Consider the following 57,103-nt stretch of genomic DNA (forward strand, 5'->3'; position numbering starts at 1 on the left):
TGACGAAACTATCCGACCTTGGCCCGCCGATTCCCGGCAAGCAGCACGGCGGCGAGCCTGCCGACGATCGAGAGAATTTCATGATTTGCCCGGTATGCGGCCAGCGGCTCGACATGCGTGACTTCCGGCAGGTCGCTTGGCACGATCAGCCCCAACACGAGCCGTTGGAACTGGAGCCCTATGTCACGAGCCGGAATGGATACCGATTGCGAACGTGGTCGTTGAAATAGCGGCCCTTGGCGAAGGCGGCTTTGAACGCGGTGAAGGTCTCAAGCGGTACGTCCAGAAAGTCGTACTGCCTGCCACTCGCTACAAACCACACTGAGAGAACCCTGGTTTCCGGATCGTATTCGAATTTGTGTATTGAGGTCGACGGCATGGTGCACCAGCTGCTCCGGTGAGCGACCCGCGAGATGGCCCGCCCACTGAGGAAGCAGCGAGCGGGCCGACCACGGCTGTACGTCCATGGCCATCATCGCCTCCACGGAAGGGACGGTGACGGCATTCCAACTCTCATTGGATTTCGGCGTTCCACACATAAACAAAAAGGCCCGCCACCTCTCGGCAGCGGGCAGTGTAGGTCGCTAGGATCACCCAGCGGTACTAAAGTACACCCCGCCTCGCCAAAAGGGAAACCTCAGATATCGCTAATGCATGATTCGGACCCTGGGGCTGACCGTGTCGTATCAAATCCGAGAATATCCCTGCGGGCCAGGTGATAGCAGGGAATATCGTGCAGAGGCTCCGACGTCCTATTGTGCAGCCGAACAGGCAACGAAAAGGCGCGTGACGCTCCCCCGATCCGAAAACGACTTTCTTGAGGTGACCGACGAGAGCAACGGGAGAGTGTTCGCCTACCAAAACGCCGACTTGCTCTGCTGAGTGGCTATGAGGAGCGGCGGCTGCTTCACGCGTCAAAAACCCGCCGCCCCATTCATAGCAGCGGCGGGCCGTGCCTAGAGATAGTTGGACTAAACGGTGGGTACACCCCTGCTGGATGGCTGAGGTGCAAAAGGATGCAACCACAATGCCCCGATGCGCGACAGAAAGCCGTCGCAACGTCGACGTTATTCAAGCCGGAATTCAACCGCATGCTTGTCGGCATCACTAATAAGGCCGCTGTCCATAGCGGTTTCGAAGGCCTTGGTGAAATACTGATCATCGGAGGCTTCGTGATCCTGCTGGGCAATATCGATCGGTAGTGCTCCGATCACGCGGCCTGTCGTCTTCTCGATAACCGTGACGGTCCTCTGCATCAGGGTTTGTTGACCGTGTCGTCGACTGCGTTGGCCGTCGATTTGACATCCCTGCCGACGCCGCGGACGGTGTTGGCGCAAGCCGTAAGGGCCAAAGCACAGGCAAGAATGACAATCGGTGCGGTGCGTAGCAGTTTCATGGACGGGTTCTCCTATTTGTCCTGGTTTATCATGCACGTTCAGTGCCGTATCGCACCGGATTGGCCTGTAACCGCCATCGCCTTGTTGTGGGCGGCCGCTTCATCTGCGGTGTCAAAGGGCGTTGCGACGGTCGTCCCATCCGGAGCCAGTATCACAGCCAGGAACGGAAGGCCGATCAGCGGTGGTGCGTAGACAACGTACGCTGGGCGGGCATTCTTCATTGCCCATGTAACACCTTTTGTCGGTTAGGACCTAATCCACGCCCTGAAAGACGAAAAAGCCCGCCAGCCGGTGCCAGCGGGATTCCAGTGGTCAAAAGACCTGCTCAGGTCGCAGAAAGACCGGACTCGATGACTTGCGCCGTGATTGAGGAAAGAATTCCCCGCTTCGTCGGGACCCGCTTTTCATGGACTTTTGTCATAGCTGCTCCTCGCTTTTTCACACACCGAAACTGGTTTGGGGCAATTAACTCGTCAAGCTGATGCTAAAAAGGCCGCCAGCTTTCGACAGGCTAGGTGTTTGATCCCAGGCTTTGATGCTGCATACTTTTCTTCCGAGTCGAAGGAGGCCGCGTTCGAGATTTTGCTCGCTAAGCGTCTCCCTCTTTATCTGTGGGTGGCTGGCCAACCTTAAAATGCCGAAGCGCCCCTATTCTTCACATTGCCGCCTTCCTGCATCAGCACCTTGGCAAGCGATTCCTTCTGGCGGGAAACAGCCATGATTTTTCATCTCGGGTAGCGATAGGGGTATCGTCGTGGCGGCAGGAGGCGACCTATGCAGAGTTTCACCGTCGAGCTGATACGCGACGGCAGAGTCGTGGAACGTGCCGAGATTCAGGCCGAAAATGTTGTGGAAGCCGCGAAGATGTGGGGACCGGTAACCATCCCGTACGCCGAAGAGCCTGACATTGGCGAATGGATCAGGGTAACGCACCCCGACGGCAACACGACAACCTGGTTTGAGCGATCGCTAAGCGGCGGCAGCTAGGTGTGGGCTCGCTGGCCAGGATAACGGCAGGGTCGAGGGCAAGAGCGGTGACGCACGCCACGAGTCGCGATTATCGCAGAAGGAGACGGAGGGATGATCCGGCGCGAACCAGCGGGCGAAGAACTTCGGTCGCGTTGGACGGCAAACTGGCAATCCAGATTGACGGCTGTCCTGTCGAAATTGGTCGACCAAGACTTAGCCGGCCCTCCCAAATCCGGGAACGATGTTAGCGGAGAGCGCTACATCGCCGGGCCCACCATTGGGCGCGTCTTTTACTACCGCCGGCATGCAGCGTGAGCAAGTCGTGATCGATCGCAGCGGCAGTCCGTCAACCCGGCGCCGCGAGTTGTGCGCGAGAGCACTGGCTTCCGAGCGTTTCCTCCAGCCGAGCCATTCGGCGACTGACAACGGATTCGCGACGCCCGCCACGATACGCCTCGTCCCTGCGTGATCTACCGAAGCTCCTGGCTTCGGCTTTTTCTGATCTGGCACATCGTACACTCAGTGCGTCCGGCCGGAGCGGAGATGCATCTCGATCTTATTGATTGCCTTGGTGAGGACATCGACTGCCTGCAGATTGACCGCGAAGTCGAAGTTCCCTTGCGCCGTTTCGAATATCAGAACGCCGACCTTGGCTAAGTCGTCGCTCATCATGCCTATTCCAATGCCGGTCGGCATATAGGGTGGTTTTTCTGACATGGTTCTCTCCTCGGATGCGGTGTGGGCCTGTCGGGCTTTTGGCCATCCAGCGTGCGACCTGGAGTGGCCAAGCACGATCGATCGACGATGGCCGTGTAACCCGTCTATTCGAAATGCATCGACTGGCCGCGCATCATCGCCAGGGTCAGTGCAATTGCAGCATTTGCAGGTGGCTTCTCCATAAGCAGGCAGCCGTCGAAATCGCGCCATGCCGCCATGCGCAATTCTTCATCATCTTCGCTGGCTGCAGGATCAAAAACGTGGGCATCATAGGGATCCCGGTCAATCTCGATCGTCCAGCCCTTGAGCGCCTTGCGAGCCATTTCTTCAACCTGGGCGAGGTCGCTGGTGAAGAAGGGGATACGGTCGCATCTTCCGAAAGCGGCTCAACCCGATCCTGCGTCGGCCGCTCGGGCACCCAACCAAGAACGAAGGCAATATCGAAATCGATCTGGCGGTCCGGACCGGCTGTAACCTCAAGCCGTTTGACGACGTCAGGATAGAGCTGCTTGCGCGCCGGCCACGTGTCCGAAAGCGCCTCGGCTCGCAATCTCGTGCGGGGAACGTCGATCAGTTCCATGACCTGATGGTGCGGGACTTTGTCCTGCGGCCAGCCCGCACAACATGCAATTGTCGCAGCCTCGTCGGCTTCTTCCCAGGCCGAAGCAGCCTGGTCCTCGTTCTCGGTTGGCTGGTCGTCTTCCGGAAAGCCTTTGATATCCCACCCTTCCAACGCGAATAAACCTTCCGCGCCTTGCAAAGCCGTAATGCCGGCGCGTGCGAAGACTGCTTCGGCTGCCGCGACCCCGCGTGCCAGTTCCTCGGGCGTTGCCCCTTCAATGTTCAAGCGAAGTTCCATGGTTCGCCTCCTGTATCAATCCTCCCTGTAGTGAACAAAATAAGAACAAAGGTGTCAATAGACTCCTGATGGTCTACACGCGGACCACCATCCCGCGCGCGACAATGTCCGCAATTGCGGAAGCGCGCAGGACTGCGGTATACGCCGTTTTTGGGCGCCGTCGGCCGCCGGCGCGAACATCCAACAGGACAGGTGGCCTTCGACGCCTCGTCTGTTGGCAAACGGTTCTGCCGGTGTCCCCGGGCGGTCGCGACAAACATTTCTTCCGCAGCGCCACCTCACCACGCCATTGACTCTTCATTAGGAAGAGAACAAATGAGGAACATATCATCAGCATTTCGCGTTCAGGGGACAAATGAGTGCATCGGCGCCAAACGCTGTCATATCCGATCTTCGAAATCGCATTTCGCGTCTCGAAGGCGGTAATGCGCGCGAAAGAGCGGTGCTCCCATTCGGTATCTCCTCTATCGACAGTCATCTGCCAGGCGGGGGTGTGGCGCTTGGCGCACTTCATGAAGTTGCCGGCGGCGGCAATGGAGCGATCGATGGCGCCGCAGCGTCGCTTTTTGCAGCCGGGATTGCAGCGAGGACCCAAGGCAAGGTGCTGTGGTGCGTGACGCGCCAGGATCTGTTTGCGCCGGCAATCGCCCAGGTCGGACTGCATCCCGACCGGGTGGTCTATGTCGAAGCCGGTGACGACAAATCCTTGCTCGCCTGCTTCGAGGAAGGTCTGCGGCATGTCGGGCTTGGAGCTGTGGTCGCGGAAGTGGCGCGCCTGTCCATGACTGCCTCGCGCCGGTTGCAACTGGCATCGGAAGGCTCCGGCGCGATAGGCATCGCCATCCGCCGCTGGCGCCGCCAGACCGAAGCCGCCGATTTCGGGCAGCCGACGGCCTCTGTCACCCGCTGGCGGGTTTCCGTGTTGCCGTCGCAAGCGCTGCCGGTGCCCGGCGTTGGCCGGGCGCGATGGCAACTTGAACTGATCAAATCTCGTGGAGGGGAAACACTCGATATCGAAGTGGAGGCTTGTGATGCCAAGGGTCGTCTCGCTCTTCCTTCCAAACTGGTCGACCGACCGGCTCAGAAGGAAATTGGGCGACGTCTCGCCGCCACCGGATAAGCCTTTGGTGCTGGTCGGGCGGCATGGTAGTCGTCGCATGGTGACTGCGGTGGATCGCGCGGCAATAGAAGCAGGCTTGCGCGTCGGAATGCTCGCGACGAAGGCACAGGCCCTCGTGCAGGGCCTGGCGGTTATGGACGCCGAGCCCGATGCCGACGCGGAGGCATTGGAGCGGCTGGCGCTATGGGCGTTGAGACGCTATGCGCCCATCGCCGCTGTGGATACTCCGGACGGATTGGTCATGGAGACCACTGGCGCCGATCACCTTCATGGCGGCGAACAGTTGATGCTGGCCGATATGGTCGAGCGTCTCGGCCAGGTCGGCTTCTCGGCGCGGTCAGCGATTGCCGATAGCTGGGGTGCCGCTCATGCCGTTGCGCGCTACGTGCGGCAGACCGTCAGCGTGGTCGCTGTCAATGCAACCTGTGATGCGATCCTTCCTCTGCCCATCGCGGCACTGCGGTTGCCCGATGCGATCGTCAGCGGTCTGCGGGTTTTGGGCTTCGACAGAGTAGGCGAGCTTCTGAAGCAACCACGCGGGCCACTGATCCTGCGCTTCGGACCGGAACTGGGTCGTCGCCTTGACCAGGCTGCTGGACGCCTTGCCGAACCGATAGAACCCGTGCGGCCAGCCGATGTGGTCGAGGTAAAACGAGCCTTCGGCGAACCCATCGGTGCGGCCGAGACGATCGCCCGCTACATCGGCAAGCTTGTTCAAGCGCTATGTGTCGAGCTGGAGACCAAGGGCCTTGGCGCCCGGCGGCTCGACCTGCTGTTCTACCGGGTCGACAACAGCATCCAAGCCATTCGCGTCGGCACTGCCTTGCCGGTCCGCGACGTGAAGCGGCTGACGCGTTTGTTATGCGACAAGATCGAGAAGATCGATCCGGGTTTCGGCATCGAGTTGATGCGCTTGTCCGCACCCTTGGCCGAGCCGTTGACGCCCAAGCAGACCATCTCCTCACTCATCGAGCAACCGGACGCTGACATCTCAGACCTGATCGACATCCTCGGCAATCGTGTCGGCGAGGAGAAGCTGTATCGGTTTACCCCCGTGGCAAGCGACGTGCCCGAGCGATCGTTCCGGCGCGTGGCGCCGGCATCGGCCGAAACCGGCCAGGCATGGCCAGATCATTGGCCGCGGCCGGCTCGTCTGTTTGCGGTGCCGGAGCCCATCGAGGCGATAGCGTTGCTGCCGGATCATCCGCCGGCTAGCTTTACCTGGAGAGGCATCCGCCGACGGGTCAAGCGCGCCGATGGCCCCGAGCGGGTCTTTGGCGAATGGTGGAAGCGTGATGCCGAGCTTGCCGCCGTGCGCGACTATTTTCAGGTCGAAGACGAGGCCGGCGAGCGGTTCTGGATCTATCGCGCCGGCGACGGCGAGGATGCCGCGACCGGTTCGCATCGCTGGTTCCTGCATGGCATCTTCGGATGACTGCGTCCTATATCGAACTCCAGTGCACCTCGCATTTTTCCTTCCTGCGCGGCGCCAGCTCCTGCGAGGAATTGTTTGCGCAGGCCGCAATCATGGCCCTGCCGGCGCTTGCCATCTGTGACCGCAACAGCCTGGCTGGCGTTGTTCGGGCTCACGAGGCTGCAAAGGCAACCGGCGTCAGGCTGATCGTCGGCTGCCGGCTTGATCTGGCGGAAAAGATTTCCATCCTGGTCTATCCAACGGATCGCGCGGCCTATTCGCGGCTTTGCCGTTTGCTGTCGCTGGGCAAGAAGCGTGGCGGCAAGGCGAAATGCCTTCTGCATTGGGCAGACCTTGTCGCCTATGGCGAAGGCCTTATTGCCGTGTTCATTCCGGATCAGGCTGATGACACATGCTCGCTCTGGCTGCGGCGGCTACACCAGGCATTCGGCGATCGAGCCTATATGGCCCTGACCTTGTTTCGCCGCCCAAATGACGCGCTGCGGCTGCACGAACTGTCCAACCTTGCCGGAGAGGCCGGCGTGCCGACGGTTGTTACCAACGATGTGCTCTTCCATGAACCGTCACGGCGCATCTTGCAGGACGTCGTCACCTGCATCCGCCACAATGTCACGATCGATGGTGCCGGGTTTCGGCGCGAGCGGCATGCCGACCGCTACCTGAAACCGCCGGAAGAAATGGCTCGTCTTTTCGGCCGCCATCCCGAGGCGATCGCTCGGACGGTTGAAATCGCCGAGCGCTGCCGGTTTTCACTGGACGAGCTCGCCTATCAATATCCCGAGGAGCGCATGCTGCCGGGCCTAACGCCGCAGCAAGCCTTGGAAAAACTCACCTGGGAAGGCGCGATGGAGCGGTTTCCCGAAGGTGTGCCGGACAAGGTTGTCGCCACGCTCAGGCATGAATTGCAGCTCATCGAGAAGCTGCGATACGCGCCGTATTTTCTGACCGTCAATGCGATCGTGCGCTTTGCCCGCAGCCAGGACATCCTCTGCCAGGGCAGGGGGTCGGCGGCCAACAGCGCCGTCTGCTATGTCCTTGGCATCACCTCGATCGATCCCGACCGCAACGATCTTCTGTTCGAACGCTTTGTCTCCGAGGAACGCCGCGAGCCGCCCGATATCGATGTCGATTTCGAGCATGAGCGGCGTGAAATCGTCATGCAATGGGTGTTCGACACCTATGGCCGTGAGCATGCAGCACTGTGCTCGACCGTCATCCGTTATCGGTCGAAAGGCGCCTTGCGGGACGTCGGCAAGGCTCTGGGGCTGCCTGAAGACCTGATCAAGATGCTGTCGTCGCAGGTGTGGGGCTGGTCGGATGAAGGCGTCCAGCCGAAACATGCCGAGGAGCTGAATCTCAATCTCGGCGATCGCCGCCTGCGCCTGGCGCTGGATCTCGCCAGGCAATTGATCGGCGCGCCGCGGCATCTGTCGCAGCATCCCGGTGGCTTCGTGCTGACCCGCGACCGGCTCGACGATCTGGTGCCGATTGAGCCTGCCGCGATGAAGGATCGCCAGGTCATTGAATGGGACAAGGATGACATAGACGCGCTCAAGTTCATGAAGGTCGACGTGCTGGCGCTCGGCATGCTGTCCTGCATGAAGCGCGGCTTCGATCTCCTGGCGCAGCACAAGGGCATCACTCTCGATCTCGCGACGATCCCGGCCGAGGATCCGCGCACCTATGCGATGATCCGCAGGGCGGATACGCTGGGCACCTTCCAGATCGAATCCCGCGCCCAGATGTCGATGCTGCCGCGCATCAAACCGCGAACTTTTTACGACCTGGTCATCGAGGTGGCGATCGTGCGGCCCGGTCCGATCCAGGGCGACATGGTGCATCCCTATCTGCGCCGGCGCGAAGGCAAGGAAGACGTCGTCTATCCCAAGCCTGAGTTGGAAAAAGTGCTCGGAAAAACACTGGGCGTGCCGCTGTTCCAGGAACAGGCGATGCGGGTGGCGATCGAATGCGCCGGCTTCACGCCTGGTGAGGCGGATCAGCTTCGCCGCGCCATGGCGACCTTCAAGCACACCGGTGGCGTCTCCAGCTTCGGCGCCAAGCTGATCGGCGGCATGGTCAAGAATGGTTACGAGCGCGAGTTCGCCGAAAAGACATTCAAGCAGCTGGAAGGCTTCGGCAGCTATGGCTTTCCAGAGAGCCATGCCGCCAGCTTCGCACTGATCGCCTATGCATCCTCCTGGATGAAATGTCATCACCCCGATGTCTTCTGTGCGGCCCTGCTCAATGCGCAGCCGATGGGATTCTACGCACCGGCGCAGATCGCCCGCGATGCCCGCGACCACGGGGTTGAGGTGCGTCCGGTCTGTGTGAACGCCTCGCGCTGGGACTGCACGCTCGAACCCAAAGAGAACGAGGATCGGTTTGCCGTTCGCCTTGGCCTGCGCATGGTCCGCGGGCTGGCCAACGCAGACGCGGCAACCATAGTGGGCGCACGTGCCGACCGGCCATTTGCCTCCATCGATGATCTATGGCGCCGGGCCGGCGTTCGCGCAGCGTCGCTGGTTGAACTCGCACAGGCCGACGCGTTTCAACCTTCATTGTCGTTGGCGAGGCGTGAGGCCCTGTGGGCGATCAAGGCGCTGCGCGACGCCCCGTTGCCGCTGTTTTCGGCCGCCTCCAGCCGCGAGCAGCAAACGGTGCCGGAGATCCAGGAACCGGGCGTCATGCTACGCGCCATGACAGCGGGGGGGGAGGTCGTTGAAGATTACGGGCATGTCGGGCTCACGTTGCGTGACCATCCCGTTTCCTTCCTGCGCGCCGACCTGCGTCGCCGGCGCATTGTCTCGTGCCGCGAGGCCATGCAGGCGCGCGATGGCCAATGGCTTGAAGCGGCTGGACTCGTATTGGTCCGTCAACGCCCCGGCTCGGCCAAGGGCGTGATGTTCATCACGATTGAAGACGAGACTGGGATCGCCAATCTGGTCGTTTGGGTGAAGGTGTTCGAGAAATATCGCCGCGTCGTGCTCGGCGCCGGCATGATCGCCGTCCATGGGCGCGTTCAGCGGGAAGGCGAGGTGGTTCATCTCGTCGCTCATCGGCTCAGCGATCTATCCGCCGATCTGGCGAGCGTTGGTGATCGGGATGCTGCCTTCCCGCTGCCGCATGGGCGCGGTGACGAGTTTCATCACGGCAGTCCGACGCCTGATCCGCGTGGACTGCCGAAGGGGCCGCGGCCGCGGAACATCATCGATCCCTATCTGCACATCGACCAGATCAAGGTGAAGACGCGAGATTTCAGGTAGGCTTGGTTGGGACGAGCTGCTTTTCGGAGAGATGGCCGGGCCGCACTCCCGGAATCAATTTAGCTGCGTGAGACGATGACGGCCAGCGACGCCAGCTTGCCTTCACTCAGGCTGCGGATATAGTTCTTGCGTCGCTGCACGAATTCGGTGCCGAGGACGATTTCATTGGCCTGCTGTTGCGCAGGCGAAGGAATGATGTCGGAACTGGCCCTTTGCATCGCCAGTTCGACATGTTCGCCGGTCTCGTCGATGACTTCGTCAATATGGAAGCCCGCGTCGGCGAAAAGGGTCTTCAGGGTATCCCGGTCAACAAGGTGGCTGGTTACCGGCCCAACCGCCCAGGGCAAGGGGTAATTTGGTTCGCCGCCAGCCAGCACGGCTTCGGTCCAGATCAGTTTGCCGCCCGGCTTCAGAACGCGAAAAGCCTGCCCGATGACGGCGGCCTTGTCGGCGATGTTCATGCCGACATAGAAGCAGATTGCGGCGTCGAATGTGTTGTCGGCAAAGGGCAGTTTCGCCGCGTCGGCTTCGTGGAAGCGAACCTTGTCGCCAAGGCCGCTGAGCGTGGTCAGTCGGCCGGATGCCTCGACAAAGGCTGGTGTGAGGTCGACGCCGTCGACCTGGCAGCCATAGGTGGCGGCCAGGAAGCGCGCCGGGCCGCCAATGCCGCTGCCGATGTCAAGGATCCGGTCGGTGGGCGAGGGGGCAAGACGAGCTCCATGATCCCGCGTGGCGATGAGCTCGCGGCCGTGAAGCTGGTCGAACGGATAAAGCTGCGCGGCACTGAGGCCATCGGGTTTTGGGTCGGGGATCGCGGCCAGTATGCGCTCAACGATCCCGTCGCTGCCGTAGTGTTTTGTGACGTCGATCATAGGGGCACTCCTCTGGGTACGGAGCATCCACTAACGCCTGGGTTTCGGCAATCCTGACGCTTCTGAACGTTTCCGGTATCCTGTGCTGCTGTAGCGCTCGAAACCAGGATTGATACTGCCGGCAGCTTGCTTGCGAAGCCTGCTCAGATCCCGGCCTTCCGGGTAAGCCGACACCCACTGTCTTTGCCGAACGGTTCACCGCTCCTTCAAGATGATCTAGCGGAGCAGGCCCTCGTCGTCGAACGCGTCCCAGCCCTTCAACTTAGGCCCGAGAGCGTCATCTCTGGGGTTATTCCCGGCACCGCGAACCTTCTCGCTACCCTTTCCCGCCCGCGTGAGGGCAGCCTTGCCGGCACCGCGTCGCCTGTTCTCTGTAACTTGCTGCGCGTCCTCTTCGCGCCAAAGGCTTGGCAGATCACGATCAAGGATGTCCTCTATGTGCTTGGGATCGAACACGTGGAAGGTGACGGCCTTGGATCGACCGCGCATCTTCACGGTGCGGGTGCCAATGCTTTGCAGCCGTCCGTCTTTCAGCCACTTGTGACGCTCTCGCGAAGTGATCGCGAGGATGTCCTCGGCCTCGCTTGGCAGGACCGGGAGTACTTCGATGGTTTCCAGCATCTTGGCGAGCTTGTTGGAGGCGGCCTCGAACTCTTCGGCATCGTCTTCGCGCATCCGCAATGTCATGCGGCCAGTCTCGGCTTTGATGTATTTTCTCACCGCCCATGGCAGGCGGGCACGTATTTCACGCTCGATACCTTTCGTGCGCACCGACGAGCCAAGCGTCGCTGATGGCTGAAGTGGCCACTCGGCAATCAGTGACAACGAGGTGCTGATGCTTTGGCGAGAGCCGCGATCTTGAGGAGTCACAATAGCCGCAGCGATGCCGCCAAGAATCTTCCGGGTTCCCGCAAAACGCACCGGCATCTGAGCTAGTCGCTTCCTTGTCGCATGGTTTCTACCGCCAACGAGCCGGCAGGCAGGGCCTTCAACAGCTCCACCTCGGGTTTCGTGAGGTAGATCCATGCCGCCCAATCCTCCGGGCGCAGCACCACAATCTGGCGATTGTGGATAGGCGCCACATCCGGCCCGGGTGCAGTCGTCAGCATTGCGAATGTGGGCGGCTTGTTGCCTTCGCCGTCCCGCCACAGTCCGGCGATGGCCATGAACGGAGCGCCGTTGAGGGTGAAGCGATGCTTCGCCTTTGGCGACTTCTTTCCGGTGAATTCGAAGAAAGCTGATGCCGGAATAAGGCAGCGCTTGCTGTTGGCGAAACTCCGTCCGTCCGAGCGAAAGTTGAAGACCGGCCCGCCTTTGGGCCCGGAGGGTGGAAAGGCAAAGGTCATGCGCGTGAGTTCGATCGTCTCGCCGGCGGCGCGCATGATCGGGGCGGGATCACTGATGCGGATGTCGTCCGCCTGCGGCAAATCCAGTTCAGTTTGACGGAAGGGAATGGCGAGCGCCAGCGATTGCATCATCCTGCAATATTCAGCCCAGGCGATATGCTGCTCGTAGTCATTGCACATGGCTGCCCCATCGGTTCGGTCAGTTGCAGAGTAGCCAGATAGGGCGGCTTTGCCCGTAGCGCCATGAATGAGATGGCTTGGATGCATGCCAGTCTGAGTTGAAGATCCTCCGATTGTGAGGCGACGCGACGCTGACTTGCTCACTGAATTGGTCTCTCACCAAAACGAATTGTCCGACCCGCCATCCCCGACCCGCGGCCTATTTCTTTAGTTTCTGCGCGCCGCCATAAGTTGTCACGGAGCCGACCCGCTTCATCAGCCTCGGCCTGATCTTTGCTGATGCCGTTGCTTGCGGGCGACGGAATTGACCTCGGAGCCTTCACCGCCAGCAATCTGCCGACGGTCGGCGGCGCCTCGCTTCGACTTGTTGTCTGCCGTTGTCCTCCCTTCTGCCATGGCACGACGTACCGCGTCGACTAGGATGCCGGGCAAAGGTCGCCGCTAATGTTGCGCCAATGACGAGCATCCGTCAGCGATCTTGCCCAAGTGCGGTATGGCGACCAGGTAAGGCCATCGTCCGGCCACTGAAGCGCGCTGTCCCAAGCGTCAACGCGGCGCACGGATCGGACGGTGCGGGACTGAGAACGAGTCAAGGCTGTCGCAGTGGAGCCGAAAAAGCCAAAGGACGTGATGCTACCAGGGGTATCGGGCGACACAATCGAGGCGTCAGGGCTGCAAGCTGCCGCAGCGGCTTGCTACTCGGCTCTGAGAATTCGCGGGGGTTGAACGGACAAAGCTGAGGTGCTGACCCCTCGACGCCTACGCCTCGCTGGCGACAGATGCCTCCACGGAAACCAACGGCGCTTCCAACGTCCAATTGATCCCGTACGGCCCATACTCAAGATTGGCCTTCCCTCCGACCGCCTCAGGCGCCACCCGCTTGAGCACCACGGTTCCAAAACCGCCCTGGCCGATCTTCTGGACCTTCGGGCCATCTGTTTCGGCCCAAGTGAGGTGGAAGAGCTTCGAGCCACCGGAGCCGGTCGCGTTCCATTGGACCGAAATCGTGCCCTTGTCTCCCGAAAGCACGCCGTATTTGGCTGAGTTGGTCGCGAGTTCGTGGAAGGCAATGCCGAAATACTGGACGGCGTTGGGGCTCAGCACAATGGATGGTCCCGCCATGGAAATCCGTCCCTCATTGCCGAAGGGTTTGGCCTGCGACAGCAACAGTTCAAAGAGGGTGACGCCTCTCCAGTCGCCGGCGACTAGCAGATCGTGCGAGCGTGACAGCGCCATGATCCGCTCCCGCACCTGCCGTTCGAACACCGCGGGATTTTCGGCACGTTTGTTGGTTTCCCTGATCATCGAAAGAATGACGGAATACTGGTTCTTGACCCGATGATTGACCTCCCGCATCAGCATGCGGATACGATGCTCGTTTTCCCTAGCCGACGTGATGTCTCGGGCGATCTTGGAGGCGCCGATGATCTGCCCGGTTGCGCTGCGCACGGGTGACACCGTCAGCGAGACGGGAACCAGGCTGCCATCCTTGCGCCGACGGATCGTTTCGTATGTGTCGACCGCTTCGCCGCGGCGGATGCGTTCAAGGATGCGGGGTTCCTCGTCCTGGTGATCATCCGGGATCAGCATGGCCACCGACCGGCCGATCGCTTCCTCGGCGGTATAGCCGAACAGCCGTTCGGCACCGCGATTCCAGCTGTTGATGACGGTGTTCAGATCCTTGCTGACGATTGCGTCGAACGAGGATTCCACGATGGCTGACAGATGGTGCCTGGCCTCCTCGGCACGCTGGCGGTCGGTGAGATCAAACAGCATGTTGACAGCGCCGGTCAGATCGCCGCTCTCATCGCGGATCGGTGTCGGGTACGGCTCGAAGGGGAAGAAGGATCCGTCAGGGCGTTGCGCTATGGCCTGCTGGCCACGCACCGGGCGGTTTTCCTTGAGCGCGATCGCCATCGGGCACTCGTCGTGCGGCAATTCCGTGCCGTCGGGCATGAACAGCTTGAACGTCACGCACCACTTGTCCTTGCCGATTTCGGGCTCCCGGCCCGCCAGCTCGGCGGCGGCTCGGTTGTAGTAGGTGATGACGCCATCCGGGTCAGTCGTGTAGATGGCGACTGGGAGACTATCGAGCACCTGATGATAGGTGCTGTCCTGCCGCCGCAGTTCAGTCCGCGTCCGCACGAGGTCGGTTACATCAACGGTGAAGCATCTTGTGTGGACCAGATCGCCGGCTCGGAACTGGCCGCTCGACGTGATTTCGACATGCTTGATTGAGCCATTGCGAGCCCTCAATCGCGCCGGATATCTCGCGATCTTTTCGCCACGGGTAAGGCGCCCCAAAATATCCTCGATCACCCTCCGGTCCGGATAGAAATCCGCGATATGGCGGCCGATATAGTCCTGTGAAGAATAGCCGAGAAGATCGAGCTCGGCTTGGTTGGCATGCAGAATAACCCCATCTGCGCTGACCAGATGGAGGGCGACGGCGCCGTTTTCGAAGAAATCCTGGTAGTCGAAGTTCCGGTTATCCTCACCGGGCATTTCCGGGTTCTTGAAGGCGATACCATTCGCCTGCGGTACTCCATTCATCCAAAACCCCTCTCTGTTAACCCGCCATAACGCGGGGTGTCGCCAAGTTGTTCCTATAGCTCGCCCTTCGCGGCCTGCGTACGATGCTGCTCTTGATTCAGCCTTTTGCGACATGCAAGCTTAGACCCGGACGGAAAAACGACCTCGTGTTTGACCTACGAACGTGCAAATCGGGCCTCAAATGAAAAAAATCCCTGGTGCCTGTCGTAGACAACGAAGCTTTAATTACCGTGGAGGTCGAGGCCGCCCTTCGCGAGCCAGGCTTTGCCGTAGCATTGGCATCCTATGTTCCGAAGCGAAGCGTTTTCTCGCAAACCACACACCCGCCGCAGCGGTCCTGGACGTCAGGTTGTAGGACGGCGAGAGCGTTGAAGTGGCAAAAACCTTGGCTGGCCGGGCTGTTCCTTTCGTCGTCTATTCCGGCCTAGGTGTCGAGGAGAGCCACGAAGCATTCTCATTCGGCGTCACACTGATGAAGCCCGCCGAATCTGCAGAGGTGGTCCGGGTTATCAGAGAGATGTTTGCCGGCCAGCAGCCGAGAATGACCGGATAGCCACGCCGTTTACATGTTCAGCTCGCGGACTTTCGTGCGGGGCCGGCCTCAGAGGTGGAGGGCGATAGCCGTTTCGCCCGTCTGCCTGCTGGCCGTTTTGCTTCGGTTCGGGGTACGAAGGCACAGAGCGCGCATTGAGCGTGGCAATACATCAACAAGGTTCCCGGATGAGGCGGCTCGTATTGTGCATTGCAGCAACCATATGGTTGCATGTGCGTTGTGCACGACTGTGCCATTCCGGCGCGCAAGGACACTGATTTGCCAAGTATATCCGACACGATCGCTCGCCTGAGCGCGCGGCCAGCCGGATCCGGGGGCCGGAAGGACGCTCACTTGTCCGAAATCACAGGGTTCGGGTCCAATCCTGGGGCCTTGCGTGCGTGGTTTTATCTTCCGGAGAATCCAACCCGGCAGGCGGCGCTGGTCGTTGTGCTGCATGGCTGCACCCAGAATGCGGCCAGCTATGATCATGGCTCCGGCTGGACCGAGCTCGCCGCCAAGCATGATTTTGCCGTGCTTTTCCCCGAGCAGCAGCGCGCCAACAATGCCAATCTTTGCTTCAACTGGTTTGTGCCAGGCGATATCAGCCGCGACAGCGGCGAGGCACTTTCCATCCGCCAGATGATCGAGGCGGTAGTCGTTACGCATGGTCTTGATCGCAAGAGGATCTTTATCACAGGTCTGTCCGCAGGGGGCGCCATGGCGGCGGTGATGCTGGCAAACTATCCCGAACTGTTTGCCGGCGGCGCCATCATTGCCGGGCTTGCCTATGGCACTGCCTCGACCATCCCCGAAGCCTTCAGCCGCATGCGCGGCCATGGCGGTCCGTCCCGAACCGACCTCCAGCGCCTGTTGCGGGCAGCCTCGCCGCACAACGGCCCGTGGCCGCGGCTTTCGCTGTGGCAGGGCTCGGCCGACACGACCGTCGTGCCAGCGAATGCGGACGCGGTGCTGGCGCAGTGGCAAAGCGTGCACAACCTCAGCGAAAAGCCAACACGCATAGAGAAGATAGACGGCCAGACGCGCAAGATCTGGTCCGACAGCAAAGGTCGCGACGTGGTCGAGACGTTCACCATTGCCGGGATGGGGCATGGAACGCCACTGCAAACTGGCGGCGGCGATGGTCTCGGCAAAGCAGGGCCTTTCATGCTGAATGTTGGGATTTCCTCGACACGCCACATCGCCCGCTTCTGGGAATTGATGAAGCCCGTCGTGCGACGCAACGGCAAAGCCGACGTCGCTTCAGCTGCCGCGTTGCAGTTCTTTGCACCAATGGAAAAACCGCAGGCAGTCCGTATCGATCCCACGCCGGAGCGAGCCAATGCGCGTGGCCCGGCGAGCGGGATTTCCAAGGTCATCGAAGATGCGCTGCGCGCGGCGGGATTGATGCGCTAAATTGTTGTGGTGGAGGAGCTTTTTGTGGCCCTGCCCGGGCCGCCTCTGGTCGTTGAAGTTCTGCCGTGCCTGGCCTTTAAGCTCGGTTTGGCGAGCGGAAGCCGCGCCGCGGCGGAATCCTGGAGCGATGCGTGGCCATCTTGGGCGGGTATCTCTGGGCCGGTCGCTATATCAAGAGATATGCGCAAAAGAACCGACGAGATCAACGACAGCAATAGCCCCCGAAAGCTTGCTCTCAGTCTCGACACCGCTAACATCGAAGTCGCCGGCAAGATCGCCTATCCCCCCGTTCGCGCTCGAGCTTCGAACTGCATATTGCGCATTTAATGTCACGGACCCTCTTTCCGTCTGGACCCCTTTTCAGCCGACGCTAAATCAAAGCAATGCGACGCTTACTTTTAGGCCTTACAGCCTTCCTCATCTGGACGACGTGGCTTCAGGCCGAAGCCTGGAAGCCCTTCGGGGTCCGGCAGCTTGGCTTCACATTCGATATCCCTCCAGGCTTCGCCCTGACGCAGCATTCGCATCAGGGGGCGGCCTTTCGTGGCCCAAGGGATGCGTTTCTGGTCGTTTGGGGGGCGCGACTGGGGAAAGCCAGTTTTCGCGCCGAGATCGAGCATCGCATGATCGAGGACGAAAAGGCCGGTTGGCGACTGACCTATCGGCGCATTGCCCCCGGATGGGCGAGCTACTCCGGTGTCAAGAATGGGGCGATTCGCTATGTCCGCGCAATTATGGTGTGCGACGAGCGGGCCGCACTTTTCACAATGAACTATAGGCAATCGGAAAAGGAACCGTATGATCCAATTGTCGTGCGTATGGTCCGGTCTCTGAAGGCACGAGGCTGCTCATGACGTTCTGGGGTGGCGAGCAAATGCGCACCACAACGGTTTAAAGTGCCGCGGCATGGCTCGTGATCGCGTATCGGGGAATATCCGGCGCGTGCTTGGGCGCAGGTGAGGGGAACCTTTTCCCTGGCATGTTTCGCCAGGGAAAAGAAAAACCGAAGGGCGCCAAATCATCTCGCGACGCAGCCTGGCCCTCGCAAGGATAAGGCCAGCCGCACGCAAGAGGCTGCCGCCAAAAACCCCGGATAAAACGAATGATTGGTACACGGTGATGGTGACACGATAGACTTGCAGCCGCGGCCGGAAGGCAGTCTTGGAGCGCCGTTCGTGTCGCTTTAGATGACGCTGATCGGGGGCCGCCCGGTCCGCCGCCGAGAACAGTGCCAGGTGCGAGCCACCAGTCCAAACGAGTCCGAACGCGTTTTGCAACCTATCGCGGGCTGGCTTGCGCCTCGGCCGGTGCAATGCGGCGGCTGATGGAACATCGAAATGTCGCGGCCGTTTAAAAATCTTGGAGGTGGCCGCATGCACCTTGTCCAGATCCTGCTTCCTCGTTCCGACAACGCGGGAGAGCCGTTCGCCAAGGAAGACTTCGACCGTGTGAAGCAAGAACTCGCCGATACCTTCGAAGGTGTCACTGCGTATCTTCGGGCTCCCGCGGAAGGGGTGTGGAGGCAGGGAAAAGAGTCCGACATGGACGAGATCGTCATCTTCGAGGTGATGACGGAAGAAGTCGATCTGCCCGATTGGCGAAGGCGCCGAGCGGAGTTGGAGCGCCGTTTCCGGCAGGAAGAGATCATTATCCGATACCTACCGATGGCATTGGTCTAAGCAGCCTGAGAGGTTCAGATGCCTCTGGTTGATCAACGTGTTTGCCACGCCCGTCCCGGGCCGAACAGCAACCGCGGCATTCGACGAAATCTGAAATGGGTTGCTATCATAGTTAATTGCGAGCCTCTGCGACCTGCGCAATTGGATGCCGTGGCTTTTCAGGAGAGCGGCATACCGGGTTGCTGAGACGATCAGTAACGTGCGCGGTGTCGTGCCAAGTCGCCAAAGCGGGAGCGCTTGGCTGCGCGCTTCATGAACGGCTTAGCTGGGTAGGATGGATTTGCCGAGGGAAACTGGGCTCGATGCCAGCGCCGGCTGTTCCGAAGCGTCCGGCAGCGATAGTATGGGCCCGCATCCATCCCTGTGACCGGCCGCCTGGCAAGGCTGCATCCGCGATCTGGCTGCCCCAAGCCGCATTCACGCTTGCCGGGCAGTTCAACTGACCAGCATGTAGACTCTCGAGAGGGGCAGCTTGTACTTCGGCCCTCGTGTTGCAAGTCACGCATCTCGACCTAATGGGGCAGGTTGGAAGTCGTCTGACCGCCTGCGTCAAAGGTTGGCCGGAATGGCTATCCAAGGTGGGATTGTTGGCTGTTCAGTGACGACGTTTCCTGCGACTCGGTCATTTGCCTTTTCTTGCTGCCGATCGGTTCTGGCCGGTCGGCGCCGTTGTCCTCGCGTCTTTCGAATGCGCCGCTATTGCCGGACCCGCGCCGGTCGCTTTGCGCATATCGCCGTTACCCTTAGCTGGACCGGACTTCTTGCCGAGCACTCTTGAAACGAGCGTACTGAGATAGCCCATTGATACTTCCCGTTGAGATGCATGCACCAACGTGCCAGACTTCGCCTAATGCGGACTACTACGCGTTTTCGGCCGCCATGTTGACAGCCGATTCAGCGAGCTGTGTCAGCGCCTCGTCAGTCGCTTTCTCCTCTCCAAGCGTTAAATTGAGGAGAGAAACCGCTTCATCAAGCCCGAGTTCGAAGGCCCAGGTTTTCAGTGTGCCATAGCGTGAGATTTCGTAGTGCTCCACAGCCTGGGCCGCAGCCAGCAGACCGGCGTCCAGGGCAGGTGCGCCCTTGTATTCTTCCATGATCTCGGCACCTTCCTCGGTGATGCCCACAATAGCTGCACACGTCTTACCCTGCGGCTTCTTGCCGATCACTTCGAAAACCTCTTCGAGGCGGGCAACGTGTTCCTTCGTTTCGTCGCGGTGCTTTTCGAACGCCGCCTTCAAACCCGGGCTTCGAGCGGCCTTCGCCATTTTCGGCAGCGTCGCAAGAATCTTCTTTTCGGCGAAATAGATGTCCTTCAACGTGTCGTGGAAAAGTTCGTTCAGGCCCTTCGGTGAAGCCTTCTTAGTGGTTGCCATCCTGTGTTCTCCCATTCGCGCTCAAAGCGAGGCAGGATAGCAACTCGATCAGGGGCAACTGGTTCCGGAGGGCGTTCTCTGATTGCAGCGAGATTGCGGGACCGTTGTATTCAGGACAGCTTTCACGCTTATGGAAGCCGGTCAGATTTTCCAGGAAGGCAGTCATGACAGCTTGTTCGCCAGTCCCCAGCACGCCCGGGCCAAGCTGTTTCAGAGCCAGATACCAAACAGTAGATCAAGCGCAGTGCGCCTCACCAACAAGCCACCTGAGGTCCGTCCGCGCAATGTCGCTACACGGTTGACGAGCGGCTATCTATTATGGCCACTCTTCGGTCTACCAGGCGCCTCCAAAGATCCGGCCTGGTGGGGAATGGAACTTACTGCCTTCAGTGGGCTTTCGGATACGTCCCGTCGGAGAGCGATGTGGAGAAATTGATGCGGAACCTTATACTGCCCTTCGCGGCACTTTCCCTCGCTACGTGCCAATCGGCTCCTGAACCGCCGCAACCCGCCGCTATCGAACCTGCTATCATTCCCTCCCGACCCGCCTTGGATCCTACCGTTGTTCCGCCTGGCCCGGCAATCATGGATCAATCCGTGACAATCACTCCTCCTTCAAAGGGCGTTCCAACAAAGTACGCTTCTTTTTCGGGCAATTGGGCCGGACGATTGGAAGGCACATATGAAGGTAAACTGGCTGTTCAATCTGTTTCCTCGAACGGAAAGGTGACCGTAACTTACGCGTGGGGAATTCTGGGCGATAACAACCCGGGAGAGGCCGCAGGCGAAGGAAAAATTGTAGGGACTACGTTGAAGCTGGGGCGCCTCCCGAATGGCGCGGACGTCAGTTTTAAGATGATGCCCGACGGAACGCTGGCCGGAACCCATGCGCTCGCCGGCCAGACCTATACGGGCATGTTCATCAGGCAATGATCAAAGAAGATACGGTCGCGCTCCCGCGGTTTTCATCCGAGCGAGATCAGGTCATTGGAGACGATCGTGTTAAAGGCCGAACAATTCGTCGCCGGACCGGCTCTCAATCTTCTCGCATCGGGCGTCACACTGTTCTGGTTCCTGGCCTATGTGGCCGCCGGTCAGCCGCCGACCCTCAGGGGCTTTGACCAGGTTCCAATCCCCTACCTGTCGGACATTCCGGTCCTGAGGCCGGTGCTGTTTTCGGAGCGCCTGGTGACCTATACCAGCTCCATCCCGCCCTTACTGGTCTGGTTCTTCCTCTACCTGACCAAATACGGCCTCGAGGTGCGCTGCGTCGGCGAAAAGCCAGAGGCGCTCGACGTCAAGGGATTTCATGTCGGCCTCAGACAGTGCCTGGCGATCATGTTCGGCAGCATGATGTCCGGCTTCGGTGGTGCATTTCTGATGCTCGGCTATTCGGTTTCGAGGTTTAGCCTCGCGTCGCTGTAGTTGTGAATGACGGCCTGACCGGGCGCGAATACTCTGACGTCTCCTTTGGACCGGACCGGCGCGACACCTACACGGACATCTTCAGCGGAATTGCCGGTAACGGAAAGGCCAATCTTGTTTTGCAGAGCGGCGGCTCCGCAGTCTGATGGATGGCGTGCGGTCGGACTAACCAGTGCCCCCGGCCATGATGATCGTGCTCGCGATGAGACTGAAACCGAAACATGACCGCGACTGCATTGGGGCTCGTCTCCTTCGGGCAGGCATCCGCTCTGCGCCCACTGACTATCCTTCTTGTCAGATATACGGCCTGGTGCTCATGAACGACTTTAGACGATATGCAGGCAATGGATTGGAGGTGCTTGCAATTCGCGTAGCCCGCAGTGTGACGCTGGAGAGCCGCCAGTAGCTTTGCAAGAACCGCTGACAAGTCATTGCTCGCATTTCGACACTTTGTATCCAATGAGACTTGTTGCCATAAGACGAGCGGCCCGGAGAATAGCAGGCAGGGCTTCTATCAACACCCGAGAAACCATGTCTTTTAACGTGAGGGCTCGTGCCCCCGTTCCGCCGCATTGCCGCCGCACGTGGCAAGCCATAGGGATATCAGGCCTTCAAGGGAAGGTGGCTGCGCCCATGTGGCGGCAAGGCTGCTCGATTCGTAGATCAGGTTGAGAACGTCGCGACTCCGGGATGTTGCCAGGTGGAGCGACCGATCGATGCCGGTGACGACTGCGCGGCCCCCATGGCTGGCGCTGAGCCTCCGAACGGCAGGATCGACACTGCTATCCATGGCGATGTCTACGTTGGGCCGGGCCACAACAACAGCACAAAGTGGCAAAGCCGACCAGCATCGTGCGCCCGGCGCTTCGTCATCACCCTTCCGACGGCGAAGCTGTTGGCAAGTTCCGGCCTGTTGCGCAGGTGCTTTTGGCAAAGCCTGGCGCCGCAACAACCAACCACTGGAAGCAGATGGTTGCGGAAACGGCAGGGCAGATGCAGCGCGATTCCTTCGATAGGGACGCATCAACCGCGAGCTGCGTGTCCTCTAGCACATTGGTGACTGCTGCTCCGCATGGATATGTCCATGTCGACCGCCCTTCGGCGGAGCCACGCCGGGGGATTTTCCGGAAAGGCGATCGACCATGGAAGAGCAACTATATTGCAGGTTCGTCGGCTTAGCCGTGGCCAGCCGCAATCTGTGCCGGCAACTCGAACCCTGGACCGCTCGCAGAAGCCTGCTTCGAGCCGCCCAATCGGCGGCCTCATAGCTGGCCAAAACACTGCGTATCCCCCGCAGTTCAGAGCCCAAGGGTCTGACCCGTTTCCATCTGAAGGAAGACTGCTGACGAATTCCGGGACACTGAGTCTTCGAACGCGTCGACGGCAGAACCGTGGGTGACATTGACCAGCACGGCCGCTGCGGCTTCAACCTCATCGGCTGCTGCGTCAACCTTATCGAAACGCATCAGCATTCGATCATGGAGCACAACCGCGTCGCGTGGTAAAGCACGCTGCGCTTGTGGTAGTCCGAGTCCAGCGGCTCAAACAGTATTGTCATGACGACAACTCCTCGCCGTTTTTACATCGGGGTTGATTTGGATGAGGCCCAGGATAGATATTGGTCTGGCGCTCCCGGGCCTCCATAACGCGCTGCTGAGCTGCCCGAAGCCTGCAGCACAGGGCGATATTGACCGCGACGCCATTTTCCCGGCCCGTTTCTTCCTTGGCGCGCGACAGCGATTTCTCGGCTCGTTTGACGCGCAACCTTGCACGTCCAAGTTCGAAATCAAGACTTCCAGCCATTGTTCCGCTTCCTATGCGGTTGCGGTCCCTTTGACTGATAAATTGCGGCTGTTCTGTTTGGTTCAGGCCAAAAAAGTAATCGTGGCCCGGCTCCCAGATCTTAGCAGGAGCCAGGCCGAATGAATGTCCTAGTCGTCGTTGTCCTCGATGGTCACGTGGCGTCGGTGAAGACGGCGTTCGATCGAGCCCGTGGTGACCACGACGTGATCGCGGCGATGGTGCTTGCGGTGCCAATGGCGCTTGCCGTTATCGTAAAAAGCTTCCGTGCCGTGACGGCGATGGTGAAGGCGAGCTCCATCCTCGTTAATGACAGCCACGCGGTTGTTATCCCAATGATGACGGTGATGAGGCCTGTTGGTCGTGATGACGATCGAATCCGCCGAAGCCACGGCTGGCGCGGCCAGGCAAAGGGCCAGCGCGCCCAGAATCAGGGTGGTTCTCATTTTCAACTCTCCAAGGAATTAAGATGCCCTTCGCCGAGTAAACATCGTTTGCCCGCTTTGGTTCCTGTCGAGAACGACAGCACACACATTCACCGGTCTTTAGGGCGCTGCAAGACGCTGGAGGTAGAGCTCGAGGCGTATGTCGCCGTGGCAGGCCCCGCGATTACCACGCTGGTATGCCAGGCAGGGTTGCCGGCGGGCAACAACCCGCCAATAGCGGAACCTGTGCGGGGCCGTCAGATCGGCATTGGCAGGGTCGATGGCAATGCCTTCTTCAACACCGCGAATATCGGACTCAGCACTGAGCTGGCGAAGCGTTTCGGCAGGCTCGGCTATGCGTGGGCGGCGGTGAAAGTGTTGACGCGGCCCATGCGGTTCCACGCAAAGAGTATTGAAAAAGGCGCGGCGACCGACCTCGAAACCTACCAGATTGCGGTGGAAAACGGTTGTCACTACGGCGGCGGCAATGTGGTGGAAGAGACGGCCGACATCGATGACGGACGTCTCGACCTTTATAGCGTGGAAATGACGAACCTCTGGAAGCTGGCGCTGATGCTCCGCGCCTTCCATTCTGGAACGCATGGCGCCTGGCGAGAGGTGGGCACGGCTACGTGCGTCGAGTTCGACATCGAGACGGAGAAGCCGACGCCAGTCACCACCGATGGTAATATCGTCACCTCGACACCAGCCCATTTCAAGGTCCACCTAAAGGCGATCTCAGTCTTCGCGCCTCCGCCCGTGGGCATTGTTGGGCGATTATCCTGGCGTCAAGGCTGCGCAATACCGTGTCGCCGGCCGCGAGGCATGCATCATTGTGTTCTCGACGACGCTGACCTCCTCTCTGCAAGCAATTTGGCCCCACAAACCCCGAGAGGTCATCAAAGCTACACAACGGACCGTTCGATATTTATACGAGAAGCGACGGGCCAAATTCATGATTCTTTTGGTCTGTCGCGCTCGAGATGCGACTTGGGGCCGCGGCCGCTTGGCACGACCGGCCTGACACGAGCCCTTGGCTTGGAGCTTTGTGTCATGAGCTAGAATGCAAACGGTTGCTGGATGCGGTCGTTAAAACGCGGCCTTGGCAAAGTTGCAGAAAGCGGCCCTTAGGCTTTCCCGAAGCCTGGTTCAAATGAACTGATATGTGAAGCAGGGCCGAAGGATTGTTGGCTCTCCGCCGTTCGAATATTAGCAACCTCTTGACGACCGCCGGCCGCGCTCCAGAATCTCTCACATGGCGCGGAAACAGAGTGGCATCGACTTTGGTCACGAGGTGACGACAGGCGGCGTCACTCATCTGGCACTGCTCGACGACCGTCGGGCCAGCGACGCGCCGAAGAAGGCAAAGGCGGCGGACAAGTTGAACCGCATCGGATACGCCACGCCGGTCGACTATGAAGCTGGCAAGACCACGGTCGGCGGTTTGGTCACAGTCGAAGCGGGCTCCCGTCAGGGGATGGAAACGCGCCGCGCCGGTGCTCCGCGATGAGAAAATCCGGGACTGACAATCTCGTCCCGGCCATGAAGAGCCCCAGCGATGCGCCGTCGACGAAGGGCGCAGAGCAGTTCGAGATTTTCCCCGACTACGGCCCGACGATCAACAAACGCCACATGATAGCGGCAGCGGTCGTCACAATCCCGCTCCTGTTCGGTGTCACTGGCCTTGCTATTCGTCATGCCGCCGTTGCTTCAACGTTGGCAGAACCAGGCTTTGAGTCTTACGCTCGTGCGCTCTGCCGATGGGATTGCCACTGGTATGTGGATATTTCCGAACGCGGCTACGAACGCTTTCCCATCCCGAACCAAAGCAACGTCGGACGATGGGGCTTCTTCCCGTTCTACCCGATGCTGGTCGCGGTGATCCGGGCAATTTTCCCTTTCCCCACGATAGTGGTCGCAACGATCGCTTCGCTTGCATGCAGCTACGCCGCATGTCTGGTGGCATGGCCGCTGCTGAAGAAGAACATGCGGGCCTATGTGCTGTACTGCGCTTTTTTGCTTAGTGGGCCGTTCTCCTTCCACTTCACCACTTTCCTTTCCGAACCTCTTTTCGTGCTCCTGACCTCGACCGTTTTCCTGGCACTCAAACGCTCCAGCTATCCCGCCGCTGGCATCTCGTCAGCCCTCCTCTCGGCAACGAGGCTCGTTGGGGTCCTTGTCGTCTTTGCGACCGTCATTGAAATGTTCCAACAGCATCGGGAAAGGGGCGGCTCACCACTCTCCTTTCCTCGTTGGGTGCTTGGTCGGCCGGATCTGCTCGTCGTTATCTTGATCTCGCCCGCCGGCTTGTTCGCTTACATCCTGTTTTTGTATGTCACTGTCGGCGACGGCTTTGCGTTCCTACACGTCCAACGCGCCTTTGGACGAGTGGCTGGGAACCCGATCCTGTTTCTGTGGGACGGACTCTCAGTGTTTCCCAAGACTGGATGGCTGCCCACGGCGCCCCAATGGAGTGCGCTCGCGGCAATCGCCGGGCTGGCGCTATCGGTCGTGCTGATTGCTCGCAAGCAATATGGCGCTGGTATCTTCTGCGCGATCAGCATTGTCGTGCCATTGATCACGAATCTGGCCTCCATGGTCAGATACGTCATTGGGCTTGCGCCTCTGATACTGTTGATGGCGGTCTTGCTGTCGGCGTCGAAACTGACCTGGATAGCCGCTTTGTTTCTCTTCCTGGTCGCCTGCTATTTCATGACTGTGGCATGGATTGGAGGCTACCTTGCTTTGGTCTGACGTCCGCAACGCCTACGGACGCGCGATCTCGCTTGGGGGTTACGCGCTCGCCGCGGCTTTGGCCGTGTCCGAAATCCTCATCCTTGCGCTGGCTCTCCATCCGAATATCGATCCCGACTATCGTGCCTATTACATCGACCGCACGACAACCTGCCTCAACCGCGATACCGTTGGCAGCTACTCACTCGGTCAGACAGTGTCCTTCCGGTCCGACGGCGCCAAACAAGCTGCCAGCATGAAAGTTTGTGGCTGGTCGGGGCCAGCAGCCGACGGGACGCATTCACTGGGTGAAACCTCGCGGCTTCGCCTGCAGATACCGCCGCCTCGCGACGGCCTAAAGGCAACGCTACAAATGGCCGCTGTCATTCGTCCGCCACAGATGACGCAGAGGGTGATAATCTCAGTGCATGGCGCATCCTTGCATAAGGTCACGCTGTCGGGCAAGCAACCGACGACCGTCTCGTTCTTCATTCCGCACTCAGCTTTTTCGAACGCTAGAACGTTCGAAATGACCTTTGACTACCTCGACGGGATCCCACCCAGCAAGGCCGCCAGCAACATTTACAAACGCTCTATCAAATTGGTGTCGTTTCGACTGGACGCCATTTAAGCATTATCGCCGCTGGCGGGAGCGGTTGCCGTGCCGAGCGGGCGGCGATCTGCGAAAACCCACCGGTCAAGGACGAAGAAATTGATGGCGGGGACAAGCAAGCACGTAATCAGGACGGGAATGACGAGCGGCAAGCCCAGCTTCACCGTCATAAATGCCGGCGCGCCATAGGCAATGGCAAAGCCTGTTGCCGCCAGCAGGAGAAAACGTGGAACTTCGGTTCGATGCGACCGGCCCGACACGAACGTCAGGTATTTGTGCGCGAGATACGAAAACAAGGTGGCTGCGGCATATGCCCCAAGCGAAGCCTGGATGGGCGTGAAACCGAGCCGTTCCGATTTGGAAAAAGCGGCAGCCAAAGCGGCATACAGAATTGTGGCGGCGATGCCGACCAAGCCGAAGCGTGCCAGCTTGAGCGTGTCGTCGCCGGCAGACCGGTGCTCAGGCACGCGCACTAGACACATGCTGTGCTCCAAGTGGCAGGCGAGCGAGCATGCGCTCGACTTTTCGGGCAAACAGCCCGCCTGACGGCAGCAGCAGGAAGTGCTCGGACCGAATGTCGGTGAAGCCTGTCATTTGCAAGAGTGACGCTGTTTTGGCTGCGCTGAGCAGCACGGCATCTCGGTCGAAGGGACACCGGATCACAGCCAGACGCGTCAGCGGGTTATAGGGATTGTGCTCGATGATGCAGGCGACACCGCCCGGGCGAACGACGCGCCGCATCTCGCGTACGAACTCAAGCCAGGAAGCTGGCGGTACATGATGGACGACGCAGCTGGCGAAGGCCAGATCGAAGACGCCGTTGTCGTATGGCAGGGTCAGGCTGGAGCAGGCCTTGTACACGACGCCCGGATTTTCCTCCCTGGCACGCAGGATCGAGTCCAGCGAGATGTCGCAGCCGTCCAGGGACGCGAAGGCGCCTTTGAGATGTGGATGGAGAACGCCTACGCCGCAGCCGACATCAAGCGCCCGCACACCCGAGCCATCAGGGCCAAGCCCTCGTTCAACCACAAGGCGTCGGAGAAACTCGGCCTTGGCCTTAAGAAAGAAGTCGTGCTTAAGCCCTGAAAATCGGATCGATCCCTGGACAGTCTCGTCATAGCTGGATCTATAACTGTCGAAGAGTTCGGACATTGGCCGGCACTCCAATCCGGGATTTTCGAGGCGATCTTCGGTTCTTGACGCGAACGGAAGGCATCGCCCGGTCGAAGCCGGTGAGGCGATCGATCACGTAAAGCGGGCGCCGTTTCACTTCGGCGTGGATGCTTCCGACATACATTCCGACCACGCCGGTCATGAAAAGGTTGATGCCGCACAGGAGCGACACAATCATCACCGTCGAGGTCCAGCCGGCAACAATGCCGGCTTCAAAAGCCCAAGCATAAATTGCAAACGCACCAAAGGCGACGGCCAGCACAGAAATGGCCAAGCCACCCCAGAGGGCCAGGCGCAGCGGCCGTTCCGAGAAGCTGACGATGGCGTGAGCAGCAAGATGCACCATCTTCCAGAATGGATATTTGGTCTGGCCATGGGCTCGTGCGGGACGTTCGAACGGCACCGCCGCCTGCTTGTATCCCATCCAGCCAAACATGCCCCTGACGAAGCGATCCTGTTCGGGCATCTGTCTGAAAGTTCTCAGCGCTTTGGGGCCGACCAACCTAAAATCTCCAACGTCGCGCGGAATGTCTACAGTCGTCATCTTTTCCAGCAAGCGATAAAAGAGACTTGCCGTGAAGCGCTTGAACCAGGATTCGCCTTCGCGTTTAACGCGCCGGGCATAAACAATCTCGAACCCTTCCTTCCACTTCGCCACCAGGTCGAGGACCACCTCGGGTGGGTCTTGGAGGTCGGCATCCATGACGATGACAGCATCCCCCTGGGCGGCGTCCATACCGGCTGTTATTGCTATCTGGTGCCCAAAATTGCGGGAAAGCTCGATCAGCCGAAAACGAGGCTCGGCGGCAACCACGCACCGAAGGTATCTGACACTGCCATCGCGGCTTCCATCATCGACGAAAATAGCCTCGGTCTCACCGTCCAGCTGGTCGATTAACAACCTGATGCGCTCGACCAGACGAGGCAGCACTTGTTCTTCGTTGTATATCGGCAGAACCAGCGAGTAGCGCAGCGACACGTTCGCTCCGGTCCTGGTACCTTGGATTACAGTGGCCTCCATGCCGATGAAATGAAACGCCAGCCCCAAAGTTCCATAAGGCATTACTAATTTAAGTCGCTGTGCCGTAGATGTGATCCAGCTTTGCCGGGCAACGCCTGCGCCTAGGACAACGATCCCGCGGTCGCAGATCCCGTTGGCATTATGCCGAGCTGTTGGGAGAGTGCTGAGTTGCTAAGCCCTAACCGCGGCGCCAGATCAGAGACGGATGTTTCTCCCTCAGCAAGAATCATTAGCGCGAGAAGGCGCTTTTCATTAGCCGGCCGCGAGCAGATCGGCGGACGGGACATAAATGCTGGGCTTTTCAGATTCACGATGTTTCCCGCTGACCATCGCTCATGCGTCGAGCGGGGCCTTGCGCAGGCCGTCAAATGTAAAGACCCTCCGCCCCAGAACGGCAGCGGCGGGCGTCCTAAGGAGGACGTGCCAGGATCGTCGGGGCCCTGGCGCGCCAAAACTATTGGTGGTTGTTCCATCAGAAAGGGCTTCGCTGTCTGACGGCCAGCGTCGGCGGCTAAGCGCCTTAGCTCCTGGATTGCCCCTTCTTCAAAGCTTGGGAACCCTTAGCTTCGGCAGCAAGGCGTTGTTCTCGAAGTCGCAGTTTTTAAATAACGCGCCTCTCTCTCGGCCGCGTTAGCAATTTTTGCCTCACGGTCTGCGCGCTCCAATCGGTCTTTGTCGACGCTTCGCTGGGACACTTTGGCCTCCTGCCAGAAGACCGTTGAATTTGCTGTTCGCTAAATTGTTCCCGTCAATTCGGCGACTACCTTCCTGACGCTTGCGGGCACCAACAAAGCAAAAGCCCGACACCGGTATTGGCGGGCTCATGGAGAGGCAAGCAATTTGGAGGGTACTGGTCAACTAGCTTGCCCCATAGCGCTTCCGGCATCAAAGGGCCGGACCGCAACGCCGCATGTCGGCCGTGGAGACGAGTTTCTTCTCGTGGTGAAGCAGGCGGCGACAGCATCGACGTCCGGACGTGAAGGCACGGGCGCGTTGTCGTCAGTGTAGAGAGCTGATCGATATCGTAACGATTCCGCAGTTCGGCAAGCACCTCGGACCGTAGAACCGCGTACAGCGAGCCTAGCAAGCACTTCGAATTAGTGTTCATGTCCAGGGGGCGATACGGTCATCAGCACTCGCAGCGACGCCGGGTGAAAGCTTGGCGGGTGCGTCGGATCTGGACAACCACGCCGGTGAAGTTTGCCACTCATTGCGGATGGCTCGGCTCTGAGGTAGTTTACACATTCGGATGAGGAAGGTGCCTGCTGCCGCGACGGTTTTTCACTGCTTTTTGGGTTGCTGTCTTGGCGGATTGTGAGTTCTTCAACAGACCTTGATGCCGCAATCTGGGGAACTTGCGGCCGTCAGGATGTGGCGGTTGAGGCGGTTTGCCATGCTCCGACTTTGCGGATTGATCGCGGTCTTCGTCATAGCGACCCTGACGAGCTTCGCTGCGTCGGCCGACCGAAGGATTGCCCTGGTGATCGGTAATTCCGAGTACCGCGAAATTCCCGCTCTCAAGAATCCTGACAAGGATGCCGAGGACGTATCCAAGACGTTTCGGTTGGCTGGTTTCGAAGTGTTCGTCGCCAAGGATCTCACAAAGCTGCAGTTCGAGGAACAGTTCCGCAACTACCTCGCGGCGGCGGATGGCGCCGATCTGTCCGTCGTCTACTATTCAGGTCACGGCTTTCAGATTGGTGGCGAGAATTTCCTGATCCCCGTCGACGCCTCGCTGAAGAATGCGGCCGATATAGAAGTCCAGGCGGTCAAGCTGGACGATGTGCTGCAGCAATTGCGCGCGAAATCGAAGATCCAGGTGATCATCCTCGATGCATGTCGCAACAATCCGTTCCCGCGCAAGGATTATTGGCTGAGGGACCAGCTGATCAGGGCGGGCAACACCGGCCTTGCACAAGTCAGAAGTTCCTTGAACACGCTGATTGCCTTTGCCACCGAGCCAGGGGCGGTCGCCTATGATGGAGCGGGAGACCTCAGCCCGTTTTCATCCGCATTCTCTCGTCGCGCGCTGGCGCCGAACCAGGAGATACGCACGGTCATGGCCGCGGTCCGCCGCGATGTGGTCAAGGCCACCGACGGCAAGCAGGTTCCGTGGGAAAACTCCTCGCTCATCGACGAGGTTGTCCTGATGCGCCGTACCAGCCGGCCCTCATTGCCGCCAGTTCTGGAGAAGGTCGTGCCGTCGGGTGTCGGGCCTGTTGCCCTGGACCTGCCGGAACCGGTCGACGTCGATGGCGGCTCGATCACCGTCAGCATCGAAAGGCCGCTTGCGCTCGGACGCCTGCTGCTGGACGGCAAGGCTGTCGCAGTGGGCGAACAGATCCAGGGCAAGGACCTGCCGCGCCTGAAGCTGGATGTTCCCAAGGGGGCCGGTGCGACGGAAGAGGTGGACATGCTGGCCTACGCCACGCATGACAACTGGGGTGGCGAAGCCCAGGGCATCATGGTGTTTCGTGTCAAAAGCGGCCAGGGCGCCGAGGGCGAACAGATTGTGGCCTCGCTCGAGACCGAGCAGAAACAGCAAGTGCTGGAGCGAGGCATCCACATCACCGGCGCCGCCGAGGCGATCGGAAATCGGCAGATCAGCGTCCCGGTCGGCGTCGGCCCGGTTCCGCTGAAGCTGGACTTCCCGACCAAGGATCCCGCTGTTAGCCTGAAGCTCGCGTCCTATCCGGCAACCGGAACGCTGTCCCTGCCGGATCGTGCCCTGTCGCCGGAGTCGAGCCTGATGGCGGACGAGGTCGACCAGCTACGCTACGAACCCCAGATCGGTGCCGCCGAGCCGGTCGAGGTCGGCTTCGAAATCCGTGCGGACAGCAGTTCCTCCAAGCCCGCCACGATGAAGCTGTCACCAAGCGTCGATCCTTGCGACCAGGCTGCAGGCGAACCTCTCGATCTGCAAGGCGTTGTCCCCGGCCTGCTGCCGAATGAAATCGGCACCAGCGCTGTGGAGGCCTGCGAGGCTGCGGTGAAGGCTTATCCGGATGTGCCGCGATTCCGCTACGAACTCGGACGCGCGCTGCTGGCGGCCGGCAAGGTCAAGGAAGCGAAGACAGCCATCGAGGATGCCGCCAAAAACGGGCACGTGCGCGCCGTTTTCGAACTCGGCTACTTGTATGCGACCGGAACCGGCATGGCCATCGACCGCGCGCAGGCCAACGCGCTTTACGCGGCGGCGTCCGACAAGGGCGATCCCTACGGCATGACGTCGTGGGGCCGCGCCTTGTTCAATGGCTATGGCGTCAAGCCTGATACCGCCAAGGGCCTGGACCTCCTGCTCAAGGGGGCGGCGATGGGGCATACCTATGCCATGAACGACCTCGCCGCGATCTTCACGGAAGGCCGCAACGGCGTACCCGCCGATCCGGCCCGCGCCGTTGCCTTTTTGAAGGCAGGCGTCGAGCGGCAGGACATGTATTCGATGAACCTGCTCGGCCGTAATTACCTGGCCGGTGTGGGCATCGAGAAGGATCCCGGGCAGGCGCGAGGGCTGTTCCAGAAGGCTATGGATCTAGGCCAGCCCTACGCTCCGGCCAGCCTTGCGCGCATGTACCGGGATGGCGTTGGTGTCGAGCAAAACCTCGACGAAGCGCAAAGACTGTTCGAGCTGGCCACGGCACGCGGCGATCAGTCCGGCGCATATGATCGCGCGGCACTCGAAATGCAGAAGGGCGCCAATGCCGACCAGGCGATAGCGGTGCGCTATCTGGCCTTCGGGGTCGCGCTTGATCTTCGCAAGGAATTGCCGGGCGCCCAGACGACGCTGACGAAATTCGCAGTGAAGACGAAAACGGCGACTCTCAAGCAATTGCGCGGCGAACTCAAGTCGAAGATCCCGGCGAAGGGCTCGCTTGACGACCAACTGGTCAGCGCGGCCAGAGCGGTCTGGGAGCAAGCCAATCCGCGTCGGGACTTGTTTTGATCAATGAGGAGGCAATCGTGGGCAGGGCAGTGAAGCAGGCATTGATCGCCACAGTTTTATCCATGGCTCTGGCGGCAGTAACGGGCTGCATGTCCGTTGCTCCAAAGGCCGAACCGACGGTGACGACGACAAAGCACAGGCCGAAGCTCATTCGCACGACGACCACGCCAAAGATCACCAAACAGAAGAAGGTTGTCGCCAAGAAACTCGTCGAACCGACTGAGGAAGCCACCGTCCCCCGGCCGGTCGTTCCCGCCATGGGTGCAGGCGGGAGCAGCGGCGGCAGCGGCAGCGGCGGCAGCGGCAGCGACGGCGGTGGCAGCGGCGGCGGTGGCAGCGGCGGCGGTGGCGGTTGGGGAGGTTGACCAAGCATTGAGGGCTAGCGGTAGCTATGACCATGTTCTGATCATAGCAGCACTGACTTCCTCATTGTTTTCCCCAAAGCCCAATCCTCGGTCTTGAGAGCAGTATGCCAACAATGGGGCAGACACCAGTTCTTCGCCGGTTCTCCAGCATTCCCAGGATTTTCGGGAGTTGCTCGCCAACCAGTCGCAAGTGCTCTATGCTCCCGCCAGGTGTCGTGTCGATAAGGTGGTCCTGGGGCAGGGGCGTTCCATGTTCGAAGTCGTCGCATTCTGGTGGAAAACGAGGCTGAAAGGTCCCGTCACACGAGGTCTTGGCCTTGTCGTTGCGCTTTCCGGCTTGCTGCTGCTCGGATCGCAAGCCGCCAACGCCGCGCCGAACTGGACGCTTGATCCCACAGCTTCAGTCATCACCTACCAGTCGGTCAAGAAGAACACGATCGTCGAGACAAACAAGATCAGGAACATTACCGGCACGCTCAGCTCGGCGGGTGATGCCAAGGTCACCTTCGACCTCAATTCGGTCGATACCGGCGTCGACTTGCGCAATGTTCGCATGCGCTTCCTGTTTTTCGAGACCTTCAAGTACCCGACGGCCGAGCTGACGGCCAAAGTGGATCCCGCCGCATTCGCCGATCTCGCGACAAAGCGCAGGATCAAGTCGACGCTGCCTTTCCGTCTCAATCTGCACGGCGTTGACAAGGACCTCGAGGCCAGCATCGTCGTGACCATGATCAGCGACACCATGGTGTCCGTCGCTTCGGAGGCTCCGGTCGCTGTCCATGTCGAGGATTTCGGCCTGCTGCCGAACGTCGACAAACTCCAGCAGGCGGCCAATGTGACCAACATCGTGCCCACCGCGTCGGTGTCGTTCGACTTCGTCTTCACCGTCGACGGCAGCAAGCCGGCCGCCACCCAAACCGCCGCAGCGAGTCCGGCCGATGTCGGCCCGGTTGCCACCGACGCCGCAAAGGCGAACTTCAGCGATGAGGAATGCCTGAACAGGTTCGCGGTGCTCTCGCGCACCGGCGCCATCTACTTCCGGCCGGCCAGCGCGCGGCTCGATGCGAAGAGCCGGCCGTTGCTGACGGAGGTCGAAGGTGTCGTCGGCAAATGCCCAAGCCTAAAGGTCGAGGTTTCCGGCTATACCGATTCCGACGGCTCGCCGGAGGCGAACAAGCAATTGTCCGAACGGCGAGCCCAGGCGGTCGCCGATGCCATTGTTGCCGCGGGGATTCCGCGCACGCAGATTACGGCCACCGGGTACGGCGAGGAGCGGCCGGTTGCCGCCAACGATACGCCCAAGAACAAGGCGCTCAATCGGCGGATCGAGTTTTCCGCTACCAAGCTCTGAGGTTGCGGTGAGGTCCGATTTGAACGCCCGTTGCGTTGGCCTCTTTCGCGCCGGCGGCCTCGCGGCGCTCGCCTTGCTTTTCACTTTGACGGCTGCCAGCGCCGAGCGCCGCGTCGCACTGGTCCTCGGCAACGCCCAGTACCAACACGCAGCACCGCTCGCCAATTCGGTACGCGATGCTGAGGCCATTGCCGAGCGCTTGAAGAAGCTCGACTTCGATGTGGTTTCAGGCTTCGATCTCACCAAGCCGCAGACGCAGGCGACGATCGCCCAGTTCGCAAAACGGGTGCGCCGCGCCGATATCGCGCTGTTCTTCTACGCCGGCCACGGCTTGCAGGTCTCGGGCAAGAACTACCTGCTTCCGGTCGACGCCGCGCTGGAGGACGAGACCTCCCTCGACTTCGAGGCTGTGTCGGTTGATTTCGTTCTGCGCCAGATGTCGCGCGAGACCAGCATCAGGCTGGTGTTTCTCGACGCTTGCCGCGACAATCCCCTCGCCGAGGTGCTGGCCAAGACCGCGGGCGTCCACGGCGTAAGCAGCGGCCTTGCCGAAATCCCGATAGAGAAAGGTGGTGCCGGCACGCTCGTCGCTTTCGCCGCCAGTCCCCATCAGCTCGCCGATGACAGGTCAGGCGGGCATTCGCCTTTCACTTCGGCGCTCCTCAAGCGTATCGGCGAATCCAATGTCCCCATCACCGAGGCCATGAACAGGGTCGCCAGCGACGTCCTCAAGGCAACCGCCGGCAAGCAGCGTCCCTGGATCAACGTTTCGCTGAAAACGGATGTCGTTCTGCACAAGGTCGATCTCAATGCGCCGTTGATCGTGGGCGAGGCGAGTGCACCTCAGGCGGAGGGCGGTTCCGGCGCGGGCAACACTGGCGCTGCAAGCGCATCGGGCCAAGGTGACGATCAGCTTGCACTCGAAGTGCTGCGTCAGAAGATCCCCAGGCTGGCCTCGGACGACCCGATCTTTTTCGAGCATCCGATCGATTTCGGCGATCCGGCAATCGACGGCAAGAGCATCGCCCAGCTGATCAAGGGCAAGCCCCTGTTCAGCCCGGTGGAGGGATTGGACAAGTCGGTATGGGAGGACAAGCACTGCGACGGATGCCATGAATGGGACGAGGCGCGGCTGTGCGAGCAGGCGAAAAATTTCGCCGCCAACGATGCCTCCGTTTTGCGCCTGCAACATCCGCTTGGAACACGCTTCAAAGTGGCGCTTGCCAAATGGGCTCAAGGTGGCTGCAAGTAAGGCAGGACGATAATGGCATCCGCCTGGTTTCTGTCGGTAGGCTCTAACCCTTTGTTTTGACGCAATTCCGGACGGAAAACCGTCTCACACTTTTCCTGGAATTGGTCTAGTAGGCATCCCCCGATTGGCGCGGCGCCTCGATCTCGGCAATCTGGATGCCCATTTCGACAAAGGCGGAAAGAACGGCAAAGCGGTCCGCCAGTGCGACACGTGCCAGTCCGGCCAGAACACCAGCATTGACTGCATGGGCGGCAGGAAACGGCTGCAAGGCTGATGGTGGTTCTGCGCCGGCAGCAGATCCGCCAGCAACAGAACCATTGTCACGCCATCCCGCCGCCAGGGCAATCCAGGCGCCCGGCGTTGTCGGCGGCGTTGCCTCTGCCTGGCTCACTGCGGCGCGGTGGCGGGGGCTGTCCGGTTCACTGACCCAGTCGCGAACATGGGCGAGCAATTCGTGATCCGTCCCGTCGAGCAGCTCGCTCAGATGGCTCAGGCATTCATGCGCCCACCAGACCGCGGCCCGATCGGGGAGCAGGTAGGCACAGAACGTGATCGCCTCCTCGGGAACGCGGCCGACGAGCAGGCCGCGGCAAAACTCGATCGATGGCTGTTCGGTTGGAAGCGTTCTCATCTCCCGGGCAATACCGGTGCAAGCCATGAAGAGATCCCGTGCCGTCTTGAATCGAAGCCCGCTGGCCATGACCGCCACGCTTTCATCGAGAAGCTCTAACCACTCAAGCCCCAGGCGCGGCGCGGGTCAAGTCTCTACCGGTAACGCTGCAAAAACTGCCGGCACCGCCGTATCCCCGGCGTTTATCGACAGACAATTGCCCCGGAGTTTGGTATGATCATGCCATCGAAATCGGATGCTCAACAGGAGTAACCGCTATGCAGTGGGGCAGTTCAGCCTTTGTGTTGGCGGTCGTGTTTTTCTCGACCCACGCTTTCGCCGACCCCGTTCAGAAATCAGAAGACATCGTGAAGTTTTTTGCCGGAGCCGCCGACCTCGGCAAATCACGAGGAATTTGTGTCGGCACCGAGGAGGAGTGCAAAAGCAAGAGCAAGGCGAAGGACGCGCCGGGAGAAAAATCCAGTCTCGATATGCTGATCAATTTCGGCTTGGATTCGGCTGAGCTCGACACCACCGCGCGCGCTGAACTCGGCGAGTTCGCCAAGGCGCTGAAGGACAGCCGGCTGAGCACGTTCAGCTTTGTCGTCGAGGGTTACACCGACGCCACCGGCACGGTGCACTACAACGAAGGCCTGTCGCAACGACGGGCAAGATCGGTGGCCGCCTTTCTAACGGCCAATGGTGTCGAGGCCGCCCGCATCAACCCGATCGGCATGGGCGAAAAGAATCCACGCAGCCCCGACCCGTACGATCCGGCTAACCGCCGCGTGGAAATGCGGATAAAGACGCAATAGCGACCGGATTGGGTCCAACAGGCTAGGAACGCCGGCGGTCAGTTCTTGAGCACGCCGCCCACCGCTACACCGGTGCCGAAGATCAGCGCCTTGGTGAGGAAGTCGTTGTTGTCGCGGGGTGGCGGAAGATCATCATCCTGCCGCACCACAGTCTCGCGGTTGCGCCGCTTCTGAACGACCTGCTTCTGTTTGCGGGGTTTCTGTGCCACCGGTCTCTGCGTGCGGACCTTCTGTACCACCTGCTTTTTCGGCTGCGTCGCACGGGCCTCGATCGGCAGCATATCTGGCGCGCACGGTTTCCATCATCGGATCGTCTGGATCACGAGGAATGCAAGTTGCTGGCGTGTCAGATAGGTGGTCTGCGGCAGGCCGTTCTCCGCTTGCCAGATGCCGATCGCCTGACGGGTCTGTGGGCCAATGTTTCCGTCGACGCGGCCAAACTCGTTGCCCAACGCTTCGATGCGCAATTGCAGGTCGATGCGACCCTGGCGGTCAAGGCCAATAGCACTTTCGTCAAGTCGGTGCCCGATGTCTGCTTCACCTCGTCCGGGACGCCGACCGAGGTGCGCACCGCCGAGCCGGAACTGGCGTTCGCCTGGTCCGTATCGAGTGCCGCGACCTGCCGATTCTGGGCTTTTGGGTCATTCAATTCGTCGATGTTCAGCCGCGCCACCGTGGCGAAAGCGGCCGTTTGGAAACTGCTCGAGATAAGCCTCGTAAAACGGCACCGAGTTGCGCTTGGAGGCTTCATCCCAGAGCCGCTGCTCGACTTCCCAGGGCGGAGGATCGCTGGCGACAGGAGCAGGAGCGAATGTCGCTGCGGCGTTCGATGCGTCGGCCACTGGTTTACGGCAGGCGCCGCCGCCGCGATGGGTTTTCCAATGAACACCTCGCGCCCCAGGACGCGTTGTGCCATGGCCGCTGGCGACCTTGAGTGGTCTCGCTCACTTCCCCGCGCACCCGCGTCAGCGCGCTCTGGATCTCGACGCCGGGTCCGGTCAGGTGCCTGGCGAGTGCGGTGGAGTAGGGGCTGTTGATGCCGTTGCCGTCAAAAGCGATGGCGCCCGGATCGGCGGCATACGCAATCAGAATGCCACCCGTTCCGACGCCCTCTGATTTTGCTTCGATAGGCGCCAGGCCGGATCCCAAAGAGCGCGACTTCGGTAACGATGCGGCCAGCGTCCTGGCGAGTGGATTGTCGCGACAGGCATCGAGGATGATGACACCAACCGCCGGGTCGGATGGCAACGCCGCCATGAACTCGTCGATCTGAACGGTGCGTGTCTTGAGATAGGCGGGCGACGTCAAATCGGCGTCGACTGGAATAAGGAAATTCTTGCCGTCGACCTGCATGCCATGACCGGCATAGAAAATGACCGCGAGGTCGGCGTCGTAGGATTGTTCGGTGAACCGGCTGATGAGGCTGTGCATGCCGGGATTGTCCTGGTCGACCCCTTCGATGACCTCGAAGCCGGCATTGCGCAGCGTCGATGCGATTAGGTGGGCATCGTTGGCGGGGTTGGGCAAGGTAACCGCATGGACATATTTGCTGTTGCCGATCACCAGTGCGACGCGTTTGGCCTCAGGCACGGCAGCCTCGGCGCCGAAGGCGGTAAGGAAAAATAGGAAAATCCCGCTCAGAAAGATTGCGAACGCTTTCATAGACCAGCCCTCCGCCCGTCTGGGCGCACTGTTGATGTCTGCGTATGCTAAATTTCATCAGCGACAGAGTCGCTGCGCCAAAAAGATGGCTCTTGGGCATATGTGATCTTAACCACAATTTTGGTTCACAACGGCCCGAAAAAAGTTAGCTATAGTAACACCTGGCAGCAGGAACACCATTAGTCCGAGCGACTGACGCCATGGCGGGCAGGTTCAAAGCGTATTCTGAATCGAGCTTATGAGGGCGATGACGGCCTGCTTGTATTTCTCGAACTCCGGCGATGTCTCGCGAATCTCCGTCGTCGTCGGCGGCGGGCTGGTGTCAGTGGCCACACGGCTCAGCTTCTGGCCCATTTTCCGTTCGGCCCAGTCCACCACATAGCTGGCTGACTTGCCGATGAGAAACGGGTTGGCCTGGATGACGGCCGACCCCAGAACGGCGCTCAGTTGCGCCGAACCTGGCGCAGCCAGCACCTGATGCGCGCCTTCCATGCCCAGGAAGTGACAGAGATAGAGCCGGCCGGCCGTGATCTGGTGACCGCGCGCCCGCAGATAGGCCTCGCCTTCGCGTGCCAGATTGCGCACCATCTCACGCGAGATGGTAGCGTCGTAGCGCAGGGCCAAGAGGTCGGCGGTCGATAGAGTGCGCGCGAGTTCCGGGCGATAGGTATTCATCATCCGGATCCAGGTCTTCGTTATGAACTGGCCGGCGCCGGTCGCTGAGGAATTCGGGTTCTTGGCGCGGGCGCTACCGCCACTTTCGACATGAACGATCCGATCGGTCAGCGTTTCGACGGCGACATCGCCAGATTTGCCAGAACTGCCAGTATCATAGGTGGCGACCGCGGCGGTCACCGTGCCCAGCGGATTGATCACCTCGCCATTCTGATAGAGTTCGAAATGCAGATGCGGCCCGGTCGAGAGGCCGGTGGTGCCGATATAGCCGATGATGTCGCCGGCCTTCACCTTTGTGCCGACACCGCTTGCGATCGCGAATTTCTGCATATGCGCGTAGCGCGTCTCGCGTCCGTTGGGATGCGCAATCTTCACCAAATTGCCGTAACCGCCGCCATCGCCCTGGAAGGTGATCTCGCCGTCGAAGGCCGCCATGATCGGCGTGCCGACAGGGGCTGCCCAGTCGACGCCCTTGTGGATGCGAACCACACCGAGAATTGGATGCTTGCGTGGGCCGAAGGTGGAGGTCATGACCCCGTTGACGGGCGTCACCATGCCGTTGGTGACTGTCAGGGAGCGGACCTGATCGTCACCGCTCACGCAGGCAAACTGGCCGTCGCTCTGCTGGAAGACGAAACAATCGAGACTTTTTTCGGTGCCCTGGACGCCGACATACAGCACCCGCCCGGCACCCTCGTCCTTGCCGCGCGGGGTTTGGGAATAGATCAGCACGAGACGCTGGTCTTCGCTGGCAAAGGCGTCCAGATCCTGCCCTCTTGACAGATACATGATCGCTTCGCCGATCACGCCGGTCGGGACATTGTTGCGGGCCGCCGTCGAGTAGATCGCGTCGAGCAGGCGGTACTGCCTTTTGTGCGTGCCTTCCTCTTGTGCACCGGAGTAGTTGAAAAGATCTTCGCGGACCCAGGGATCGACACCTGAAACGAACGCGCCGGCAGAATTGCGCGTGAGCGTGCCGACAAAGACGTTCTTGGCGTAGATCGAAACCTGCATGAGCGACATCGTCGTCGTCTCGCGGTTCGGCCGAAAACCGCGCATGGCGACGACATAACCCGGCTCCAGGCCCTCCCGGTTGAAGAGCGCCTTCAGCGCTTCACCCGCCAGCTTGGCATCGTCGGCGGAAAAATGGGCATCGAGCACAACGCTGTCCAAGCTCCGGTCGTTGAGAATCTTCACGAACGTGTCTTCGGTCGCCTCAAACCGCTGATATTCATTGGTGACGACCGCGACGCTCGTGTTGTTTTCGATCTGGGTCTTCTGGAATGCGGGCAGTGCTGCGTCGCCCGCGTCGATCGTCTCGCCCCAGCCGGCTTCCGGATCGTCGGCATCTGCCTGCGGGCCTGCGGCCGCGTCCTGGGTGGTGGGCGGCGGCTGAAGATCGTTCTGCAGATCGCCGGATGGTGCTGCAGCCGTCTTTCGTTGCGCCTGGAAGAAGGCGAAATCCTCCTGCGTCGACGGTATCGTCGTCATGAACTTTTCGCTGGCGCTCAGCATGACGTCCGACAGGATTTCGATCTGCGGCGAAACGCCCGCCTGATCGAGTTCTGCCGGGCGCGGGACCGCTTTGCCTTTCGTCGCGGCGGCATCGGGCGCAAGCGTGATCCACATCGGGTCCCCGGCCAGGTCGATAATGGCCGGCACATAGACGGATGCATCGGCCGGCACATCGTCCGCGCCTTCGACCGCATGCAGTTCCTCGTCTTCGTCACCGAACGACCAATAGTCCGCGGTGAGGTAGAAACCGGCGGCGATGGACAGCAGGGCGATGACAGCGAAACCGGCAATCAGCCTGCGCCAAAGCGTGCGCCTGCGCAGCGCGGCGCGCGCCTGCTTTTTTTCTCTGAAACTGGTGTCGATACTGTGCGTCACGGATTGCTTCCGGTCAGGAAGAAGGTCCACCGCACCTGTTCAAGCGTATCGACTTCGAGAAAGTGCGCCGCAATATGGCCGCGCTGCCAGCATTCGTCGATGCCGCGGATCGAAAAACGCCGCCGCTCGATGCACATCTCGGTCGACCCGGTCAGGATCGCATGGCCAAAGACGTCTGTCGCGTAGACGTAGATGTAGCGGTTTGTCATTTCCTCGCGGATGACGTTCACGCATTGATTTGCACCGATAGTCCACCAGCCGTCGGTCTGGTCCGCATTGTCGACCTTCTGGCCGACGGCGAGATTGACGACGTCGAGTGTCTGGTTGCAGACCGTGAATTCGGCGTGTGCTTCGCTGGACGCCAGCACGGCCAGCAATGCCGCTCCCGCCATGACGGCAAGTTTCATCCGGCCTGTCAGGGCGAGCAGGGCTCGAGCTGGATCGCGCTGCCTTACGGGCAGGTCGGCAGACGAGTGAGGCAAACACGCGCGGCGGAGTTCCATCGGGCGCCCATGCTATCCGCCGAGCCGAAAGTACTTGGCAGTGGCTGAAAATTGCGATCCGTCGGTTTCGATCTCTTCGAGAATTTTGGGCAGCAGCACCGAGGCCGGCGTCGGCATGGAGAACGCAGCCGCCTGAATATCCTGAGGACCCGTGATCACCATTATGATCTGCGGCACTGCTTTTCCGGCGGCCTTGTCGGCGGCGCCGAGACCGATCGGGATGCTGAAGGTAGCCTTGTCCGATTGTACGACGATACGGTCATCGAGATTGAACACCATGCCCTTGTGATCGATGAGCAGCACGCTGGAAATGAGGCCGCCGCGCGTCACCAGCGTGCCGCCGATCGGCGTTCCGTTCGGCACCGATGTCCGGTCGAGAACAAGCTGCGGCTTGTCGGCCGCGGCCTGCCCCAGAAAGCGCAGAAAGTTGGTGACTTCGCATTGGCTCGGCTCAATGAGGCGGACGCTGATGTCCGGCTCGACATGGAATTTTGCCTGGAAATCGCCCAGCATCCGTTCGAATGGCTGGACCGCCGTTCCAAAACCTTCGATCGCGGCGGCCTTGTCGGTTGACGACGTTATGTTGGCATAGAAACAGTCGCCGCCGCCGAAGTCGCGAACCCAGGAGACTCGTTGCGCGATGTCGTCGACGACCGGGGGTATCGCCGGTTTGGGCACGTTGAAGGCGATGACGGCCTGGTCCGGCTGTTTGGCCGGTGGTGACGAGGCGTTTTGGCCCTCGGCGTTCGCGGCATCCGCCTGCCTCGCAGAGGGCGTTGGTACGGTCGCCTCGGGCACCGCCGGCTGGTTGATCTGCGGCTCGGGCTTTGGGGCCTCCACACTCTTCGGCTGGGTCGGCGGTGGCGTTGAGACCTTCTCGGCTGGCGGGGTTGGAGCTGTCGTCTCAGGTGCCGGAGCCGACGTTTGATTGTTGCTGGCCATCGTATCCGGCTGGGTTGCCGGCGCTGTCTTTTCCGAAGGCTGCGCGTCCGTTGCAGAAGGCTTCAAGGGGGCCTGGGTTTGCGGGGGAGCAATGGGCTTCGCTGCCTCGGGCGCTTGCACCGGCTTTGCATCTGCCTGACTTTCAGCCGGCGGCGCGCTCGCCTCTGTTTGCGGTTGCGCTTCCATTGCCGGCGGCTTTGGGGGTTCCTCGGCTGGCGAGGGGGCTTCGGCGGGCTGATTTTCGGCCGGCGCTACGTTGGCTTCCGGCTGCGCTGGCGGAACCGGCTGAGCCGGCTCCGGGGCGTTCGCGACTTTGTCCGCCGGGATCGGCTTTGACGTTTCCGCTGCAGGCTTTGGTGGTTCGGGTGAAAGCGATGTCTTGCCGGCAGACTGAGTCGCCGGCGTCATGACGCCGCTTAGATAAAGGCCCGCGCCTGAGGCGACAGCCAACGCCGCCAAGGCAGCGATCGCGATGGCTCGGGTGTTCGTGGATTTTCCAGGTAGATCCGCCGCGACGCGCGCACGCGGCGGCCGGGCGACCGGCGAAGGCCGCGGTTCGGACAAATGCGCGGGCCGGACATGCGGGACGAAGCGTTGCTCGCCTGGGCCCGTTGCCACAGGCGCGCTCTGTCCGGCGACATTGGATCGCTGGGGCTGTGCCCGGGGATCAGGAACAAGGGTATGTCCCGCCGCTGGCAAAGCCGGCCGGTCGCGAGGTGTCCTGGATGGCGGCGGCGTTGTTGCTTCGTCTTCGCCGCGCGTCATCCTGGCGATATCAGCCATGCTGACCGGCCGGTCTTGCGGGTCCGGCTGTAGCATGGCGTCGACAATGGCGCGAAAATCGTCGTCGATGTCTGAGAGATCAGGAACGGCGCGGCGCTTTTCGATGATCTCGTACTGCGATCCGCTCATGTCGATCGGCTTGCCGCGCAGAGCGGCAGCCAGCACCAGCCCAAGGCTGTAGATGTCGGACTGCTCGCTGACGTCGCCGCTGAACAGCCCGAGCTGTTCGGGTGAAACGTAGTTGTATTTTCCCGCGAACTTTCCGCCGATCAGCGTCTCCCCACCCACCGTCGCCGATCGCGCGATGCCGAAATCGATGATCTTTGCGCGGTCGACCCGGCCCCCCGGCAGGATGATGTTGTCCGGCGAGAGGTCACGATGGATTGCTCCCGCTTGATGCACAGCGCTCAATCCGGATGCGAGGCGATGACAGAGCTTGCGAACCTCTTCCGCCGGCATAGGACCACGTCGCATGATGTCGTACAGCGACTCGCCGTCCACGAATTCCATGGCAAGGTAGGGGCGGCCGATCCCGGGGTCGATGGTGAAGACGTGGTATCGCACGACCGCATCATGCGACAAATGGTTGAGGATCGAGGCCTCCTTGCGGAACAAGGACAAGATCGTCTGGTCACGGGCAAACTCGGGCAGGACGATCTTGATCGCGACGTGGTCTCCGGTCTGGATGTTGTGGCCACGGTAGACCTCGCCCATGCCACCGAACGCGATCCGCTCGTCAAGTTCATAGATGCCGCTGAGCTGCGTGCCTACGGCGGTATTGGCCACCTGCGGCGGTATTCGCGTCTTGTCGTCGGCGCTCATCGGCCTCGGCCCTCCGCTCCGGACAAATCAGGGCGAAGCGGTTGTTCGTCGCGTCCTTTCTTGATCTTCACCAGCACGATGGTGACATTGTCCGTTCCGCCCCGCGTCAGCACGGTTTCCAACAGATTTTCACACGCCGCCCGAGGTGTTGCCGATACGACGGCGGCCTCTATCTCCGCGTCGGTGACATGCGCCGTCAGCCCGTCGGTGCTCAACACAAAAATGTCCCCCGGCATCAGTTCGCCATGTTGGAAATCGATGACGAATTCGTCGCTGACACCGACCGCATGGGTGATGACATTGCGGCGTGGCCAGGTGAGCGCCTCGGCCGCACTGATCATGCCTCGATCGAGGAGTTCCTGCACTTCGGTGTGGTCTTTCGAAATCTGCGAGATCGAAGCGTTGCGGATCAGATAGATCCGGCTGTCGCCGGCCCACAGGCAGGCAAACCGCCCGTCCATCGCCAACAGGGCGGCGACCGTGGAACCGATGGTTATGCCGCGAGATTCCGATATGCCGCGGATCTCGGCATTGGCTCGGCTCAGCCTGTCCTCGAAGCGCGCCCGCAGATCCGGCGCGGAGCTTGCGATGCCGATCGTGGCCAGATGGTCGACAATGCTGGCCGAAGCGACCTCTCCGGCCTCATGCCCGCCCATTCCGTCGGCCACCACCCAAAGGCCAGTTCGTGGCTCGAGCAGATAGCTGTCCTCATTGTGCTCGCGCACACAGCCTTTGTGGCTCACGCCGAAACTCTCAAAGGGAAGGGCGACATCGCTCAACTTGCCACCAAGCGCTTCTCAGGCGTCCTCTGCGGTGCTCTCCGGGGCACTCGCTCGCGCCACTTTGCCACAGGCTCGAGCATTAGAGTATCGAAATTAAGGTCTGGACGCCCGAGGCCATGCTGGCTGTCAACGCATTGAGCGGCGCGAACTCCATCTCAAAACGCCTTTGGACAGCTGAATCCGGAAAGTGCCGGAAGCAGGAAGGGGTTGGGGCCGGAGCCCGTCTGGATCGTATAGGCGACGTCGCGCCCGCCGATCACGAAGCGCGCTTCGACGTTGCTGTCGGTGCCAGTGATGGTCGCCTTGTCCATGAGCCGCTTCAGCGCCCATGGCCCTTCGAACTTGATGCTGGATTCGCGCCCTGGCATCTCCGGCGTCAGGCTCAGACTGGCGGATCCGGCAGCCGCTCCGCTCGGCCACGTCACGGTGCTCGGCGCGTTGCCCGCCTGGTTGTTCTGGACTGTTTGGCCATCGATATCGAGCACCGCCGCGTCGGCATCGCCATGCAGTGAGAATGGCGTGAAGGTGATGCTGACCGAAGGCGCCGAACCACCCTGGGGAAAGAAGGCGATACGGATTTCGGCCGCCAGCTGGAAGGTTTTCAGCGTCGATTTCGACAGGTCGCGGCCGAAGCGCGCATCCTGTTTCCAGCTCCAGTCCTTACCGCTCATGTCGATGAGCGATGCGAGATTTTGCGCGAAGAACCGGTCCATCAGCCCGCCAGGAGCGAACAGTTTCGCGAAATCCGCCATCGCCATGTCCTGGGCGCCAGTGCCGGAGAACGGATAACGGCCGTTGACGGCCGCCTCGCACGGAGCGGTGACCGTCTGGTCAAGCACCTGGTTCAGATTGGCTAGCGAGGTCTCCGTGACGTTGCCTTCGAACTCGTCCGCCGTCGCATTGACCATTCTGGCGAGTGGTTTGGGCAGTCGCGAGGAATTGGCACGAAGGGTGGCGATCTGCAGCTGCAGATTGGCGTTGACGCGCTCCGTCTGCGAAGGCACGTCGGTCGCCAGTTGCAAGCTCTGGTAGATGTCGCGGAAATTCTGGGTCAAGGCATCGATCGGGCGGCGTCCGGCAGGGCCGCCCACCAAGGCCTGGAACGACCTGAACTGCGCTTCTATGTTGGCCCCGGGGCTCTGGTTTTGCGCTGCTGCCGATCCCGTGCCGGCACGGCTTTGCGATTTTCCGGTCGCGATTTGTATGCCGATGCGAGCCAGACCCTTGGCCATCTTTGCTGCGTCCGGAGACTGGCCCTGAACTGTGCCTCCTTCAACCCCGGTGCCTGTGTCCTTGGCCGAAGCAGCGTCGCCCGTCAGCGCCGTTTCATCGGCGACGGCCGTAAACAGCTGTTCGATCGGCGAAGTTGGCGAGGCGACGGCGGAAAGCACGATATAGTGCGGCCTGTCCTTCAGCATCGCTTTGAATTTCAGCCCGTCGAGAACGCTGTTCCACGCTAGTGCGAACTCCTTGCCGTAACGATCGAGAAGTTCGGGGCCGAGCTTGAGCAACGCCTGATCGATGCCGCCTTGCTCACCGCCGCCGCCAAGCACCCATTGGTCGTCGACGAGCATCTGCGCAATATGTGAGAGCTGTCCGAGATAAAAATGGTTGAAGCCGTTCCAGCTATAGAGGCCTGGAACGCGCAGGCCCGACAGATCGCCGCCATCGACACGCTCGAACAGCAGCTGCGCTTCCGGGCCGCCTTTGACGGAAACGGAAAAATCATCCAGCGCTGCCGAATAAACCGCGGACTTGATCAATGCGGAGGCGCGGTCGGTAAGGCTCATGCGCCCGAGCGAGCGCTGAGCGGCTTCGATGAGCGGCTGGTTGAGTTCGAAAACCGGATCATAGGCGTCGTCCAGAGCAAGCATGGCCCGCAAATGCTTTTCGAGCTGCTCGCGTCCTTCGCGATTGTTTTCACCGGGATACCGGTTCTGCTCCCAATCCTGCTTCATCCAGGAGACGATCAACGCGTCGTCGACCTTCGGCGCTTTGCCGCCAAGCATCAGGTAAATCTTCAACGGTTCGTAGAGCGCGGAGGGATCGGCCATCCTGGCCTGGATCGTCCGCTCGGCCTGGATCAGCAGGCGCGACCGCAACATGCGTTCCAGCGCTTGCCGGTAGGCCGTCTTCGATGCCGAAAGCAGTCGCTCCCGCTGGCTGAGGCCGAATGTCTCCTCGATCGGTGTCGGCGCATCGCCAGTCTCGAACCCGGCCGGAAGATCCCGCAGCTGATCGAGCGGGCCAATGACGTTTTCGAGATCGACATCGGTCACCTCGGTGCTTTTGAGCAGTGTGTCCGCCGTCGTACGATACTGGCCCATGGCCTGCGTGGTGGAGGCGATCAGCGACCTGTTGGCGGTGAAGCTCAGGGCCAGCGTGCCGAGCACGGCCGCGGAGATCAAAGCGATGGCCCCCAGTCCGGCAAATCGGGCGATCGCCACACGCCTTGCGGCCGATTTGTCGTACGAAACCCATCCGGATTCGGCAAAAATGACGCCCGTCAGCAGATCATGCAAAAAGAAGCTTTTGCCGCTTCCCGACAGATGGGCGCGGGAATTGCGGCCGAAATTGCGGCCGATCGCGCCTAGCACCTGATCGATCGGCGTTCCCTCTTGCGTGCCTGAGGAGAAGTAGAGTCCACGCAGACTGACATTCACCTGGCTGCGGGTCGGATCGAACAGGCTGGCGATAAAATTCGTAATTCGCTCCTTCAGCGCGCCAAACTGCGCCGGAAACCCAAAGACCGATATGCGCGCGGCCGGGTCAGCTTCTTCCTGAAGGCGGTCGGGCATCTCCTCGACCAGGCGTCTTGCCAGTGCATCGAACTCGGCCGGAGCCTCGGCCGCCATGTTCTTGGTGCGATCGGCGGTCTGGAAGGTAGCGCCCCAGACCTTGCGCCGGCGGGGCTCGTCGAAACCGCCGAAGTAATCCATGAACCCGACAACAAGATCGGCCTTGGTGAACAGCAGATACACTGGAAACTGGATTTTCAACGTCTCGTGGATTTCCCGCAGACGGCTGCGTATCTCGACGATGTGAGCGTCAAGCTGCTGATCGTCGAGGCCGATGAGATCGGCAAGACTGATCGCCAGGATGACGCCATTTATCGGTTGCCGTGTGCGGTATTTCTTGAGCAGCGACAGGAAAGCGAGCCAGCTCCTGCTGTCGCTCTGAGCATTGGACTCCTGCGTCGTGTAGCGCCCGGCGGTGTCGATCAGCACGGCCTGGTCGGTAAACCACCAGTCGCAGGCGCGTGTTCCGCCAAGGCCGGCGACCGGCTGGGCATCACCCGAACCGGCCAGCGGAAAATTCAGGCCCGAATTGACCAGCGCCGTTGTCTTGCCTGCGCCGGGCGGACCGATGATGATGTACCAAGGGATTTCATAGAGGAAGTTGCGCTTGCCGCTCGACCGTTTGAGCGCGGCGATCGCCTCGTTCATCCGCGTCTCGAGCACCGGCGAATCGTCATTCCTGTCGTCGTTGCGGGCAACGGCCGTCTCCAGAGCCTTTTGCACCTTGCGCATCCCCCGGAAACGCAATCCATAGAAGAGCGCCAGGGCTGTCACGATCACGCCGATGATTGTCGCGCGCAGCCACGCAGGCCCGAGAGGACGGCTATCGGCGAAGCGGACCAAAGGTCCGGCTAACCAGACTGCCGCCGAAAAACCGGCCAGCGCAATCATGCTGAATATCCGCAGCAGCCAACGCGTCATCGGCGCTTCCAACCGGCTGTGCTCACAATGTTTCCTCCTTGGCGATCATCACATCGACACGGCGGTTCCTGGCGCGGCCTTCCGGCGTCGCGTTTTCGGCGATCGGCTCGTCCTCGCCCTTGCCGTCGACGGTCAGTCGCGAGGGATCGCTGAACTTGGGTGCCATGATTGTTTCGACGGCCTTCGCCCGGGCGACGGAGAGATCGAAGTTAGACTTGAACGGGCTCGATTTTCGCGGCTTCACATTGTCCGTATGGCCCACGATCCTGATCGGCCCGCCCTCGGGTTCCAGGGCGGCGGCGATATGAGCGGCTATGGGCTGGAACTCTGGTTTCGCCTCGGCCCGGCCGGACTGGAACAGCACGAGATTGTTTATTTCGACGACAATGAAGTCGCCCTTCGTGCCGACGGTCAGTCCGCCGGCTTCGACGTCCTTGGCCAGTGCCGAGCGGATGCGGTCGATCTGCGAGGTTGTGGCGGCGGGTGGGGCGACTTTCACCGGCTCGGGCAGCGGCGCCACGCTGGCGCGCTCGATGGCGATCGGCGTCGATGGGTTGAGTGCCAGCAATTGACCGGCGGCGGCTTCGCCTTCATTGGTGATGAAGACCCGCAACGTGAAGAATGCGGCAGTCAGCAGCGCCGATGCAGCAGCCGCGACGACCCAGAGCGGCAGGCGTGTCGAAGACTGCGTCATCACCGCCGCCAAGCCCTGCCAGCGGGGCGAAATGTCCTCGTCGGCGCGAGGTTTGAAATAGCGAAGCGTTTCGTAGACGTCGCGCCGAACGCGTTCGAGATTGGTGTCTTCGCGCGTCAGGTCTCGATATTGGCCCTCATACCCCAGCGACAGGCAGACATACATCAATTCGAGCAGATCGTGGTGCGCCTCCGGGCTGGCCAGGATCTTGTTGAGCGCTTCGAAAAAGCCTGTCCCGTTAGGCTCGACGCGGAAGAATTGGGAAAGCATGCTGTGCTGCGCCCAGGCGTCCTTGCGCGGCCAAGGCAAGTTGCCGATGAGATCGTCGGCTGTTTCGCACAGGACAAATTTCGCAATCCGCGCATCCTCTTCGGCAACACCTGCTTTCTCCAGTGCCCTGTCAAACTTGTCGATCGCCTCAGTGACATGTTCGGCCAGCGGCCCCGCCTGTCTCTCGACAGGGACAAGCCTGAGCTGGCCGAACAGCATCAGCAACGGCGCGGCCGCGGCAAGGGTCGGGTTTGACGCGGGATATCGGACACTGTCGGTGACATTAAGCAGAGCCTCCTGCCGCCCAGCCGACGTCCGCGCCGCCGCGGAAGGAGTTCCCTGATAAAGCACGGTCCCGGATGTCCAACCAGGCGGTGTATGCCGGCCGATGCCGGGATCGAACACGGTCGATCCCTTGATCGGCGAGGGTTGTCCGCCATCGGCGACGGATTCCTCAGAGACGGACGCCGGCTTTCGTTCACGCCGTGGCGTGGCGCGAATGACGGTCTTGCCGGCCGGGCCGAAAGGATCGTCCTTCGAGCTCATCGTCGATCGTCCGCCCGCGCATGGCGCCCGCAATCCCGCCGGACCGGCGCAGAGCGGTTCGCGATCAGGTAAAGCAGCGGCAGGCCCTGCCGGTCAGGGCAGTGTCTTGAGGACGGTCGGCTACTCGTTACTATCCCGCCGTAAGATGACATTTGCCCAGACCCCCAGGTCGATCAGCCTTACTCGCTTGGCGAATTGTCGTACGCGATCGTAATCCCGGAAACTCTTGATTGGAACCGGATATTGCGCGCCGAAGAGGTATCTTCGTCGGCTGCAACGCTTCCCTGAAGCGCCTTATTTCTGCTTGTCGGCCTTGGCATAGGCTTCGCTGAAATAGGCCAGGAATATGTCCAGCATGCCGTTCTCGTGGGCTTCCTCCATGGTTCGCCAGGTCGCGACAAAAGCATCCCATGCCCGGCTCTTTTTCGACGAGAACGACGTCGGCGGAAGCTTTCTTCCGATCGCTTCGGGAGACAGGTCGTCAAGCAGCCGCGACAGCGCCGTCTGCATGGCGGCATAGGTGGCGAATTCGTGCGTCTTGAGATCGCGGAAGGCATCTTCGATGCTGCGCCTGGCATCGAGATAGCCGGCCCGGCGCCGTGCGAACATGATCTCGGGATATCGTCAGTTCCCGGAACGAATTTCAGCGGGTTGTTGTCGGCGGCGCTGATCATCGTTCGCTGCGTGCTCTTGGCCAGCATTTTCGCTGCCGCGCGCGCCTTCAGCAGCAAGGTCAGTTCCTCGACCACCGTGCGCAGCACCGCGCCGATTTCGGCGGCAACTTCATGCGGATCGCGCGACCGCAGCAGTTCCGGCGAGATGCCCGCTCCGATCGCGATTGCCCGCAGCACTTCATCGCTGGTCGAGGGCAGGGGCGGTTGCGACGGGAACGTCGACGCTGCACCCCGCTGGCCGGACCGTTGCTCCGTGGGATCGAAGAACGGCCCATCTCCGAATTCCAGCGACCGGCTTGTCGCCCCCGGCATTTCCCGCTGCGTCGAACCATGGCTGGGATGAGCCGTCGCGGCGCGCTCCTCGTCGATCGACACGAAGATGACATAGCGGCCGATCAGCATCCGGTCGCCGTTGACCAGCCGATGCGGGCCGATCATGCGCTGGTTTGATCCGTTGATGTAGGTCCCGTTGCGCGAGACGTCGTGCAGCCAGAACGCGCCTGCCTCGTAGCGGATCTCGCAATGCCGGCCCGAGATGAATTTGTCGGGGTCCGAGAGGGTCCAGTCACAGGCATCGCGACCGATCTTGAAGCTGCGATCCCGCGCCGCGTAGCCAGCTGAGATGCCAGCAGGCAAGGCGTCGACATTGTTGATTTGCAGCCTGATGTGCATCCAGGATCGCCGTCGAACACTGACCGATACTCCCACATTCTAGCAGTTTGCACATGCAACAGGACAGCAGCGTTTCGAGGCGATGCATCGAGAATTTAAAGTTTTTTTCCGCAGTGCGTCCTCTTTGGCCAGCGGGACAACATGTGGTAGGCTCAACACGGCTTGGTGCGGCGGGTCGAAAAAATTCCCGGCAGATGGCGGGAACTTCAAATTCACCGCGCCGGCGGCCGCGTCCAGGAGGGGCACGACCCATGCCGAATGAACGTGCCACGGTTGTGCAGACGCCGGTCGGCGCCCTACTGACCTTTACGCATCTTGTCGGCCGCGACGAGATCAGCCGTTGCTTTGCCTATACGGTCGGCTTCGTCGGGCCCAACTCCGACATCGATCCGGCGAAGATGCTGGGCGGCGCGGTTTCGGTCGAAGGGGAATCCGATCCGAAACGATGGTTCAGCGGCCTGGTGTCCGAGTTTCGCCTGACCCGCATCGAGGACCGGCTGGCCTACTACGAAGCGGTCGTCAGGCCGTGGCTCTGGTTTCTCGGCAACACCACCGATTGCCGGATATTTCAGAACATGACAGCTGTCGAGATCGTCGAGAAGATCTTCTCAAAATACGGTACGGCGAAATTCGAGAAGCGGCTGCAAGGGTCGTACCCGTCGCGCGAATATTGCGTCCAGTACGACGAGAGCGATCTGGATTTCGTGCAGCGCCTGCTTGAACACGAAGGCATCTTCTATTTCTTCGAGCATGACGAGGGCAAGCACACGCTCGTCCTGTGCGACGCGATGAGCAAGCTGAAGCCGGCGCCGGGCTACGAGAAGATACCCTATAATTTCGAGGGACAGGGCTCGCGGCGCGACGTCGAATATATCACCGAATGGATTCCGGGCAGTTCGGTGCGGCCGGGGGCCTATGCCCATACCGACTATGATTTCCAGAAGCCCGGCGCTGATTTGATGGCGAAGTCCGCCCAGCCGTTCGGCCACAAGGAAGCCTCCGGCGAGAATTATCGCCAGCCTGGGGCGCATCTCGATGTCGGGCGCGGCGACACCCTGGCCGGTATCCGGCGCGAGGAGCTTCAGGCCGTGCACCAGCGCATCACCGCGGTCGGAACCGTGCGTGGCCTCCATTCCGGCTGTACGTTCAAGCTGGAAAGCTTTCCGCGCGATGACCAGAACCAGGAGTATCTGGTTGTCAGCGCGGAATACAGGTTGTTCGATCCGGGCTACAGAACCCAGAACGAAGCCCATAGCGAGAATTACAAGGTCGTACTGGGTGTCGCGCCGACTGCCTTGCCCTATCGCGCTCCGCGGATCACGCCGCGGCCGATCATGCGCGGGCCGCAGACGGCGACGGTGGTCGGCCCTTCCGGCGAGGAGATATTCACCGACAAATATGCCCGGGTGAAGGTGCAGTTCCACTGGGACCGCCTGGGCAAGAAGAACGAAAACAGTTCCTGCTTCGTCCGTGTTTCGCAGACCTGGGCCGGCAGCGGCTGGGGCTTCATCCAGATACCGCGAATCGGCCAGGAGGTGATCGTCGACTTCCTCGAAGGCGACCCTGATCTGCCGATCATCACCGGCAGGGTCTACAACGCCTCGCAGATGCCGCCCTACGGCTTGCCGGGCAACGCAACGCAATCGGGCTGGAAATCCAATTCCTCGAAAGGCGGCGGCGGTTACAACGAGCTGATGTTCGAAGACAAGGCCGGCTCCGAACTGGTTAACTTCCAGGCGCAGAAGGACCACAACCTTCTGGTCAAGCACGACCGCACCAAGCTTGTCCAGCACGACCAGTCCGACCGCATCGACCACGACGCCAAGCATTCCGTCGGCCACAACCTCGACGAGGACGTCGGCAACAACAAGACTGTCAAAGTCGGCGTCGACCAGACCACGAATATCGGCAACAACGACACCGAAACGGTGGGCGTCAACCGCTCGCTGACGGTGGGGTCGAACGAGACGATCAATATCGGATCGAACTCCACCGAGACAATCGGCGCCAATCACACCCAGACCGTGGCAATCGTCCAGACGGTGAGCGTCGGCGCGGCCCGGGTAGACAGCGTTGGTGCCTCCGAGACCAGGACCGTGGGTGGGCCGCAGGCCAATACGATCGGCGCGACACGGTCGGTTGCGGTGGGTGCGGCGCAGAGCCATAGCATTGGTGCGAACGACAGCTGGTCGGTGGGCGCGAACCAGAGCGTGCAGGTGGCGGCGGATCAAAGTTTCAAGGTCGGCGGAGCCCATTCCTCGCGGATCGGCAAAGGGCGAAACGCCAAAATTGCCGAGGACGACGCGACCAATGTCGGCGGTGCGCGCTCGCTGAAGATAGCCAAGGGAAGCCTTGTCGAGATTGGCGAGGACGGTGCCATCAAGATCGGCAAGGATTTGTTGATCGAGGCTGGGGACTCCATCGTGATCAAGTGTGGCTCGGCGGCGATCTCGATGAAGAAGGACGGCACCATCAATATTGAAGGCAAGGACATTTCCGTCAAAGGCTCGGGCAAGATCAACGTGAAGGCTTCAAGCGACATCACGATGAAAGGTTCGGAGATCAAGCAGAATTGAGGGCGGCTGGATGACCAAGACTCGGAAGCGGATCGAAGGGGTGATAATCGGAGTTTTTCTCGGCTTCGATGACGAAGCACCGCTCGTCGTATTCCCGGGCAATGTTAGGGAGACCGCGGTAAGAGCCCGAAGCTTGGCCGAAATGAGTTCGGATATGATCGGCTCCGAGGTCGCGCTCCTGTTTGAAGACGGAGATGTTGGTCGACCACTGATTGTGGGGCGCATTGTAGAGCCAAGCCGCAAGCCGCGGGCGCAAGTCAAACGCGACGGCGAACAGGTAAGGATAGTGGGTGAAGAACGAATAGAACTTCGCTGTGGCAAGGCCACGATCATCATGGAAAAAGACGGCCATATCATCATCCGCGGCACATACGTTACGAGCCACGCAAGCGCCACCAACCGTATCCGTGGCGGCTCAGTGAACCTGAACTGATGGCAGCGCCTATCTTGCGCGAGATCGTCCGCCAGCATGCCGAAATGGCAGCGTTTCTATGGACGATCTACGACCATCACCTGCTCCACCCCGAGGAAAATCCGGAGATGGACGAAGTGCGCCTTGCCCGCTTGATTGAAAGGTTGGAGGCTCATCTGGACGGTTTGCGGGTAGCCGGAGATCAAGGTCGAAAAATTGCGCAGGAACGCTTTGAGGAGTTCTCGGAAGCGGGTGAACTCTTCGTGTTGCGGATGCTGGCCGCACCGAAACCGATCCAGGTTGTGGATTTGGACCTTCCCAAAGTTAGAGAATATCTGGCGGTGACGCTGAAACAGAACCGATGACCCCATCCTATCGGTAGTTGTTGATGTCGACCGTTCGAAGGAAGATATTGCCGTCATAGCCCACTTCGAAACCGGACCAGTCCGTGCCGTCGAAGAGAAAGAATTCGTGCCAGCCTGCAACAACAAGAAATTCCTCGGTCGCGTTCATGGTAAAACCTTGTTCCGTTTCGAGCAGAGGCACGAGTTCGCGTCCCTTCTGCACCGAAACGCCGTAGCTCATGTCCGACCAGTAGCGTTTGCCGCGGAACTCGCAGATATCGTAATAGTCGACCTCGTCGGCCTTCAACGCAATCAACTGGCTGTCGCGCAATTCGTAGGCTGCCCCGTTCGCCCCGCCGAGATAGACCTCACCCTGAGGTCCGGCCAGGACGGTATTAAAATTCTCCTCGACGCCCACATCGATACGATTCCAGCGCCTTCCGTCGAGTCTCAGCAGAAGCCCGCGGTCGCCGGCGCAATAGACCGGACTTCCGTCACGACCGTGGATATCGTTGAGCACGGCTTCGTCGAAGGTCTCCAACTGCCCCCATTGGCCCCGCTCACGCAGATAGCTTACGCCAAGATCTCCGATCGCAAAGATCCGGTCGCGCGAGGGGGCCCACAGGCGCGTCAGTGCGCCTTCGGGCAGTTCCGTGCGTGATGCCGAACCAGGCGGAAGGTCGTGGATGATCCCTCCAAGCTCAAGCACAACATGGTCTTGCGGCCCAAAACTGACATGGGACCGGATCGCGTCCTCGATCTGAAGCCGTGCATTGAAACGAATGGTCGCCCCAAGCTCAATTTCCAGGAGATAGGACCGGCTGAATTCGTCATCGGGATCGCTCAGTTCGAAACTGGCGCTGAAGCGGTTGCCGCCGTGATGATATCCGTCCACGGCCTGGACATCGATTTCCTCTGGGTCAAAGTCGGCGATCGTTTCGGGCTCACGCATCACTTCTTCCTTATCGGTTTGGCCAGTATCTGGGCGGGGGTCGGTTTCGGGGCTCTCGCGCAATCGATGAGATAGTCGATGAGCACGAGCTTCAGGCATTCGAGCGCGTCGTCCTTCTCCTTTTTGGTGCAGCTCTGCAGCTTCTCGTGATGGTCGCCGACAGCCTGCTGCACCTCCTTGATCGCATCGCCTAAGGTCGGACTGCGCTTCTTCTTCAGGAAATCGCGGACTTTCTTTGTCTTTTTGTTGTGCGGCGAGCCGCGTTTCGACCCAGAACCGGATTTGCGGTATCCGGTCTTGGTTTTCTTGTAGGACTCCATGCAAATGCAGGGCGCGGTGTTGACGTCGTAATTTCCCCAGCCGGAATAGTTCTCGCCGCCGCGACTCCTCTGGAACATCTGATTTTCAAAGCAGTGCTCGGATTCCGTCGGGTGCGCACAATCGGAATCCTTGTGTTGATGCACATATATGCCCACGTTATTTAAAATCGTTGCACAGTCCTGCCCACTGACAGTTATGGCGGCCGTGTGCGGCCATGTAACCGTATTGCCAGTCGGCGATGCATGGTTGTTTGTGGCAAGATCTGTCATACGGATGACAGGCTCACCATCAAACTTCACATCGTTTGACCATGAGTTGAAATACCCCTTTCCGGTATTTTTCGATGTGATGACACCTTTCTTTGCGGCACAGCCAGCCTCCGTCCCAGACGTTCTGGACAGGTCGGATTTGTTCTTGATGTTGACGGTCTTGCCGCCGATCTTGACGGTGCCGGTCCCTTGCTCTGTGTCGCTGCCCAACCCGAAACTAGGGTAAGGGATGGGTACGCCGGGCGGCGTTGCGGGGTTTTCCGGAGGTGTAAAGCAAACATCCGGGAATGCGGCGATGGTCTGTGCGTTCACGGCTTTGCCGGAAATTTCCAGGCCGTTGGCAAACACCCCGCCCATT

At 60.5% G+C, this 57,103-nt stretch carries 53 protein-coding genes and 1 pseudogene (1 of these 54 cut by a window edge); 23 read left to right on the forward strand and 31 right to left on the reverse strand.

Annotated features, from left to right (window positions below; translation table 11 throughout):
* Nucleotides 1–230 (forward strand): hypothetical protein (locus EOA19_RS35680; RefSeq protein WP_128305164.1); only part of this gene is annotated, 230 nt, incomplete at its 5' end.
* On the opposite strand, the gene EOA19_RS25395 is transcribed toward EOA19_RS35680, so the two are convergent.
* From EOA19_RS25395 to EOA19_RS25405, 3 genes are all read right to left on the reverse strand, one after another.
* Nucleotides 179–379 (reverse strand): KTSC domain-containing protein, encoded by a 201-nt coding sequence (locus tag EOA19_RS25395; RefSeq protein ID WP_164780261.1) that lies wholly within the window; start codon nt 377–379, stop codon nt 179–181. The two genes, EOA19_RS35680 and EOA19_RS25395, sit on opposite strands and share 52 nt — an antisense overlap.
* 688 nt (nt 380–1,067) lie before the next feature.
* A complete protein-coding gene (locus EOA19_RS25400) occupies nt 1,068–1,256 on the reverse strand; it encodes a hypothetical protein (protein ID WP_245486310.1) in 189 nt (62 codons plus the stop codon).
* Entirely contained in the window at nt 1,256–1,396 is a 141-nt protein-coding gene (locus EOA19_RS25405; protein ID WP_128305165.1) for an entericidin A/B family lipoprotein, read from the reverse strand. Before EOA19_RS25405 ends, EOA19_RS25400 begins: the two co-directional genes overlap by 1 nt.
* Nucleotides 1,397–2,171: 775 nt before the next feature.
* Here EOA19_RS25405 and EOA19_RS25410 point away from each other — a divergent pair.
* Nucleotides 2,172–2,384: a hypothetical protein gene (locus tag EOA19_RS25410; RefSeq protein WP_128305166.1), complete on the forward strand. Its 213-nt coding sequence runs from the start codon at nt 2,172–2,174 to the stop codon at nt 2,382–2,384.
* Nucleotides 2,385–2,885: 501 nt separating this feature from the next.
* Here the strand turns inward: EOA19_RS25410 and EOA19_RS25415 are convergent.
* Complete coding sequence (locus EOA19_RS25415) at nt 2,886–3,083, reverse strand: hypothetical protein (RefSeq protein ID WP_127296072.1); 198 nt, start codon at nt 3,081–3,083, stop codon at nt 2,886–2,888.
* A gap of 145 nt (nt 3,084–3,228) precedes the next feature.
* Complete coding sequence (locus EOA19_RS25420; RefSeq protein WP_245486312.1) at nt 3,229–3,942, reverse strand: hypothetical protein; 714 nt, start codon at nt 3,940–3,942, stop codon at nt 3,229–3,231.
* Between the two features lie 355 nt (nt 3,943–4,297).
* Here EOA19_RS25420 and EOA19_RS25425 point away from each other — a divergent pair, with 355 nt between their 5' ends.
* Genes EOA19_RS25425 through EOA19_RS25435 form a run of 3 tightly spaced genes read left to right on the forward strand, consistent with a single transcriptional unit; the run spans nt 4,298 to nt 9,760 of the window.
* Nucleotides 4,298–5,062 carry an ImuA family protein gene (locus EOA19_RS25425; protein WP_128305167.1) on the forward strand — a complete coding sequence of 255 codons (765 nt, stop codon included), beginning with the start codon at nt 4,298–4,300 and terminating at the stop codon, nt 5,060–5,062.
* Nucleotides 4,974–6,497 (forward strand): DUF6504 family protein, encoded by a 1,524-nt coding sequence (locus tag EOA19_RS25430; protein ID WP_128305168.1) that lies wholly within the window; start codon nt 4,974–4,976, stop codon nt 6,495–6,497. Before EOA19_RS25425 ends, EOA19_RS25430 begins: the two co-directional genes overlap by 89 nt.
* Nucleotides 6,494–9,760 carry an error-prone DNA polymerase gene (locus EOA19_RS25435; RefSeq protein ID WP_128305169.1) on the forward strand — a complete coding sequence of 1,089 codons (3,267 nt, stop codon included), beginning with the start codon at nt 6,494–6,496 and terminating at the stop codon, nt 9,758–9,760. Before EOA19_RS25430 ends, EOA19_RS25435 begins: the two co-directional genes overlap by 4 nt.
* 59 nt (nt 9,761–9,819) lie before the next feature.
* On the opposite strand, the gene EOA19_RS25440 is transcribed toward EOA19_RS25435, so the two are convergent.
* From EOA19_RS25440 to EOA19_RS25455, 4 genes are all read right to left on the reverse strand, one after another.
* Nucleotides 9,820–10,632: a class I SAM-dependent methyltransferase gene (locus tag EOA19_RS25440; protein ID WP_128305170.1), complete on the reverse strand. Its 813-nt coding sequence runs from the start codon at nt 10,630–10,632 to the stop codon at nt 9,820–9,822.
* A gap of 216 nt (nt 10,633–10,848) precedes the next feature.
* Nucleotides 10,849–11,559 (reverse strand): hypothetical protein, encoded by a 711-nt coding sequence (locus tag EOA19_RS25445; RefSeq protein WP_206638118.1) that lies wholly within the window; start codon nt 11,557–11,559, stop codon nt 10,849–10,851.
* 5 nt (nt 11,560–11,564) lie between these two features.
* A complete protein-coding gene (locus EOA19_RS25450) occupies nt 11,565–12,158 on the reverse strand; it encodes an SOS response-associated peptidase family protein (RefSeq protein ID WP_128305171.1) in 594 nt (197 codons plus the stop codon).
* Nucleotides 12,159–12,917: 759 nt separating this feature from the next.
* On the reverse strand, nt 12,918–14,825 hold the full coding sequence (locus tag EOA19_RS25455; protein WP_245486314.1) for a PAS domain S-box protein: 1,908 nt from the start codon (nt 14,823–14,825) through the stop codon (nt 12,918–12,920).
* A gap of 259 nt (nt 14,826–15,084) precedes the next feature.
* On the opposite strand from EOA19_RS25455, the gene EOA19_RS25460 reads away from it, so the two are divergent.
* The 4 genes from EOA19_RS25460 (at nt 15,085) to EOA19_RS25475 (ending at nt 18,338) form a co-directional block, all read left to right on the forward strand.
* Nucleotides 15,085–15,264 (forward strand): hypothetical protein, encoded by a 180-nt coding sequence (locus EOA19_RS25460; protein WP_128305172.1) that lies wholly within the window; start codon nt 15,085–15,087, stop codon nt 15,262–15,264.
* A 333-nt stretch (nt 15,265–15,597) separates the two neighbouring features.
* Complete coding sequence (locus tag EOA19_RS25465) at nt 15,598–16,659, forward strand: PHB depolymerase family esterase (RefSeq protein WP_245486316.1); 1,062 nt, start codon at nt 15,598–15,600, stop codon at nt 16,657–16,659.
* A gap of 623 nt (nt 16,660–17,282) precedes the next feature.
* Nucleotides 17,283–17,513, forward strand: a complete 231-nt coding sequence (locus EOA19_RS36050) for a hypothetical protein (protein ID WP_245486318.1) — start codon at nt 17,283–17,285, stop codon at nt 17,511–17,513.
* 519 nt (nt 17,514–18,032) lie between these two features.
* Nucleotides 18,033–18,338 (forward strand): hypothetical protein, encoded by a 306-nt coding sequence (locus EOA19_RS25475; protein WP_128305174.1) that lies wholly within the window; start codon nt 18,033–18,035, stop codon nt 18,336–18,338.
* A gap of 860 nt (nt 18,339–19,198) precedes the next feature.
* Here the strand turns inward: EOA19_RS25475 and EOA19_RS25485 are convergent.
* Nucleotides 19,199–19,711, reverse strand: coding sequence for a ferritin-like domain-containing protein (locus EOA19_RS25485; protein ID WP_128305176.1), 513 nt, complete (start codon nt 19,709–19,711; stop codon nt 19,199–19,201).
* A 585-nt stretch (nt 19,712–20,296) separates the two neighbouring features.
* Between EOA19_RS25485 and EOA19_RS35405 the strand changes: the two genes are divergently transcribed.
* Together EOA19_RS35405 and EOA19_RS25495 are read left to right on the forward strand one after the other, a co-directional pair.
* A complete protein-coding gene (locus EOA19_RS35405; protein ID WP_245486319.1) occupies nt 20,297–20,644 on the forward strand; it encodes a hypothetical protein in 348 nt (115 codons plus the stop codon).
* Nucleotides 20,645–20,710: 66 nt separating this feature from the next.
* Nucleotides 20,711–21,136, forward strand: coding sequence for a hypothetical protein (locus tag EOA19_RS25495; RefSeq protein WP_245486321.1), 426 nt, complete (start codon nt 20,711–20,713; stop codon nt 21,134–21,136).
* 1,554 nt (nt 21,137–22,690) lie between these two features.
* On the opposite strand, the gene EOA19_RS25515 is transcribed toward EOA19_RS25495, so the two are convergent.
* Nucleotides 22,691–22,939, reverse strand: coding sequence for a hypothetical protein (locus tag EOA19_RS25515; protein ID WP_128305177.1), 249 nt, complete (start codon nt 22,937–22,939; stop codon nt 22,691–22,693).
* A 119-nt stretch (nt 22,940–23,058) separates the two neighbouring features.
* Between EOA19_RS25515 and EOA19_RS36475 the strand changes: the two genes are divergently transcribed.
* The 4 genes from EOA19_RS36475 to EOA19_RS25540 all read left to right on the forward strand — a co-directional run bounded on the left by EOA19_RS36475 (nt 23,059) and on the right by EOA19_RS25540 (nt 26,725).
* The gene (locus EOA19_RS36475) at nt 23,059–24,423 is read left to right on the forward strand and encodes a hypothetical protein (protein ID WP_348629851.1); all 1,365 of its coding nucleotides are present in this window, start codon (nt 23,059–23,061) and stop codon (nt 24,421–24,423) included.
* Between the two features lie 193 nt (nt 24,424–24,616).
* The gene (locus tag EOA19_RS25530) at nt 24,617–24,871 is read left to right on the forward strand and encodes a hypothetical protein (RefSeq protein ID WP_128305179.1); all 255 of its coding nucleotides are present in this window, start codon (nt 24,617–24,619) and stop codon (nt 24,869–24,871) included.
* Nucleotides 24,868–26,115 carry a hypothetical protein gene (locus EOA19_RS25535; RefSeq protein ID WP_128305180.1) on the forward strand — a complete coding sequence of 416 codons (1,248 nt, stop codon included), beginning with the start codon at nt 24,868–24,870 and terminating at the stop codon, nt 26,113–26,115. The genes EOA19_RS25530 and EOA19_RS25535 overlap by 4 nt, the downstream gene beginning before the upstream one ends.
* Entirely contained in the window at nt 26,102–26,725 is a 624-nt protein-coding gene (locus EOA19_RS25540) for a hypothetical protein (RefSeq protein WP_128305181.1), read from the forward strand. The genes EOA19_RS25535 and EOA19_RS25540 overlap by 14 nt, the downstream gene beginning before the upstream one ends.
* Here EOA19_RS25540 and EOA19_RS25545 read toward each other — a convergent pair.
* From EOA19_RS25545 to EOA19_RS36570, 4 genes are all read right to left on the reverse strand, one after another.
* Nucleotides 26,722–27,189, reverse strand: coding sequence for a GtrA family protein (locus tag EOA19_RS25545; RefSeq protein ID WP_164893037.1), 468 nt, complete (start codon nt 27,187–27,189; stop codon nt 26,722–26,724). The genes EOA19_RS25540 and EOA19_RS25545 overlap by 4 nt on opposite strands.
* Nucleotides 27,167–27,859, reverse strand: coding sequence for a class I SAM-dependent methyltransferase (locus EOA19_RS25550; RefSeq protein ID WP_128305182.1), 693 nt, complete (start codon nt 27,857–27,859; stop codon nt 27,167–27,169). Before EOA19_RS25550 ends, EOA19_RS25545 begins: the two co-directional genes overlap by 23 nt.
* On the reverse strand, nt 27,834–28,901 hold the full coding sequence (locus EOA19_RS25555; RefSeq protein ID WP_128305214.1) for a glycosyltransferase family 2 protein: 1,068 nt from the start codon (nt 28,899–28,901) through the stop codon (nt 27,834–27,836). Before EOA19_RS25555 ends, EOA19_RS25550 begins: the two co-directional genes overlap by 26 nt.
* Before the next feature lie 101 nt (nt 28,902–29,002).
* On the reverse strand, nt 29,003–29,374 hold the full coding sequence (locus EOA19_RS36570) for an ArsR family transcriptional regulator (protein ID WP_348629852.1): 372 nt from the start codon (nt 29,372–29,374) through the stop codon (nt 29,003–29,005).
* Between the two features lie 920 nt (nt 29,375–30,294).
* On the opposite strand from EOA19_RS36570, the gene EOA19_RS25565 reads away from it, so the two are divergent.
* The 4 genes from EOA19_RS25565 to EOA19_RS25580 all read left to right on the forward strand — a co-directional run bounded on the left by EOA19_RS25565 (nt 30,295) and on the right by EOA19_RS25580 (nt 35,812).
* Complete coding sequence (locus tag EOA19_RS25565; RefSeq protein WP_128305183.1) at nt 30,295–32,844, forward strand: caspase family protein; 2,550 nt, start codon at nt 30,295–30,297, stop codon at nt 32,842–32,844.
* A complete protein-coding gene (locus EOA19_RS35410) occupies nt 32,841–33,209 on the forward strand; it encodes a hypothetical protein (protein ID WP_164893038.1) in 369 nt (122 codons plus the stop codon). The genes EOA19_RS25565 and EOA19_RS35410 overlap by 4 nt, the downstream gene beginning before the upstream one ends.
* A gap of 250 nt (nt 33,210–33,459) precedes the next feature.
* A complete protein-coding gene (locus EOA19_RS25575) occupies nt 33,460–34,560 on the forward strand; it encodes an OmpA family protein (RefSeq protein ID WP_128305184.1) in 1,101 nt (366 codons plus the stop codon).
* Nucleotides 34,561–34,579: 19 nt separating this feature from the next.
* A complete protein-coding gene (locus tag EOA19_RS25580) occupies nt 34,580–35,812 on the forward strand; it encodes a caspase domain-containing protein (protein ID WP_164893039.1) in 1,233 nt (410 codons plus the stop codon).
* Nucleotides 35,813–35,918: 106 nt separating this feature from the next.
* Here EOA19_RS25580 and EOA19_RS25585 read toward each other — a convergent pair whose 3' ends face one another.
* Entirely contained in the window at nt 35,919–36,512 is a 594-nt protein-coding gene (locus tag EOA19_RS25585; RefSeq protein WP_206638121.1) for a hypothetical protein, read from the reverse strand.
* A 188-nt stretch (nt 36,513–36,700) separates the two neighbouring features.
* On the opposite strand from EOA19_RS25585, the gene EOA19_RS25590 reads away from it, so the two are divergent.
* Nucleotides 36,701–37,237: an OmpA family protein gene (locus EOA19_RS25590; protein ID WP_128305187.1), complete on the forward strand. Its 537-nt coding sequence runs from the start codon at nt 36,701–36,703 to the stop codon at nt 37,235–37,237.
* 38 nt (nt 37,238–37,275) lie between these two features.
* On the opposite strand, the gene EOA19_RS36065 is transcribed toward EOA19_RS25590, so the two are convergent.
* The 12 genes and pseudogenes from EOA19_RS36065 to EOA19_RS36580 all read right to left on the reverse strand — a co-directional run.
* Nucleotides 37,276–37,518 carry a hypothetical protein gene (locus tag EOA19_RS36065; protein ID WP_245486323.1) on the reverse strand — a complete coding sequence of 81 codons (243 nt, stop codon included), beginning with the start codon at nt 37,516–37,518 and terminating at the stop codon, nt 37,276–37,278.
* A gap of 21 nt (nt 37,519–37,539) precedes the next feature.
* On the reverse strand, nt 37,540–37,704 hold the full coding sequence (locus EOA19_RS36070; RefSeq protein WP_245486325.1) for a peptidoglycan-binding domain-containing protein: 165 nt from the start codon (nt 37,702–37,704) through the stop codon (nt 37,540–37,542).
* A 174-nt stretch (nt 37,705–37,878) separates the two neighbouring features.
* Nucleotides 37,879–38,079, reverse strand: a complete 201-nt coding sequence (locus tag EOA19_RS36075) for a hypothetical protein (protein ID WP_245486326.1) — start codon at nt 38,077–38,079, stop codon at nt 37,879–37,881.
* A gap of 4 nt (nt 38,080–38,083) precedes the next feature.
* Entirely contained in the window at nt 38,084–38,899 is an 816-nt protein-coding gene (locus EOA19_RS36080) for a caspase domain-containing protein (RefSeq protein WP_245486328.1), read from the reverse strand.
* Nucleotides 38,900–39,112: 213 nt separating this feature from the next.
* Nucleotides 39,113–41,464: a M23 family metallopeptidase gene (locus EOA19_RS25600; RefSeq protein WP_128305188.1), complete on the reverse strand. Its 2,352-nt coding sequence runs from the start codon at nt 41,462–41,464 to the stop codon at nt 39,113–39,115.
* Nucleotides 41,461–41,871: a DUF1036 domain-containing protein gene (locus EOA19_RS25605; protein ID WP_164893040.1), complete on the reverse strand. Its 411-nt coding sequence runs from the start codon at nt 41,869–41,871 to the stop codon at nt 41,461–41,463. Before EOA19_RS25605 ends, EOA19_RS25600 begins: the two co-directional genes overlap by 4 nt.
* 108 nt (nt 41,872–41,979) lie before the next feature.
* Nucleotides 41,980–44,514, reverse strand: a complete 2,535-nt coding sequence (locus EOA19_RS25610) for a serine/threonine-protein kinase (protein ID WP_128305189.1) — start codon at nt 44,512–44,514, stop codon at nt 41,980–41,982.
* Nucleotides 44,511–45,293 (reverse strand): protein phosphatase 2C domain-containing protein, encoded by a 783-nt coding sequence (locus EOA19_RS25615; RefSeq protein WP_128305190.1) that lies wholly within the window; start codon nt 45,291–45,293, stop codon nt 44,511–44,513. The genes EOA19_RS25610 and EOA19_RS25615 overlap by 4 nt, the downstream gene beginning before the upstream one ends.
* 158 nt (nt 45,294–45,451) lie before the next feature.
* Nucleotides 45,452–49,015, reverse strand: coding sequence for a type VI secretion system membrane subunit TssM (tssM, locus tag EOA19_RS25620; RefSeq protein ID WP_128305191.1), 3,564 nt, complete (start codon nt 49,013–49,015; stop codon nt 45,452–45,454).
* 22 nt (nt 49,016–49,037) lie between these two features.
* Nucleotides 49,038–50,525 (reverse strand): type VI secretion system protein TssL, long form, encoded by a 1,488-nt coding sequence (gene tssL / locus EOA19_RS25625; RefSeq protein WP_128305192.1) that lies wholly within the window; start codon nt 50,523–50,525, stop codon nt 49,038–49,040.
* Nucleotides 50,526–50,819: 294 nt separating this feature from the next.
* Entirely contained in the window at nt 50,820–51,134 is a 315-nt protein-coding gene (locus EOA19_RS36575; protein ID WP_348629853.1) for a type VI secretion system-associated FHA domain protein, read from the reverse strand.
* Nucleotides 51,135–51,202: 68 nt separating this feature from the next.
* Nucleotides 51,203–51,871, reverse strand: a pseudogene (locus tag EOA19_RS36580) (FHA domain-containing protein); the annotation flags it as partial.
* Nucleotides 51,872–52,122: 251 nt separating this feature from the next.
* Here EOA19_RS36580 and tssI point away from each other — a divergent pair.
* From tssI to EOA19_RS25645, 3 genes are read left to right on the forward strand one after another with little or no spacing between them, the layout of a single operon-like run.
* Entirely contained in the window at nt 52,123–54,447 is a 2,325-nt protein-coding gene (tssI, locus tag EOA19_RS25635) for a type VI secretion system tip protein TssI/VgrG (protein ID WP_128305193.1), read from the forward strand.
* 10 nt (nt 54,448–54,457) lie between these two features.
* A complete protein-coding gene (locus EOA19_RS36085) occupies nt 54,458–54,880 on the forward strand; it encodes a DUF6484 domain-containing protein (protein ID WP_128305194.1) in 423 nt (140 codons plus the stop codon).
* Nucleotides 54,877–55,224 (forward strand): hypothetical protein, encoded by a 348-nt coding sequence (locus EOA19_RS25645; RefSeq protein ID WP_027035530.1) that lies wholly within the window; start codon nt 54,877–54,879, stop codon nt 55,222–55,224. The genes EOA19_RS36085 and EOA19_RS25645 overlap by 4 nt, the downstream gene beginning before the upstream one ends.
* A gap of 7 nt (nt 55,225–55,231) precedes the next feature.
* On the opposite strand, the gene EOA19_RS25650 is transcribed toward EOA19_RS25645, so the two are convergent.
* The 3 genes in view from EOA19_RS25650 to EOA19_RS25660 are tightly spaced (each overlapping or abutting the next) and all read right to left on the reverse strand, a layout consistent with a single transcriptional unit that may run on beyond the window.
* Nucleotides 55,232–56,155 (reverse strand): hypothetical protein, encoded by a 924-nt coding sequence (locus tag EOA19_RS25650; RefSeq protein WP_128305195.1) that lies wholly within the window; start codon nt 56,153–56,155, stop codon nt 55,232–55,234.
* Entirely contained in the window at nt 56,155–57,102 is a 948-nt protein-coding gene (locus EOA19_RS25655; RefSeq protein WP_128305196.1) for a DUF4150 domain-containing protein, read from the reverse strand. The genes EOA19_RS25650 and EOA19_RS25655 overlap by 1 nt, the downstream gene beginning before the upstream one ends.
* On the reverse strand, nt 57,102–57,103 hold a 2-nt sliver of the coding sequence (locus EOA19_RS25660; protein ID WP_128305197.1) for a 3-oxoacyl-ACP synthase. Its footprint extends 1,021 nt past the window's final position; only 2 of the gene's 1,023 nt are visible here; its start codon lies beyond the right edge, outside the window; the stop codon is cut by the window's right edge — 2 of its three bases fall inside, at nt 57,102–57,103. The genes EOA19_RS25655 and EOA19_RS25660 overlap by 1 nt, the downstream gene beginning before the upstream one ends.

The organism is Mesorhizobium sp. M7A.F.Ca.US.010.02.1.1, from assembly GCF_004023085.1.
In the GTDB taxonomy this organism is placed as follows: Bacteria; Pseudomonadota; Alphaproteobacteria; order Rhizobiales; family Rhizobiaceae; genus Mesorhizobium.

Excerpts from the sequence above, each read along its gene's own strand:
- EOA19_RS25395 (WP_164780261.1), bottom strand. The coding sequence starts at position 379 with ATGCCGTCGACCTCAATACACAAATTCGAATACGATCCGGAAACCAGG.
- EOA19_RS25400 (WP_245486310.1), bottom strand. The coding sequence starts at position 1,256 with ATGCAGAGGACCGTCACGGTTATCGAGAAGACGACAGGCCGCGTGATC.
- EOA19_RS25405 (WP_128305165.1), bottom strand. The coding sequence starts at position 1,396 with ATGAAACTGCTACGCACCGCACCGATTGTCATTCTTGCCTGTGCTTTG.
- EOA19_RS25410 (WP_128305166.1), top strand. The coding sequence starts at position 2,172 with ATGCAGAGTTTCACCGTCGAGCTGATACGCGACGGCAGAGTCGTGGAA.
- EOA19_RS25415 (WP_127296072.1), bottom strand. The coding sequence starts at position 3,083 with ATGTCAGAAAAACCACCCTATATGCCGACCGGCATTGGAATAGGCATG.
- EOA19_RS25420 (WP_245486312.1), bottom strand. The coding sequence starts at position 3,942 with ATGGAACTTCGCTTGAACATTGAAGGGGCAACGCCCGAGGAACTGGCA.
- EOA19_RS25425 (WP_128305167.1), top strand. The coding sequence starts at position 4,298 with ATGAGTGCATCGGCGCCAAACGCTGTCATATCCGATCTTCGAAATCGC.
- EOA19_RS25430 (WP_128305168.1), top strand. The coding sequence starts at position 4,974 with ATGCCAAGGGTCGTCTCGCTCTTCCTTCCAAACTGGTCGACCGACCGG.
- EOA19_RS25435 (WP_128305169.1), top strand. The coding sequence starts at position 6,494 with ATGACTGCGTCCTATATCGAACTCCAGTGCACCTCGCATTTTTCCTTC.
- EOA19_RS25440 (WP_128305170.1), bottom strand. The coding sequence starts at position 10,632 with ATGATCGACGTCACAAAACACTACGGCAGCGACGGGATCGTTGAGCGC.
- EOA19_RS25445 (WP_206638118.1), bottom strand. The coding sequence starts at position 11,559 with ATGCCGGTGCGTTTTGCGGGAACCCGGAAGATTCTTGGCGGCATCGCT.
- EOA19_RS25450 (WP_128305171.1), bottom strand. The coding sequence starts at position 12,158 with ATGTGCAATGACTACGAGCAGCATATCGCCTGGGCTGAATATTGCAGG.
- EOA19_RS25455 (WP_245486314.1), bottom strand. The coding sequence starts at position 14,825 with ATGTCGCAAAAGGCTGAATCAAGAGCAGCATCGTACGCAGGCCGCGAA.
- EOA19_RS36050 (WP_245486318.1), top strand. The coding sequence starts at position 17,283 with ATGATCGAGGACGAAAAGGCCGGTTGGCGACTGACCTATCGGCGCATT.
- EOA19_RS25475 (WP_128305174.1), top strand. The coding sequence starts at position 18,033 with ATGCACCTTGTCCAGATCCTGCTTCCTCGTTCCGACAACGCGGGAGAG.
- EOA19_RS25485 (WP_128305176.1), bottom strand. The coding sequence starts at position 19,711 with ATGGCAACCACTAAGAAGGCTTCACCGAAGGGCCTGAACGAACTTTTC.
- EOA19_RS35405 (WP_245486319.1), top strand. The coding sequence starts at position 20,297 with ATGGATCAATCCGTGACAATCACTCCTCCTTCAAAGGGCGTTCCAACA.
- EOA19_RS25515 (WP_128305177.1), bottom strand. The coding sequence starts at position 22,939 with ATGGCTGGAAGTCTTGATTTCGAACTTGGACGTGCAAGGTTGCGCGTC.
- EOA19_RS36475 (WP_348629851.1), top strand. The coding sequence starts at position 23,059 with ATGAATGTCCTAGTCGTCGTTGTCCTCGATGGTCACGTGGCGTCGGTG.
- EOA19_RS25530 (WP_128305179.1), top strand. The coding sequence starts at position 24,617 with ATGGCGCGGAAACAGAGTGGCATCGACTTTGGTCACGAGGTGACGACA.
- EOA19_RS25535 (WP_128305180.1), top strand. The coding sequence starts at position 24,868 with ATGAGAAAATCCGGGACTGACAATCTCGTCCCGGCCATGAAGAGCCCC.
- EOA19_RS25545 (WP_164893037.1), bottom strand. The coding sequence starts at position 27,189 with ATGTGTCTAGTGCGCGTGCCTGAGCACCGGTCTGCCGGCGACGACACG.
- EOA19_RS25550 (WP_128305182.1), bottom strand. The coding sequence starts at position 27,859 with ATGTCCGAACTCTTCGACAGTTATAGATCCAGCTATGACGAGACTGTC.
- EOA19_RS25555 (WP_128305214.1), bottom strand. The coding sequence starts at position 28,901 with ATGGAGGCCACTGTAATCCAAGGTACCAGGACCGGAGCGAACGTGTCG.
- EOA19_RS36570 (WP_348629852.1), bottom strand. The coding sequence starts at position 29,374 with ATGGAACAACCACCAATAGTTTTGGCGCGCCAGGGCCCCGACGATCCT.
- EOA19_RS25565 (WP_128305183.1), top strand. The coding sequence starts at position 30,295 with ATGCTCCGACTTTGCGGATTGATCGCGGTCTTCGTCATAGCGACCCTG.
- EOA19_RS25575 (WP_128305184.1), top strand. The coding sequence starts at position 33,460 with ATGTTCGAAGTCGTCGCATTCTGGTGGAAAACGAGGCTGAAAGGTCCC.
- EOA19_RS25585 (WP_206638121.1), bottom strand. The coding sequence starts at position 36,512 with ATGGCCAGCGGGCTTCGATTCAAGACGGCACGGGATCTCTTCATGGCT.
- EOA19_RS25590 (WP_128305187.1), top strand. The coding sequence starts at position 36,701 with ATGCAGTGGGGCAGTTCAGCCTTTGTGTTGGCGGTCGTGTTTTTCTCG.
- EOA19_RS36065 (WP_245486323.1), bottom strand. The coding sequence starts at position 37,518 with ATGCTGCCGATCGAGGCCCGTGCGACGCAGCCGAAAAAGCAGGTGGTA.
- EOA19_RS36080 (WP_245486328.1), bottom strand. The coding sequence starts at position 38,899 with ATGAAAGCGTTCGCAATCTTTCTGAGCGGGATTTTCCTATTTTTCCTT.
- EOA19_RS25605 (WP_164893040.1), bottom strand. The coding sequence starts at position 41,871 with ATGAAACTTGCCGTCATGGCGGGAGCGGCATTGCTGGCCGTGCTGGCG.
- EOA19_RS25610 (WP_128305189.1), bottom strand. The coding sequence starts at position 44,514 with ATGAGCGCCGACGACAAGACGCGAATACCGCCGCAGGTGGCCAATACC.
- tssM (WP_128305191.1), bottom strand. The coding sequence starts at position 49,015 with ATGACGCGTTGGCTGCTGCGGATATTCAGCATGATTGCGCTGGCCGGT.
- tssL (WP_128305192.1), bottom strand. The coding sequence starts at position 50,525 with ATGAGCTCGAAGGACGATCCTTTCGGCCCGGCCGGCAAGACCGTCATT.
- EOA19_RS36575 (WP_348629853.1), bottom strand. The coding sequence starts at position 51,134 with ATGTTCGCACGGCGCCGGGCCGGCTATCTCGATGCCAGGCGCAGCATC.
- tssI (WP_128305193.1), top strand. The coding sequence starts at position 52,123 with ATGCCGAATGAACGTGCCACGGTTGTGCAGACGCCGGTCGGCGCCCTA.
- EOA19_RS36085 (WP_128305194.1), top strand. The coding sequence starts at position 54,458 with ATGACCAAGACTCGGAAGCGGATCGAAGGGGTGATAATCGGAGTTTTT.
- EOA19_RS25650 (WP_128305195.1), bottom strand. The coding sequence starts at position 56,155 with ATGCGTGAGCCCGAAACGATCGCCGACTTTGACCCAGAGGAAATCGAT.
- EOA19_RS25655 (WP_128305196.1), bottom strand. The coding sequence starts at position 57,102 with ATGGGCGGGGTGTTTGCCAACGGCCTGGAAATTTCCGGCAAAGCCGTG.